This is a genomic window from Paraburkholderia sp. SEWSISQ10-3 4, from assembly GCF_030464785.1.
GTDB lineage: Bacteria > Pseudomonadota > Gammaproteobacteria > Burkholderiales > Burkholderiaceae > Paraburkholderia > Paraburkholderia aspalathi.
In genome coordinates, this window is the sequence record NZ_JALPRI010000017.1 from 114764 (window position 1) to 160895 (window position 46132).

General features: G+C 61.6%; 43 protein-coding genes and 1 riboswitch (1 of these 44 only partly in view). Of the genes, 24 read left to right on the top strand and 19 right to left on the bottom strand.

What is annotated here, in order from left to right; genetic code table 11:
- The 3 genes in view from M0D68_RS26350 to M0D68_RS26360 are tightly spaced (at most 46 nt apart) and all read right to left on the bottom strand, a layout consistent with a single transcriptional unit that may run on beyond the window.
- On the bottom strand, positions 1-342 hold the 5' portion of the coding sequence (locus tag M0D68_RS26350; RefSeq protein WP_093643113.1) for a type II toxin-antitoxin system VapC family toxin. The gene continues 54 nt to the left of window position 1, outside the view; only the first 342 of its 396 coding nucleotides appear in the window; the start codon lies at positions 340-342; its stop codon lies beyond the left edge, outside the window.
- On the bottom strand, positions 339-593 hold the full coding sequence (locus tag M0D68_RS26355) for a type II toxin-antitoxin system Phd/YefM family antitoxin (RefSeq protein ID WP_200622331.1): 255 nt from the start codon (positions 591-593) through the stop codon (positions 339-341). Before M0D68_RS26355 ends, M0D68_RS26350 begins: the two co-directional genes overlap by 4 nt.
- Before the next feature lie 46 nt (positions 594-639).
- Entirely contained in the window at positions 640-1398 is a 759-nt protein-coding gene (locus M0D68_RS26360) for a TetR/AcrR family transcriptional regulator (RefSeq protein WP_266225835.1), read from the bottom strand.
- Between the two features lie 302 nt (positions 1399-1700).
- Between M0D68_RS26360 and M0D68_RS26365 the strand changes: the two genes are divergently transcribed.
- The 8 genes from M0D68_RS26365 (at position 1701) to M0D68_RS26400 (ending at position 11631) form a co-directional block, all read left to right on the top strand.
- Positions 1701-2981 (top strand): Zn-dependent hydrolase, encoded by a 1281-nt coding sequence (locus tag M0D68_RS26365; protein ID WP_093643107.1) that lies wholly within the window; start codon positions 1701-1703, stop codon positions 2979-2981.
- Positions 2982-3116: 135 nt separating this feature from the next.
- Positions 3117-4466 carry an NAD(P)-dependent oxidoreductase gene (locus tag M0D68_RS26370; RefSeq protein ID WP_266225837.1) on the top strand — a complete coding sequence of 450 codons (1350 nt, stop codon included), beginning with the start codon at positions 3117-3119 and terminating at the stop codon, positions 4464-4466.
- Between the two features lie 68 nt (positions 4467-4534).
- Positions 4535-5863 carry an NAD-dependent dihydropyrimidine dehydrogenase subunit PreA gene (preA, locus tag M0D68_RS26375; protein WP_200651112.1) on the top strand — a complete coding sequence of 443 codons (1329 nt, stop codon included), beginning with the start codon at positions 4535-4537 and terminating at the stop codon, positions 5861-5863.
- Positions 5864-5982: 119 nt separating this feature from the next.
- Complete coding sequence (locus M0D68_RS26380) at positions 5983-7494, top strand: NCS1 family nucleobase:cation symporter-1 (protein WP_211702406.1); 1512 nt, start codon at positions 5983-5985, stop codon at positions 7492-7494.
- A 75-nt stretch (positions 7495-7569) separates the two neighbouring features.
- A complete protein-coding gene (gene hydA / locus M0D68_RS26385) occupies positions 7570-9021 on the top strand; it encodes a dihydropyrimidinase (RefSeq protein WP_200621958.1) in 1452 nt (483 codons plus the stop codon).
- 354 nt (positions 9022-9375) lie between these two features.
- Complete coding sequence (locus tag M0D68_RS26390) at positions 9376-10158, top strand: amino acid ABC transporter substrate-binding protein (protein ID WP_054040529.1); 783 nt, start codon at positions 9376-9378, stop codon at positions 10156-10158.
- Between the two features lie 22 nt (positions 10159-10180).
- The gene (locus M0D68_RS26395) at positions 10181-10858 is read left to right on the top strand and encodes an amino acid ABC transporter permease (RefSeq protein WP_266225838.1); all 678 of its coding nucleotides are present in this window, start codon (positions 10181-10183) and stop codon (positions 10856-10858) included.
- Positions 10858-11631, top strand: coding sequence for an amino acid ABC transporter ATP-binding protein (locus tag M0D68_RS26400; RefSeq protein WP_093643088.1), 774 nt, complete (start codon positions 10858-10860; stop codon positions 11629-11631). Before M0D68_RS26395 ends, M0D68_RS26400 begins: the two co-directional genes overlap by 1 nt.
- 403 nt (positions 11632-12034) lie before the next feature.
- Here M0D68_RS26400 and leuA read toward each other — a convergent pair whose 3' ends face one another.
- Together leuA and M0D68_RS26410 are read right to left on the bottom strand one after the other, a co-directional pair.
- Positions 12035-13753 (bottom strand): 2-isopropylmalate synthase, encoded by a 1719-nt coding sequence (gene leuA, locus M0D68_RS26405; RefSeq protein WP_266225840.1) that lies wholly within the window; start codon positions 13751-13753, stop codon positions 12035-12037.
- Positions 13754-14077: 324 nt separating this feature from the next.
- A complete protein-coding gene (locus M0D68_RS26410; RefSeq protein WP_093643082.1) occupies positions 14078-14956 on the bottom strand; it encodes a class I SAM-dependent methyltransferase in 879 nt (292 codons plus the stop codon).
- Between the two features lie 266 nt (positions 14957-15222).
- Here M0D68_RS26410 and M0D68_RS26415 point away from each other — a divergent pair, with 266 nt between their 5' ends.
- The gene (locus tag M0D68_RS26415) at positions 15223-15552 is read left to right on the top strand and encodes a hypothetical protein (protein WP_093643360.1); all 330 of its coding nucleotides are present in this window, start codon (positions 15223-15225) and stop codon (positions 15550-15552) included.
- A gap of 181 nt (positions 15553-15733) precedes the next feature.
- Here M0D68_RS26415 and M0D68_RS26420 read toward each other — a convergent pair whose 3' ends face one another.
- On the bottom strand, positions 15734-16369 hold the full coding sequence (locus M0D68_RS26420; RefSeq protein ID WP_266225841.1) for a cadmium resistance transporter: 636 nt from the start codon (positions 16367-16369) through the stop codon (positions 15734-15736).
- A gap of 292 nt (positions 16370-16661) precedes the next feature.
- Between M0D68_RS26420 and M0D68_RS26425 the strand changes: the two genes are divergently transcribed.
- Positions 16662-17249: a hypothetical protein gene (locus M0D68_RS26425; RefSeq protein WP_093643076.1), complete on the top strand. Its 588-nt coding sequence runs from the start codon at positions 16662-16664 to the stop codon at positions 17247-17249.
- 71 nt (positions 17250-17320) lie between these two features.
- On the opposite strand, the gene M0D68_RS26430 is transcribed toward M0D68_RS26425, so the two are convergent.
- The 3 genes from M0D68_RS26430 to M0D68_RS26440 form a co-directional block, all read right to left on the bottom strand.
- Positions 17321-19192, bottom strand: coding sequence for a glycosyl transferase family 1 (locus M0D68_RS26430; protein WP_200651117.1), 1872 nt, complete (start codon positions 19190-19192; stop codon positions 17321-17323).
- Between the two features lie 259 nt (positions 19193-19451).
- Positions 19452-20723, bottom strand: coding sequence for a DUF3443 domain-containing protein (locus M0D68_RS26435; protein WP_266212131.1), 1272 nt, complete (start codon positions 20721-20723; stop codon positions 19452-19454).
- 52 nt (positions 20724-20775) lie between these two features.
- Positions 20776-21198 carry a DUF2844 domain-containing protein gene (locus M0D68_RS26440; protein ID WP_266225858.1) on the bottom strand — a complete coding sequence of 141 codons (423 nt, stop codon included), beginning with the start codon at positions 21196-21198 and terminating at the stop codon, positions 20776-20778.
- A gap of 509 nt (positions 21199-21707) precedes the next feature.
- Between M0D68_RS26440 and bamC the strand changes: the two genes are divergently transcribed.
- Positions 21708-22928 carry an outer membrane protein assembly factor BamC gene (gene bamC / locus M0D68_RS26445; protein WP_093643063.1) on the top strand — a complete coding sequence of 407 codons (1221 nt, stop codon included), beginning with the start codon at positions 21708-21710 and terminating at the stop codon, positions 22926-22928.
- 187 nt (positions 22929-23115) lie between these two features.
- Complete coding sequence (locus tag M0D68_RS26450; protein WP_167378496.1) at positions 23116-23271, top strand: hypothetical protein; 156 nt, start codon at positions 23116-23118, stop codon at positions 23269-23271.
- Positions 23272-23852: 581 nt separating this feature from the next.
- Here M0D68_RS26450 and M0D68_RS26455 read toward each other — a convergent pair.
- The 6 genes from M0D68_RS26455 to M0D68_RS26480 form a co-directional block, all read right to left on the bottom strand.
- On the bottom strand, positions 23853-24779 hold the full coding sequence (locus tag M0D68_RS26455) for a DMT family transporter (RefSeq protein WP_234487093.1): 927 nt from the start codon (positions 24777-24779) through the stop codon (positions 23853-23855).
- Between the two features lie 355 nt (positions 24780-25134).
- Positions 25135-26733: an L-lactate permease gene (locus tag M0D68_RS26460; RefSeq protein WP_200621968.1), complete on the bottom strand. Its 1599-nt coding sequence runs from the start codon at positions 26731-26733 to the stop codon at positions 25135-25137.
- A gap of 403 nt (positions 26734-27136) precedes the next feature.
- Positions 27137-27625 (bottom strand): hypothetical protein, encoded by a 489-nt coding sequence (locus M0D68_RS26465; protein ID WP_211708675.1) that lies wholly within the window; start codon positions 27623-27625, stop codon positions 27137-27139.
- 160 nt (positions 27626-27785) lie between these two features.
- Positions 27786-27998, bottom strand: a complete 213-nt coding sequence (locus tag M0D68_RS26470; protein WP_093643054.1) for a glycine zipper 2TM domain-containing protein — start codon at positions 27996-27998, stop codon at positions 27786-27788.
- 279 nt (positions 27999-28277) lie between these two features.
- Positions 28278-30209 carry a phosphomethylpyrimidine synthase ThiC gene (thiC, locus tag M0D68_RS26475; RefSeq protein ID WP_266225845.1) on the bottom strand — a complete coding sequence of 644 codons (1932 nt, stop codon included), beginning with the start codon at positions 30207-30209 and terminating at the stop codon, positions 28278-28280.
- A 92-nt stretch (positions 30210-30301) separates the two neighbouring features.
- Positions 30302-30420: riboswitch (TPP riboswitch) on the bottom strand.
- 153 nt (positions 30421-30573) lie between these two features.
- Positions 30574-30984, bottom strand: coding sequence for a GreA/GreB family elongation factor (locus M0D68_RS26480; RefSeq protein WP_093643048.1), 411 nt, complete (start codon positions 30982-30984; stop codon positions 30574-30576).
- A 529-nt stretch (positions 30985-31513) separates the two neighbouring features.
- On the opposite strand from M0D68_RS26480, the gene M0D68_RS26485 reads away from it, so the two are divergent.
- From M0D68_RS26485 to M0D68_RS26510, 6 genes are all read left to right on the top strand, one after another.
- Positions 31514-31981: a hypothetical protein gene (locus M0D68_RS26485; protein WP_244869937.1), complete on the top strand. Its 468-nt coding sequence runs from the start codon at positions 31514-31516 to the stop codon at positions 31979-31981.
- A 190-nt stretch (positions 31982-32171) separates the two neighbouring features.
- Positions 32172-33002, top strand: coding sequence for a DUF1223 domain-containing protein (locus tag M0D68_RS26490; RefSeq protein ID WP_266225847.1), 831 nt, complete (start codon positions 32172-32174; stop codon positions 33000-33002).
- 45 nt (positions 33003-33047) lie between these two features.
- Entirely contained in the window at positions 33048-33686 is a 639-nt protein-coding gene (locus M0D68_RS26495) for a cytochrome b/b6 domain-containing protein (RefSeq protein WP_266225849.1), read from the top strand.
- Positions 33687-33736: 50 nt separating this feature from the next.
- Complete coding sequence (locus tag M0D68_RS26500) at positions 33737-34540, top strand: molybdopterin-dependent oxidoreductase (RefSeq protein ID WP_266225851.1); 804 nt, start codon at positions 33737-33739, stop codon at positions 34538-34540.
- 127 nt (positions 34541-34667) lie between these two features.
- The gene (locus M0D68_RS26505; protein WP_054039770.1) at positions 34668-34916 is read left to right on the top strand and encodes a pentapeptide MXKDX repeat protein; all 249 of its coding nucleotides are present in this window, start codon (positions 34668-34670) and stop codon (positions 34914-34916) included.
- Positions 34917-35282: 366 nt separating this feature from the next.
- Entirely contained in the window at positions 35283-36224 is a 942-nt protein-coding gene (locus M0D68_RS26510; protein WP_093643030.1) for an EamA family transporter, read from the top strand.
- A 43-nt stretch (positions 36225-36267) separates the two neighbouring features.
- On the opposite strand, the gene M0D68_RS26515 is transcribed toward M0D68_RS26510, so the two are convergent.
- Positions 36268-38340, bottom strand: a complete 2073-nt coding sequence (locus tag M0D68_RS26515) for an NADPH-dependent 2,4-dienoyl-CoA reductase (RefSeq protein ID WP_266225852.1) — start codon at positions 38338-38340, stop codon at positions 36268-36270.
- Positions 38341-38703: 363 nt separating this feature from the next.
- On the opposite strand from M0D68_RS26515, the gene M0D68_RS26520 reads away from it, so the two are divergent.
- Positions 38704-39498, top strand: a complete 795-nt coding sequence (locus M0D68_RS26520; protein ID WP_200651125.1) for a DUF4397 domain-containing protein — start codon at positions 38704-38706, stop codon at positions 39496-39498.
- A 217-nt stretch (positions 39499-39715) separates the two neighbouring features.
- Here the strand turns inward: M0D68_RS26520 and M0D68_RS26525 are convergent, their stop codons facing one another.
- Entirely contained in the window at positions 39716-39850 is a 135-nt protein-coding gene (locus M0D68_RS26525) for an entericidin A/B family lipoprotein (RefSeq protein WP_012433647.1), read from the bottom strand.
- Between the two features lie 235 nt (positions 39851-40085).
- Complete coding sequence (locus M0D68_RS26530) at positions 40086-41489, bottom strand: sensor histidine kinase (protein WP_234489194.1); 1404 nt, start codon at positions 41487-41489, stop codon at positions 40086-40088.
- A gap of 247 nt (positions 41490-41736) precedes the next feature.
- Between M0D68_RS26530 and M0D68_RS26535 the strand changes: the two genes are divergently transcribed.
- From M0D68_RS26535 to M0D68_RS26555, 5 genes are all read left to right on the top strand, one after another.
- Positions 41737-41913 (top strand): DUF1328 domain-containing protein, encoded by a 177-nt coding sequence (locus M0D68_RS26535; protein WP_093643018.1) that lies wholly within the window; start codon positions 41737-41739, stop codon positions 41911-41913.
- A gap of 109 nt (positions 41914-42022) precedes the next feature.
- On the top strand, positions 42023-42184 hold the full coding sequence (locus M0D68_RS26540) for a DUF1328 domain-containing protein (protein WP_006052455.1): 162 nt from the start codon (positions 42023-42025) through the stop codon (positions 42182-42184).
- 87 nt (positions 42185-42271) lie between these two features.
- A complete protein-coding gene (locus M0D68_RS26545) occupies positions 42272-42844 on the top strand; it encodes a bacterioferritin (RefSeq protein WP_266225854.1) in 573 nt (190 codons plus the stop codon).
- 170 nt (positions 42845-43014) lie between these two features.
- Positions 43015-43647 (top strand): response regulator transcription factor, encoded by a 633-nt coding sequence (locus M0D68_RS26550; protein WP_054039761.1) that lies wholly within the window; start codon positions 43015-43017, stop codon positions 43645-43647.
- Complete coding sequence (locus M0D68_RS26555) at positions 43647-44096, top strand: response regulator (RefSeq protein ID WP_200651129.1); 450 nt, start codon at positions 43647-43649, stop codon at positions 44094-44096. The genes M0D68_RS26550 and M0D68_RS26555 overlap by 1 nt, the downstream gene beginning before the upstream one ends.
- 861 nt (positions 44097-44957) lie before the next feature.
- Here M0D68_RS26555 and M0D68_RS26560 read toward each other — a convergent pair.
- The gene (locus M0D68_RS26560) at positions 44958-45974 is read right to left on the bottom strand and encodes an IS110 family transposase (protein WP_200655293.1); all 1017 of its coding nucleotides are present in this window, start codon (positions 45972-45974) and stop codon (positions 44958-44960) included.
- Positions 45975-46132: the final 158 nt, after the last annotated feature.

Consider the following 46132-nt stretch of genomic DNA (forward strand, 5'->3'; position numbering starts at 1 on the left):
TAGCGGTACGGCAAACTTGCGAGCGGTCGCGACGATCATCCTGTCGGCTGGGTCTCTGTGGAACTCACCGGGAAGATCGACGGACTTCGTTGCGATTTCCACATCGACAGGTATAAAGCGCACAGCTTCGATTGCCGAGACGGTGGCGAGCCAACTGCTGACATCCATCGAGAGTAGGAGCCTCTCGCGCTCCACCAGCATGGCTATTTCCCATGCGGAAATGGCCGACACGACGATTTCCCCGCCGGCCATTTCGTGCGCGATGGCAGTCTTTGCTTTCTTGCTTAACGTCGGATCGCCGGTGACCCACCAGACCAAAGTATGGGTATCCAGAACGATCACTGCGTCGCCTCCCAGTCATCCTCTCCAACGGGAGCGGTGGGATTGTCGTAACGCACGACCGAGCCGCGTAGCACGTCTAGCGGACTGCGTTCTACACCGCGATAGGGCCGGACTTCAAGCGCTGGCTTGCCGTGGTCGGTGACAATCAAGCTTTCACCGGACGCCTCCACTTGCCGGAACAATTCGAGCGCCTTGGCCTTGAATTCAGACTTCGATACCAGATTGCCTTGCACAGTAGCTCCTATAGTCATTTGCCTATAGTCACTATTGTACTCCAAAATGACTAGATGGAAGTAGTCATTGAACGGCTGACCCTTTCCCTTGCGTCGGCGACACGGCACCACACGCACGAATCACCAACTGCACGACTTCCTCCGTTGTCACCTCAAACGCCTTCTGCGTCAGCGCGCGTTTGCCTTTAAGCGCGCGAATCTGCGCGTCGAAGTCGGCGTAATGCTGCGTGGTTGCCCAGATCATGTACATCAGCGTTTGCGCATCCACCGGCGCCAGCAGCCCGCGCGCAATCCAGTCGTCGATCACCTTCACCCGGCTATCCAGCCAAGGCTTCACGCGCCCGGTGAGAATGTCCTCCATATGCTCTGCGCCGTGAATGATCTCGCTCGCCCACACCTTCGAACCTAAAGGCCGGCGGCGCGATAACTCCATTTTCGCGCGTACGTATCCGCCAATCGCTTCGACCGGATCGTCACTGCATTCGAAGGTATCCGCCGCGCGATGCCAGTCTTCGAACAGGTCTTCCAGCACGCGCCGGTACAACGCGAGTTTTGTCGGGAAGTAGTAATGCAGGTTAGCTTTCGGTAAGCCTGCACGCTCAGCGATCATTGCCGTGCTGGTTCCATCGAGTCCTCGCTCGGCGAAAACCGCTTCGGCGCACGCCAGCAAATGCGCTTCATTCGACTCGCGAATGTGCGCCTTGCGCCGCCGCAAAGGCGCGCGAGTTTCGTCCAGTGTCTCGTCGTTTTCCGTGATGTCGGCAGCCACGTTGTCGTCTCTCATGTTGGCCTTCATCGGCATGTGTGCCGCGTCGCGCTTCATTCTAGTCGTTTGAGCGCGGATGGACACGCGCATTCGAGGCCGTCGAAAAATGCGTGCTGCAGTGCAATGGCACGCTTCTCGCTATGTTTGTCACCGTACGAAAGGTGTTGATTTGGCGGGCTTAATCGTCTACAACCTGTCCAACTGGACAGGATTGAGAGAGCGGGAGATGTCCCAGGGTTTGCCCTCTGTATAAGAGGCGATCAAAGGCATCGAGTGTGCACCGCCGCCGTGCGGCCGCGCCCCAAAACCCGCCGCCGATGCACCAGTTTCATGTCGGTTCACCGAAAGGAGCGAGACGAATGAACGCGGTATCCGAAGCGCTGAAGCACGCAGAACCCGCTACGTCGATCAAGGTCGACGGCAAGCGGCTGTGGGACAGCCTGATGACGATGGCGAAGATCGGCGCGACGCCCAAAGGCGGCGTTTGCCGATTGGCGCTGACCGACCTCGACAAACAGGGGCGTGACCTGATCGTCAGTTGGGCGAAAGAAGCGGGCTGCACGGTCAGTGTCGATCAGATGGGCAATGTGTTCATGCGCCGTGCCGGGCGCAACCCTGATGCGTTGCCGGTTATGACCGGTTCGCATGCGGACTCGCAGCCGACCGGCGGCCGCTTCGACGGTATCTACGGCGTGCTAGGCGGGCTCGAAGTGATCCGCAGTCTCAACGATCACGACATCGAGACCGAGCATCCGGTTGAAGTGGTGATCTGGACCAACGAGGAGGGCTCGCGCTTTGCGCCCGCCATGGTTGCCTCGGGGGTGTTCGCCGGCGTCTTCACACTGGACTACGGCCTCTCGCGCAAGGATGTGGACGGCAAGACCATCGGCGAGGAACTCAAACGTATCGGTTATGCGGGCGATCTGCCTTGCGGTGGACGTCCCCTGCATGCCGCGTTCGAATTGCACATCGAACAAGGGCCGATTCTCGAAGCCGAGCACAAAACCATTGGCGTGGTGACCGATGCGCAAGGTCAACGCTGGTACGAGATCACGCTGACGGGGCAGGAGGCGCATGCGGGTCCGACGCCGATGCCGCGCCGTCGCGATGCGTTGCTCGGGGCCGCGCGTGTGGTCGATCTGGTCAATCGCATCGGGCTGGATAACGCGCCGTTCGGCTGCGCGACGGTCGGCATGATGCAGGTCTATCCGAACTCGCGCAATGTGATTCCGGGCCGCGTGTTCTTCACCGTCGACTTCCGTCATCCGGACGACGCGGTACTCGCGAAGATGGATGCCGCGTTACGTGAGGGCGTGAAGAAAATCACCAGCACCATCGGTCTGGAAACCGAACTCGAGCAGATCTTTTACTACGCGCCGGTCGCTTTCGACGAAGCCTGCGTGAAGTCAGTGCGCGCCGCGGCCGAACGCTTCGGCTATCCGCATCGCAACATGGTGTCCGGTGCGGGACATGACGCGTGCTATCTGTCGCAAGTCGCGCCGACTTCGATGGTGTTCGTCCCGTGCGTCGACGGGATCAGTCACAACGAGATCGAGGACGCGACCTTCGAATGGATCGAAGCGGGCGCGAACGTCTTGTTGCACGCCATGCTCGGACGAGCGTGCGAGCCGGTTTCATAACGCTTTAGCGGTAGTTGTGGCGGGTTTTAGCTATTCCCTAGCCTCACCGTAGTGCCTATAAAACATGCCGCCCCGGCTCCGCTTCAGCGCAGCCGACGGGACCGGCTACGTCCTCACATCGAAGAAGGAACGTGTATGGCCATCAAGCAAACCGGCGATATTGCGCCTCAGCGCCTATCGGCCGATCAACTCTCGTGCGAGTTCTCCGATATCGCACCGTTGCTCGACGCGAGCGCCGCGGCCGCAGCAGCGAGCCGCTGTCACTACTGTTACGACGCGCCGTGTGTGAACGCGTGTCCGACACAGATCGACATTCCCAGTTTCATTCGCAAGATCAGCAACGGCAATCTGAAGGGCGCGGCTGTCGACATTCTGTCAGCGAATCCGCTGGGCGGCATGTGCTCGCGCGTTTGCCCGACCGAGATTCTTTGCGAGGGTGCTTGCGTACGCAACCATCAGGATGCGAAGCCGGTGGCGATCGGTGCGCTGCAACGTCATGCGACTGATTGGGCGATGGCGCGCGGTGAAGTGCTGTTCAAGCGCGCGGCTGAAACGGGTCGGCATGTTGCAGTGGTCGGTGCGGGACCGGCCGGACTTGCCTGTGCGCATCGGCTTGCATTGGCCGGCCATAACGTGACGATCTATGACGCCCACGAGAAAGCGGGTGGCCTGAACGAATACGGCATCGCTGCCTATAAAACCGTCGATGATTTTGCGCAGCGTGAAGTGGCGTGGTTGTGCTCGATCGGCGGCATTGAGATCGAAAACGGTGTCGCGCTTGGACGTGACGTGGAGCTCGACGCGCTGCGCAAGCAGCACGATGCGGTCTTCCTCGCGATCGGTCTCACAGGCGTGCGCGCATTGGCGATGGAAGGCGAGGACCTGAGCGGCGTGATGAACGCAGTGGATTTCATCGAACAGGTGCGCACGGCGAGCGACTTCGGAACGGTGCCGGTGGGCCGGCGAGTTGTCGTGATCGGTGGCGGCAATACGGCAGTGGATGCCGCCGTGCAAAGCCACAAGCTCGGCGCGACCTCGGTGACGATGGTGTATCGGCGCGGCGTCGAGTCGATGAGCGCGACGTGGGCCGAGCGTGATTTCGCGCAGACCAACGGCGTCACGCTCGTCACGCATGCAAAGCCGGTGCGTTTGATCGGAGAAGGCGGCGTGGTGACGGGCGTCGAATTCGAGCGCACGTCAGGCGATGGCAGTCAGGAGCGCTTCGTGGTCGAAGCCGACATGGTGCTCAAGGCAATCGGACAGACGTTGGTGCCGGTCGGCATCGAGCGCGAACTGTTGACGCTGGACGGCAGCCGCATCGCGGTCGATGCAAACGGACAAACCTCGCTGCCAGGCGTATGGGCGGGTGGCGATTGTGCAGCGACTGGCGGGATCGATCTGACAGTCCAAGCGGTGCAGGACGGCAAGATTGCCGCCGCCGCGATCGACGCCCAGTTCGCCCGCACGGCAGTCAAAGCCGCGTAAGACAGGACAGAGCCACTTAAGCCGCGTATCACACCAAGATAAAACAAGCAGTCCCCAAGGAGCCGAACATGGCCGATCTGCGCTGTACGATTGCCGGAATTACGTCGCCGAATCCTTTCTGGCTCGCTTCCGCGCCGCCGACCGACAAAGCCTATAACGTGAACCGCGCGTTCGAAGCGGGCTGGGGCGGGGTCGTGTGGAAGACGCTGGGCCTCGACCCGCATGTAGTGAACGTCAGCTCGCGCTACGGTGCAGTGCAATGGAACGGCCAGCGCATCGCGGGCCTGAACAACATCGAACTGATCACGGACCGTCCGCTCGACGTCAACCTCAAGGAAATCGCCCAGGTCAAACGCGATTGGCCGGACCGCGCGATGATCGTCTCGCTGATGGTGCCGTGCAACGAGCGTGACTGGAAGTGGATTTTGCCGCTCGTCGAAGACACCGGCGCCGACGCGGTGGAATTGAATTTCGGCTGTCCGCACGGCATGAGCGAGCGCGGCATGGGTGCTGCGGTCGGTCAGGTGCCCGAGTACATCGAGATGGTCACGCGCTGGGTTAAGGAAGGCTCGAAGCTGCCTTGCCTCGTCAAGCTCACGCCGAATATCAGCGACATCCGCCTCGGTTCGCGTGCGGCCTATAAAGGCGGCGCGGACGGCGTGTCGCTGATCAACACGATCAACTCGATCGTCGCGGTGGATCTCGACGCGATGTCGCCGCTGCCGATGGTCGACGGCAAAGGCACACATGGTGGCTATTGCGGTCCGGCGGTGAAGCCGATCGCGCTGAACATGGTGGCTGAAATTGCGCGCGACGTCGAAACGCCGAAACTGCCGATCTCCGGCATCGGCGGCATTTCATCGTGGCGCGATGCGGCCGAATTCATGGTGCTCGGAGCAGGCAGCGTGCAGGTCTGCACGGCGGCAATGCACTATGGATTCCGCATCGTCTCCGATCTCGCGGATGGTCTCTCGAACTGGATGGACGAAAAAGGCTACGCCACGCTCGACGATATTCGCGGCCGCGCCGTACCTAACGTCACCGACTGGAAGTACCTGAACCTCAAATACGACATCAAGGCGCGCATCGATCAGGACAAGTGCATTCAGTGCGGCCTCTGCCATATTGCCTGCGAAGACACTGCGCACCAGGCGATCATGAAAGAAAAAGATGGCGTCCGGCATTTTGAAGTGATGGACTCCGAATGTGTCGGCTGCAATCTGTGCATGCATGTGTGCCCGGTCGAGCAGTGCATCACGATGGAGCGCGTGGACAGCGGCGAGTACGCGAACTGGACTACGCATCCGAATAACCCTGCGCGGGTGAATGCCGGTGAAAGCGACAAGTCAGACGCGGCTGAAACCGCCGAGCATGCCCACGCAGCAAAAGCAGCCTGAAACGTGGGCGACCTGTAGGAAAAGAAACGAAGCGCTTGTACTGAACCTGTAATTTTCCCTTAGGGCCTGACGCGCCATCAGAAGCCGCGCGGGCCTCAACGATCAGTGGAGATCTTTCGATGAAGCAGACAGCGCAACCCGTCGATCCGCAGTTTGCGGCCGGCGCGCAGGGCAGCAGTCTTTACAACGATGACCTTGCGCCGACCGGCGTCGCACAGCGCACGTGGCGGTGGTATCACTTCGCCGCGTTGTGGGTGGGGATGGTGATGAACATCGCGTCATACATGCTCGCGGCCGGATTGACGGAGGAGGGCATGTCGCCGTGGCAGGCGGTGGCAACCGTGTTGCTCGGCAATCTGATCGTGCTGGTGCCGATGCTGTTGATCGGGCATGCGGGCGCGAAACACGGCATTCCGTACGCGGTGCTCGTGCGTTCTTCCTTCGGCACGCAGGGTGCGAAATTGCCGGCGATGCTGCGGGCGATCGTCGCGTGTGGCTGGTACGGCATTCAGACATGGCTTGGCGGCAGCGCGATCTACACGCTGCTGAACATTCTGACCGGCAACGCGCTGCACGGCGCGGCCTTGCCGTTCCTCGACATCTCGCTCACGCAGCTCGCGTGTTTCCTCGTGTTCTGGGCGCTGCAGATATATTTTATTGTGCACGGCACTGACTCGATTCGCTGGCTCGAAAGCTGGTCCGCGCCGATCAAGATCGTGATGTGTATTGCGCTGGTGTGGTGGGCCACCTCGAAGGCGGGCGGTCTCGGCTCGATGTTGTCGGCGCCGTCGCAATTCGTGCCGGGCGGCAAGAAAGAAGGAATGTTCTGGGCGACTTTCTGGCCCGGCCTCACGGCAATGGTGGGCTTCTGGGCGACGCTCGCGCTGAACATTCCCGACTTCACGCGCTTTGCCAAAACGCAGCGCGACCAGATCATCGGCCAGTCGATTGGTTTGCCGGTGCCGATGGCCTTGCTCTCGGTGATCTCCGTGGTGGTGACATCGGCGACCGTGGTGATCTACGGCAAGGCGATCTGGGACCCGATCGATCTGACGAGCCGCATGACGGGCATAGGCGTCGGCCTTGCACTGATCATCCTGACGCTGGATACGATGTGCTGCAATCTGGCGGCGAATCTCGTCGGCCCGGCTTATGACTTTTCGAGCCTGTGGCCGAAGGGTATTTCGTATCGCGTCGGTGGCATGATTACCGCGACCATTGCCATCGTGATGATGCCGTGGAAGATTCTCGCCACCACGCAGGGTTATATCTTTACTTGGTTGGTCGGTTACTCGGCTTTGCTCGGTCCGGTGGCGGGAATTCTGATGGTCGACTACTTCCTGATTCGCGGCACACGACTGGACACGCGCGAACTGTTCGACGAGCATGGCGAGTACAGCTACACGGGCGGCTGGAATATCGGCGCGGTGGTGGCGCTCGTGGTCGGCGTGCTGCCGAATCTGCCGGGCTTCCTGCACACCGCGTTTCCGGCATCGTTTCCGAACGTGCCGGCGATTTTCAACACGCTCTATACGTATGCATGGTTTGTCGGACTCGCGTTGGCGTCGATCGTATACAGCGCGTGGATGAGGTTGAGCAAAGGACCGAGTGCGCGCGTGGCGAGTGCCTGAGAGTGTCCATAAGCCACGCACGAAGCAGATGAAGTACGTAGCACCGAAACCAGCAGTTCATAAGGAGGCGGCACCATGACGACCCTGATTCGCGGCGGCACGATTATCGACGCGGAGAACACGTATCGTGCGGACGTGTTGTGTGCGGACCCGCAGGACGGCGGCACGATCCTGCAGATCGGAGCGGACCTGGAGGCGCCGGCCGGCGCGACGATCGTCGATGCGGGCGGGCAGTATGTGATGCCCGGCGGCATCGATCCGCATACGCATATGGAGTTGCCGTTCATGGGCACCACGGCCAGCGACGATTTCTATACCGGTACGGCCGCGGGTCTATCCGGCGGCACGACCAGCATCATCGACTTCGTGATTCCGAGCCCGAAGCAATCGCTGATGGAAGCCTTCAAGGAATGGCGTGGCTGGGCTGAGAAAGCGTCGGCGGATTATGGCTTTCACGTTGCGGTGACGTGGTGGGACGATTCGGTTTACCGCGACATGGGTACGCTGGTGCACGAACACGGCGTGTCGAGTTTCAAGCACTTCATGGCCTATAAGAACGCGATCATGGCCGACGACGAAGTGCTGGTGAACAGCTTCTCACGCTCGCTCGAACTCGGCGCGCTGCCCACGGTGCATGCGGAAAACGGTGAACTGGTGTTTCAGTTACAGCGTCAATTGCTGGCAAAAGGCTTTACGGGTCCGGAGGCGCATCCGTTGTCACGGCCGCCTGAAGTAGAAGGAGAGGCCGCCAATCGGGCGATCCGCATTGCGCAAGTGTTAGGCGTGCCGGTGTATATCGTCCACGTGTCCGCGAAAGATGCGGTCGACGCGATCGCGCGCGCCCGCAGTGAAGGTCTTCGGGTATTCGGCGAAGTGTTGCCGGGCCATCTGGTGATCGACGAAGCGGTGTATCGCGATCCCGACTGGACCCGCGCGGCGGCGCACGTGATGAGCCCGCCGTTCCGTTCCGCGGAGCATCGCGAAGCATTGTGGCGGGGTTTGCAAGCGGGCCAATTGCACACCACCGCGACTGACCACTGCGTGTTTTGCGCGTCGCAGAAGGCCATGGGTCGTGAGGACTTTACGAAGATCCCGAACGGCTGCGGCGGCGTGGAAGATCGTATGGCGGTGCTCTGGCATCACGGCGTGAATTCGGGGCGTCTCACGCCGAACGAATTCGTGCGCATTACCTCGACTAACGCCGCGCAGATTTTCAACCTGTATCCGCGGAAAGGTGCGGTTCAGGTGGGGGCCGATGCAGACCTGGTCGTGTGGGATCCGCAGGCAAGCAAGACGATTTCGGTGAAGACGCATCACCAGAAGGTCGACTTCAACGTGTTCGAAGGCATGACGGTGCAGGGCGTGGCGATGCACACGCTCACGCGCGGCGCGCTGGCATGGACCGATGGCGAACTGCGGGCAGTGCGTGGCGCCGGGCGTTACCTGAAGCGCCCGCCGAATCCTGCTTACTTCGACGCGATCCGGGTGGCCAATAAGCGCAAGGAGCCGCATCCGGTGGAGCGGTAAGCCGTTTGCAATCTGACGGGCGGCCTCGCAATGCCGCCCGTACCGACCATTTTTCAACGCCGCGCGTTCGCCGCGGCGATACCCCTCCCGCGTTTTCCCCGATGGCGCCCGGCACGCATTCCGTGGTGCGATGCATGCCGCGCCTCCCATATCTGCTGTAGAGTCGAATTCGACGTTGTATGAGCCACCTTGGCTGTCCGCTTAGCACGCAAGCGCATATTGATCGGAAACCTGATCCTTTGTAAAAACGCAAACCGTTTGCTACAGTCCGCCCACTCTGCCGGGTCTGACCGCCGGCGGGATGCCGCACACAAAACCATGCAACTGACGTAGCAAACTTTACGGAGCCACCAGATGAAGTCGATTCGTTCCATTCTGCTGATCGCGCTGCTGCAAGCGGTGACCCTGAGCCCGGCATTCGCTGCTGACGAGCTCGCGCAGATCAAGTCCGCGGGCGTGTTCAAGATCGGCACCGAAGGCACCTACGCACCGTTCACGTACCACGATGAATCCGGCAAGCTGACCGGCTTCGACGTCGAGATCGGCACGGAGATCGCCAAGCGCCTGGGCGTCAAGCCGCAATTCGTCGAAGGGAAATGGGACGGCCTGATCGCCGGTCTCGATGTGAACCGCTACGACTCGGTGATCAACGAAGTCGCTGTCACCGACGCACGCAAAGCGAAATACGATTTCTCGGACCCGTACATCACTTCGCACGCGGCGCTGATCGTGCGTTCGGACAACACCACGATCAAGACGTTTGACGACCTGAAGGGCAAGAAATCGGCGAATACGCTGACCAGCAACTTCGGCAAGATCGCGGCTGCGCACGGTGCCGAGGTGATTCCCGTGCAGGGCTTCAACGAATCGGTCGACCTGCTGACCTCGGGGCGCGTCGATGCGACCGTCAACGATTCGCTGTCGTTCCTCGATTTCAAGAAGCACAAGCCGGATGCGAAGGTGAAGATTGCCGCGCTCGATACGTCGGCTGACAGCAGCGACAAATCCGCAGTGCTGATCCGCAAGGGCAGCCCGGAATTGCAGGCGGCCATCAACAAGGCGCTCGCCGACATCAAGAAAGACGGCACTTACGCGAAGATTTCGCAGAAGTACTTCGGTAAAGACGTCTCCCAATAAGCGTCATCTGCGAGTCTGAATCATGCCGGCATGGTTGCATCTGATGGCGCAGTCGCTGTGGCCCCTGCTGTATGCGGGGCTGGTCTTTACCGTGCCGCTCACGCTGGCATCGTTCGCGATCGGAATCGTGCTCGCGTTTATCGTCGCACTGGTCCGGCTATTCGGGCCGAAGTGGGCGATCGCGTGCGTGCGTTTCTACGTGTGGCTGTTTCGCGGCTCGCCGTTGCTTGTGCAACTGTTCGTGATTTTCTACGGACTGCCGAACGTGGGCATTGTGCTCGGTCCGTTGACGGCGGCGATCATCGGCTTTTCGCTGAATGTCGGCGCGTATAACTCGGAAGTGATACGCGGCGTGATCGAGTCGATCCCGAAGGGCCAGTGGGAAGCAGCGTACTCGATGGGTATGACACGCGAGCAGGCGCTGCGCCGCGCGATCTTGCCGCAGGCGGCGCGCGTCGCGCTACCGCCACTGTCGAACTCGTTCATCGCATTGGTGAAGGACACATCGCTTGCCGCGGTGTTGACGGTACCCGAGGTATTTCAGGCAGCGCAGCGAATCGCATCCGTGACCTATGAACCGCTGATTCTCTACACAGAGGCGGCGCTGGTTTATCTTGTGTTCAGTTCGGTATTGTCGTCGGCGCAAGTCCGGCTCGAACGCAAGTTCGGCCGTCACGCACTTTTCCATGCGGGCAACTGATGATTCGACTGGAAAAAATCGACAAGTACTTCGGCGAGAACCGGGTGTTGAACTCGGTGGATCTGCAACTCGCCTCGGGCAACGTCACCGCGCTGATTGGCCCATCTGGCAGTGGCAAGAGTACGCTGTTGCGCTGCGTGAACCTGTTGGAAATCCCGGAATCTGGATCACTTCAAGTCGGCGACCAACGCCTCGAATTCAGCCGCGACCACAAGCCCCCGCGCGAGGAGGTACTGACGATCCGCCGCCGCACCGGCATGGTATTCCAGAACTTCCAGTTGTTTCCGCACTTGACGGTCCGCCAGAACGTCATGGAAGGCTTGCTGACCGTACAGAAGTGGGACAAGGAAAAAGCGCGCGTACGAGCAGACGAATTGCTGGAGAAAGTCGGCATCGCGCAAAAAGCAGACGCATGGCCTTCGACGCTGTCCGGCGGCCAGCAGCAACGCGTAGCAATAGCGCGGGCGCTGGCACCATCGCCGGAAGTATTGTTGTGCGACGAACCGACTTCGGCACTGGACCCCGGACTAGCCGCGGAAGTAGTAGACGTACTGAAACAGCTCGCGACGGAAGGCATGACGATGTTAATGGCGACGCACGATTTGCGCCTAGCCGCGACAATCGCACGAGACGTAGTGTTTCTAAACAACGGCGTAGTGATCGAGGCGGGCCCATCACGGGACATTTTCATGAACCCGAGCCAACCGGAAACAGAGCGCTTCGTATCGACACTGACGCACAGCTTGCCGGACGCATGGACAGAGCGAGGTTGACCTGAGAGAGGGAAGGGCGGGAGCAAAGCCAGCGTATCGATCTCCGGCAACGCAGTACAAGAAAAGAGGGGCGCCAAAGCGCCCCTCAAGAAAAATATAGAACAGTGCCAAACCGAGCCCACTGGTTTTCTAGCAGACTCTTCCTACGAGCACGCAGTGCGAGTCGGGAAGTATGACTCCCTTGTCACAAGCGCTTGCAGGTGCACGAACTCAGATTCCAGATGCACCACTACCCTGAATAAACCACGGTGCCCACTTAGCATTAGCGGTTTGAGCCGCTTTCTTTTGCCTACTTTTCTTTGCGGCGGCAAAGAAAAGTAGGTGCCGCCCCGCACAGGGGCAACGCTAATAGACCACTAACAAATCAAGGAAAGGCACCAAAGCCAGACCAAGGAAAAGAAACTCAAACCGCCACACGCTCCGCGTCATCCCTAAGCGCGACTTCAAAAAACCGCTCCTGCGCACCGGAACTAGCGCGTTCATAAGCGCGATTAACCCCACTAATAACAGCCCGAATAGAAGCAGTCACCAGATTGGCATCAATCCCAACCCCAAACGCACTCCCAGCCACATCAGCGCCAGCCATTTCAGCAACAGCAACAGCCCGAGCATCGGCGCCCTGAGTCAAAGCACGCTCCTCATAGTGCTGAATCCGCACCGGCACCCCCATAGCATGCATCAATGCATCAAGCGGCCCATTCCCTTCACCACTCAACACGCGCCGCGAGCCATGAATATCGACAGTGAGCTTGATATGCTCCCGATCGCCGCGTTCGGACAGGCTATGCCCGATATAGCGAATCGGCTCAACACTATGCACGTACTCCTGCTGAAACAATTCCCAGATCTGCGAAGGCGTCACTTCCTGCCCGCTATCATCCGTATAGCGCTGAACGGCCGAACTGAAATCAACCTGCAAGCGCCGCGGCAACACAACCCCATAGCCCTGCTCGAGCAAATAAGCAATCCCACCCTTGCCAGACTGGCTATTCACGCGAATAACTGAATCATAGGTCCGCCCAAGATCGCTAGGATCGATCGGCATATAAGGCACTTCCCAGATCGCGTCCGGTTTCTGCACTGCAAAGCCCTTCTTGATCGCATCCTGGTGTGAGCCGGAGAACGCGGTGAACACGAGATCGCCGACATACGGATGGCGCGGATGCACCGGCAACTGCGTGCATTCCTCAGCAGTCCGCGCGACTTCATTGATATTCGAAAAATCGAGTTCAGGATCGACACCCTGCGTGTACAGATTCAACGCGAGCGTCACGAGATCGACATTGCCGGTACGTTCGCCATTGCCGAACAAACACCCCTCGACCCGATCCGCCCCCGCCATCACCGCCAGTTCAGCGGCAGCCACGGCCGTGCCGCGATCGTTGTGCGGATGCACTGAAACGATCAACGAATCGCGACGCGCAAGATTACGATGCATCCATTCGATCTGGTCCGCGTAGACGTTCGGCGTAGCCATTTCGACGGTAGCGGGCAGGTTGACGATCGCTTTGTGTTCCGGCGTCGGTTGCCAGATATCGAACACCGCGTCACATACTTCCTTGGCGAATTCGAGCTCGGTACCGCTGAACACTTCCGGGCTGTATTGCAGCGTGAAGTGCGTTTCCGGCGTGGCGTCGGCGAGACGCTTCATCGTACGCGCGGCGTTTTGCGCGAGTTCTTTCACGCCGCTCTTTTCGAGGCCGAACACGATGCGGCGGAATTCCGGCGCGGTGGCGTTGTACAGATGGACGATGGCGCGCGGCGCGCCACGCAAGGACTCGAAGGTGCGTTCGATCAGGTCGTCGCGGGCTTGCGTCAACACTTCGATGGTGACGTCGTCGGGGATGTGACCGCCTTCGATCAACTCACGCACGAAATTGAAGTCGGTCTGCGAGGCAGACGGAAATGCGACTTCGATTTCCTTGAAGCCGATCTGCACCAGCGTCTTGAACATGCGCATCTTGCGTTGCGCGTTCATCGGCTCGAACAGCGCCTGGTTGCCGTCACGCAGATCGGTACTCATCCAGATCGGCGCACGCGTGATGACCCGCGACGGCCACTGGCGGTCCGTCAAATTGATGGGCTTGAACGAGTGGTACTTGGTAGCAGGGTTCTTCAACATTTTCATCATCCTTGGGATCGAACAACCTGGGTTGTCGACCGGACGACGAAAAGACAAAGCATGGCCGCCGGTCGGAAACCGGGGCTGGGTCAGTTACTGGGGAATTGAGCGGTGCTTCGGGTGTATCAGATGGAAGCGCGCAGCAGCAGACCTAGCCCGGTAGAGCGGGCTAGTAGTAGCGATAGGATGGTCTGGGCGCGGTACATAGTGCGCAATAGGAACATATTATTGGGATCCCGTCAAGCGCCGGTGCGGCGAAGCGCGTACCGGCCGGAAGGGCTTATACCGGCCGGCGCGCGCTGAAACCCGGGCCGGTCATACGTGTCACCTGGGTTTCACGAAGCGCAAGGTCATGCGATCCGACTCGCCGATCGCGGCGTACTTCGCCCGGTCGACGTCGTGGCCCTCATACGTGGGCGGCAGCGACCACACACCGTGCGGATAGTTTTTCGTGTCGCGCGGATTGCTGTTCACCTCGCTTTGGCCCGCCAATTCGAAACCTGCCGCTCGGGCGTGTTCGATGACATAGGCTTCGGTGACATAGCCGCTGTCGATGGTCTGTTGCAGCGAAGTGCCCGGCGCCGCGCGATGTTCCTCGACGCCGAGGATGCCGCCCGGCTTGAGTGCCGCGTAAAAGGCGCGCAGATTGGCGTCGATCTGGCCGTCCTTGATCCAGTTGTGGATATTGCGGAAGGTCAGCACCTCGTCAACGCTGCCGTCGGCCGGAAAGCCGCTGAACTGACCTGCTCGCAGTGTGCCGACCACGACATTGCTATAGACAGCGGGAGTGGCCGCCAGCTTGCGCGCGAACGACGCCCGGCCAGCCTGCTCTTCTGCCAACGACGCGGCGTCCGGGCTGTCGTATTGCGCCTCGTACAGCTTGCCGTGGTCGTGCAGATAGGGCGCGAGTATCTCCGTGTACCAGCCGCCACCGGGCGCGATCTCCAGCACGGTTTGCGACGACGTCACGCCGAAGAACTGCAGCGTTTCCTTCGGATGGCGGTAGACATCGCGTGCACGGTTCCTGTCGCTACGCTGCGGCCCCGAAATGGCGGCATCGAGCGAGGCGGAATCAGCCGCCGAGAGAGAGGTCGATGCCGTTGGAGCGGCGCAGGCGGCTAGCAGCAGTGCCGCGCTCAGTGCCGCGAGCGCGGAACGCAGCGCGCGGGCTTGGGGAGTGGGGTGGGTGTTCATGGCAGCCATTATCGGGCGCGATCGTCCTGGAAAGAAAGCGCCAATCGGCATAACGATATGCGCTTGGGGTATTTGCTGTGATCCCGTGTCCCTCGTGGCTTTGGTGAGCGCACGGGGCATGCCGGGTCGGCACTTTTACGGTGGGCGGGCAGATTGTGCCGAATCCGAAAGAGGAGGTAGCGCGTATAAATGATGTGATCAGCGTCTGCCGCGCCTGTACTGGAATCGCGGACATGATCGCCTTTCATTTCACTTTGCACTTGCCGGAGGTCGGTATGAAGCGAACATCGAGGACGTCGAGGGTAGTGGGGGTTCTGCTGTATGCGCTCGCTTGCGGCGTCGCCGCGCAGGCTGGCGCACAGGGCCTGAGCGTGCAGGACGACATCAACGCGCCGCAAAACAGTACGCGCGTGATGCCGAGCGCGGCGCGCGGCAGCGAATATCCGACGCACGGCAACCAGCAGGCGGGCGAGTTGAATCTGAATCCGACCGATCCGCGCGCGCAACTGGTCAATGGATTGCCGAATAATACCCAGTCGGGCGGTTACGGGTCGCCGCTCGCCGGCGTGCGCACTTACGTGCAGCCGCAAATGCCGTCGAACTGACCGTTGGCGTGGGCGACAGTCGGTCGTGCTGCATCGCGCGCTGGCAGCAGCGCATCCCGGCACGGACTGTAAGGTTTCTGGTTTGGACCCGGATTCAGGCTTTGGCTCAGACTCAGCCTTTCAGGTGCGAGGCGCGACCATCGCACCGCCCGGCGATCGGATCTTCGGCCGTCAGTCCGCCTCAGATACCGAACACGATCCGCAAGGTATCGTTATGCACGATCACCGAGACGCCAATGACCAGTAGGATCAGCGGCAGCAACGCGGTGCCATAGCGCCGGATCGGCGCGCCCAGCAAAGGATGCTCCACCAGCCACACCGCTCCTGCGCACCAGAGGCCGATCATGACGACGAACACCAGCGAGATGAACATGCCCTCGCTATGCGAATGACTCGCGTACAGGGGCACGTAGACAGCGAGATTGTCCGAGCCGTTGGCGACCGCCACGCATCCCACTGTCCACCATGACGAACCTGCGCCGGCCATAGTCGGCGTGGCTGGTGAACGCGTGCCCGCCGTGGCCTGGGTCTCTTGCACCTGATCCGCGTGGCCGGGGCGAAAGCGCGCCCATGCTTTGTTCAGGCCCACGCCGATCGGCAAGATGCCGAGCAGACCGACGTAGCCGAAAGGTAGGCGTGTCAACAGTGCGGCGAGCAGAATCGACCCTACGATCAAGGTCAGCGAACCGGCAAACTGCCCGGCGATCACGCGCCGACGCTGGCCGCCCGTTTCCGCAAGGAAGGCGAGCAGCACGAAAAGGTTGTCGATGTTAGTCGCGGCGTAGGCGGCGACGGCGAGCAGGGCAACGCTGAACATGCGGAAAAGCCGGTCAATGCGCAGTGGGAAAACGGATCCTTACCCATGATGTGGGCACGGCTGAAGAGGCGGCGGCGCGCCGCAGCATAGCGGCCGGTCAACACGATGCCGATCCAGGGCGCCGCGGTCAAGCCGTCTCTTTGTCTTGTGCGATGTGCGGATCGGCAATTCCTCGCGCGGTGCCGTGTCACGGTCTCCGGCCTGCTCCCTGAGCGGTCCCCGTGAGCGGCGGCGGTGCCGATCCGCCAGCCCGTAAGCTACAATTGCCGACGGCTTGCAAAACGGAACATCAATGAAAGTTCGGATTCTCTCTATCGCCTGCGTCACGACTGCTGCAGCGCTGCTGGCGGCCTGCACGGCCGTCTACAAGAACTCGGATGCATGCGAGCAGTTGATGCGAAGCAAGCTGGCTGAAACGTCGTCGCCGGATACGCTGAGGATCGCTCATACGGGCACCGCTATCGACGGCTCGCGGGTGGTCGTCGAGGGATCGATCGAGCATGTGATGACGGCTTCGGAGGTTGCGGCCGCTTCGGCGGCGTCCGCGGCGAAATTGGCGAATGCGCCTCACCCGGCTTCGGGCGTGCGCGCGGCGTCCGGCGTGTCCGTGGCGCAGGGGGCTTCCTCGGCTTCGGCCGCGGCTGCTGCCTCACGCGTGACGGCTGCAGCGGCTTCGGATGCGACGGCCGCTTCAGCGAGCCTCGCTGCTTCGGCGAGTGACGCAGCTTCGCTCAAATCGGCCAAGCCGAAGAAGGTCAATACGGCAGCCGCCGCTGAGTGCACATTCCACGGCTCCGCGCTGAGCGTATTCAGCTGGTTGGCGCCGGCAAAGCTCGCCACGCCGGCCCCCACTGCTGCGAGCGAAGCCGCCGCTGAATAAAGCCTTGCTCGCAACGGGCGCGGGCAGCTTTCGCTAACGCCTGCTCAACCGCGAATCGCGAAACACAAAGCTCAAGCCGCCCCATCCGCGAGGCGGCTTTTGTTTTGGCGCATCAGTTTCAGCACGCTTTCGCCGAACGCCTGCGGCCGCCCTTCGAAGCAGCGCTGCACCGCCTGCGTGTCGATCAGACGTTGGCGCAGCGCCGTGCGCTCGTCGCGCTGGTCGATCATGCGCACGGCCGCAGCGATATACGTCTCGACGCTGTCCGAGGTGGTCCACGAGGGCATGCCCACGCGCTCGAATAGCGCCCCGTCGATCTGCTCGAACACTTCCGGCCCGCGTTTGCATACGCCTGGCAAGCCAAGCGTCAGTGCATCGACGATACCGTTGGTGTTGCCGAACGGAAACGGGCTCAGGAACAGATCGGCCTGGTTGACGCGCGCCAGATACGCGGCGTAGTCGTGAAAATCATGCACGACAGCGCCCGGCACCGCACGCACGATGGCGTCGCGCAGACGGTCGAACGGCAGACCCGACGGCACACCGGTCATGAAGTGAAACTCAACGGGCGTGGCCGCACGCGCGCCGATTTCGCGGCACGCGTCGAGAAAGCCGGGATTGAGTTTCATCGCGCTGGCGGTGATGACGATCTGCAGCGTCTCGCGCCGCGACGGAATCTGCGCGACGATGTCCGGCAACGCGACGGACGGGCGGTACGGTTGCCCGTCTTTCGGCAACTTCATCAGACGCTCGCTGAAGCAGGCCGGGTCGCCAACATAATCTTCCTCGACGCTGATGTAGTCGATCTTGTCTGAGTGCGTGGTAGCGGGATGGCCGAGCGCAGCGATCTGCAACGGCGCGATGCGCAGATTGGACATGAACACGGTTAGCACGAACATGCCGACGCTCGGCATGTACAACACGTCCGGTTGCTCGGCCTCGGCGAAATCGCGAATCTTTTTCAGGCACTCGCCGATGTAGTCGGGCTCTTCCAGTTCGATAAAACGGTCGAAAACGTCCCGCCCCACTTCGTCGAGCGCATAACCGAAGCCGAAGCCCACCACCTCGAAATGTTCGCGTGCGGCTTCGAGCGTACGCGAGTGCGTGCGGTAGATCGAATGGGCGCCGCTGAACCATTCCAGCACTACCACCATCAGCGGCTTCTTGCCGCGCCGCGATTTGCCTCTGGCAGGCTTGGGTTTCGCTGCGGGCAAGTCGGTCAGGCCGAGTTGTGCCAGCTTGCGGCGCACCAGCACGTTGATGTCCTGCTTGATCGCGTGCCGACGCGGCGTATCGGCATAGCTGCAGAACATATAGGCGTTGTGCAGCACGGCCGATGGCAGATCGTCGAGATCGTCGATGAGCTGCAGCTTGCCGGGCAGCCACTCCAGCAGCGCCTCGCGCTTGAGATGCGCGCTTGGCGAGCCATTGAAGACCGGCGCTAGCAAAGCGAGCGCGAGACAGGCCGCGATAGTTTTGTCGTGCGCCCAGAGTGCGGCGAAGTCGAGTTCCAGTTCGGACTCGGTCGAATAGAGCACGCACAGCTTCTCGATGAAGCTATCTCCCGGCAGAAACTGCGTGTCCGCCGCGCCGCGAGGATTGAGATGACGGACGACGTGGTCCGCATTGCCGAACGCCGTGGCCGAGAACAGCGTGCCGATCCATTCATGCAACGTGAAAAACAATCTGACGCACGCGGTGGGCGGCCGGAAATCCGGGTCGGCGAACAACGTAGACGCCGCACTTGTCAGACGTGTGCAGAAACGCTCGCGTTGCTCATTGGGAGACAGGTCGGTCATGCCCGATGCTCTGAAGCTCGCGTTCAACTCACCGCGCGTTTGCTGGAGGAGTGCGAGTGCCGCGATGAGCTGAAGTGAGGCTTGCGTATGCTGCCGCGTGTAGACGAGTTGCTCGAAATCGTCGAGCGAAAAGGTGACTTCCATCGTTTCACTGTTATTAGAGTATGCAGAGCTAACGATATCGAGATGACGCTAGCCGGAAACGACGATTATTGCTGTCAGGGCGTATCAAATAAGCGCGAGATGTGAGTTTGGGAATTTTCCTCGCAGGGGAATCCGATCTGTCTGTAGGACTTTTCCGTTTGAGGCGGGGGTTGGCGCTCAATAGGCCACGTCTGCTCGGGCACTCAATCGAATCCGCCCGACGCGCTTGTCCGCGCAAGGCGGCCCCGACATCAACCAATCAGAACGCGTAATACGGCCCTGGCCCGGCCGACGTCACGCTCGATGCAATCGCCGTATAAACGCGTCGTCCGAAGAAGAAGGGCAGGCCCCAGCCGAAGCTGTTGCTCGCAATGCCGGCCAGGTTGTCGAAGGCGTTATTCGACGAGCCAAACAGTGCGCTCGAATTGCCGATCGAAAACGACACCGTGCTCGACACGCCATCCGTGCCGGCAATCGAGGCGCTCGCTGTTTGCGTGGAACTTGGGCAGTACCAGTAACCGCATCGGGGCAATTGGCTATTGTTGAAGAACAGGCCGTTCGAGCCACTGTCGAGGTAGCTTTGCCCGTAAGTCTGGCCGGCGCTGGTAGTACGCACATAACCCGTCTGCGAGTTGGTCCTGAAGATGGTCGCGCCGCCCAGCGTGTTATTCGCCTGAGTGCCGATGCCGAATATCAAGGAGCCCGACACGCTGGGCGCACCCGAGTCGGCGATCGCCGGCAGGTCGATCACCACGCCGTTGTTGTCGAGCGCGAAGCGGCTGACCGGATTGGTCACCTGCTGGGCGAGCGCTTGCGTGCTCGCGAGGCAGGCGCCGCTGGCGTCGCAGCTGTAATACCAGCGTGGCAGCGCCGAGTTGACGCAGCCACTGCCGCAATCGGCCGCAAACAGTCCGACGCCGAGAATGCCGTTGGCGCGCAGGTTCGCGACGGTCAGCATCGCGCTGCCTGAACCGGCGCAATCGGTGGGCACATTGGGCAGCGTGGGGTCGGCAATCAGCTGGATCGGAATCGAGGTGGCCAGTTGGCCGGCCATCCGCACGTCCGCGCCGCGCACCGCGCCCCACGTATAGCCGCCGCCGAATACCGCGCACTCACCCGCGATGCCGCTGCCCGAGGCCACGGCCGCCAGCGAAAGGTCAGCCGGCAGCGCCGAGGCGAGAATCCGCAAGCCCTGTGAGCCGGTGTCGACCTGAATATTGTCGATCGTCGCGCAATTGCTGGTGCCGGGCCGGCAGACGGTGACGCTGGTGGTCAGCATGTTGCGCGTCAGGCCCGGCGCGGCGCTGACCGTGATCGGCTGGACATTCGGCGTGTTCGACTGCGGCACGGAGTTCGTTGCGCTGGCGCCAACGTTTCCGGATGGCGCGCTCGCGGCGTTCGGACTGCTGGCCGGGCTCGTCGAGCCCGCCTGGGTGGAGGCAGCCGGCGTACTGCTGCCACCGCCGCCACCACAACCAGCGAGCACGGCGCAAGTCAGGAGCAGGGTGCGGAGACGGGAAGAGGTCTTCATGGCATGTAGGGGGGGCGAGTTTTCGGGGCGGCTTTTTGCCTGCTGGCCCGCGTCAGCGGAGGTCGTCGGCGGTGACACCGGCGGGCAGCGCCGCCGGCAGCCACGCGCGTCCGACATAGCCGCGCATCGGACCACCCGATTCCACGATCACGTCTGGCCTGACAACCCGAGAGGCGTGCAGATTGCCGACAGGCGCCGATGCGGCGGCGCCCGCCCTGTAGGAGTCGGCGTACCGGCCGAGCAGCGCGCGCAGATCCGGCATGGTCGGGCCTTGCCACGTATAAGCGATGATCTGGCCGCTATTCGTCGCGTACTCGTTGATGGTGGTGTTGCCTGCGTCGGTCATTGTGCGCAGGCGTAAGGCGCCGTTCAGCAAGGTTTGGGGCGCCGCGGCCGTCGAATTCGCCTGGCTGGGCATCGTGCCGCCCAATTCGGCACGCACATCGGCACTGACAGACAACAGGGCAGCCACCATTGCCGGGACAGCGAAGGCTGGTAAGAAAGAGGAATTTGGCATGGCAACCTGTCTCGTTATTGGAAAACCCGGGGCGCTAAATTTTTATTGAGATGTTCAATTCAAGATAACACTCAGGTTTCCTGATCGTTGTCAGGCGCGGCGCGCGGCGCTTCAGCGAATCTCGGAAATAGTCTGTGGCGAAGGTGAAAAGTGTCTTTTAAAACAATGATCTGACAAGGAGCTAGGTCACGACCTACAGGCGTTTGAGAAACGTTGTGAACTGTTAAATTTGCCGCGGAAGGACATGATCGCCGCCGTGAAGCGGCGCGTTTTTCCGAGACGAAAGGGACACGCAGCGCAGCGATTCATCGGTATCCAGACCCTTCGACGCACCCCAGGATTTGCCGTCCGCGCGCTGCTCAATTCACGGGCAAAGCTGGGTTTTTGCACATGACTCGCCGGGATCGGTAAAATGTTGGGTTGATCCACGGAAACTTGCCGTGGCGTAGCGGAAGGATTCCCCGAACATGACTGATCTTCGTCTTACCAAGCGGTTTGCAGTAATGCTGATGGCAGGCGGTCTGGTCGCCGGCTGCGGCACCTCGTCGCCGACCAAAATCGACTACAAAAGCGACTCGAAATCGAAGCAAGTGTCACTTGCCGTACCGCCGAACATGATCGATGAGACGGCCGATCAGCGTTCGTTGCCCCCGCAAGGCGGCGAAACCTCGCTGTCCACGCTCCAGCAGGTCCAGGCGCAAGCACCGGCCGCGAACACCCTGACGGTGGTGCCGCAGGTGACCGGCATGCACATCCAGCGCGACGGCACGGAAAGCTGGCTTGTGATCGACAACAAGGCGCCCGACCAGGCGTGGGCCCCGATCCGCCGTTTCTGGCAGGAACAGGGCTTCCTGCTGGTGGTCGACCAGCGCGACAAGGGCGTGATGGAAACGGACTGGAACGAAACGCACGCTTCGATCAATGAAGGGTTGATCCGCGACACGCTGTCCAAGGCAATGGGCAACAGCTATGTGAGTTCTGAGCGCAACAAGTACCGCACGCGTCTCGAAACGGCGCCGAACGGCGGCACCTATGTGTTCATCAGCCAGAAGGGCATGCGCGAGGCGATCACCGGCACGAACAACGAGTCGACCAAGTGGGAAGCCAAGCCGAACGATCCGGGCCTGGAGCAGGAATATCTGAAGCGCTTGATGGCAGCGCTGGCGCTGGCCGATTCGCGCACGACGCAAAGCGCCCAGCTCTCGCCGGCAGGGACGCAAACGGCGCCGAACGCGGCTACGGCGGGCGCGAAATCGGCGGCTGCGGCCACGGCGGCGCAAAACGTGGCGTTGTCGGCGCAACAGCCTATGCCGGATGACGCGGCGAACACCACGGCGGCACAGTTCTCGTCCACCGAGCTGACGCTCAGCGAGCCGTATGACCGTGCGTGGCTGCGCGTGGGCCTCGCGCTCGATCGCAGCAACTTCACGGTCGACGATCGCGACGCGAGCCGCGGCCTGTACTTCGTGCGCTACGTCGATCCGAAGGATCTGAGCTCGGCGGAGCAGGGCTTCTGGAGCCAGGTGTTCCACGGCAAGAAGGAAAAGGTCGCCAAGCAGTATCTCGTGAACGTGCGCGCGGTGACGCCTGACCAGACCCGAGTGGCAGTGGTCGACGACAAGGGATCTATCGATCAGAGCCCGCAGGCCAAGCAGATCATGGGTCTGATGGTCGACCAGTTGCACTGAACGAAGCTGTAGCAAACAGCGAACGCTGTCTCAAAACCCGCCCGGAAGGCAATTCCGGGCGGGTTTTTTTATGTCCGCAATTTATTGACGGCGCAGTGAGCCGTAGACCGTTATCGCAGCGCGCACGTGTTTTGCTTTCTGTCTGAAACACCGGTATGAACCGGCGACGCTTAACGGGGAGATGGCCATGTTCGACGTGATTCCTTACTGGATGTGGGCGGCGAGCTTGCTCGTCCTGGCGCTTGTCTGCGGCGCAGCCTTGGAGCGGCGCGAGACGCAGCGGCCAACAGGTTTGCGGGTCCGGCATACGGCCGCGCAACGCACGAAATGGCCGGTGCGGTGATGGTCGGCTTGCTTCAAACGCATGAAACGAGTCGGCGCGGCCGCCCTTGTGCGGCCGCATGTAACGTGACGTTACCCCGGTGACGTAACTCGCGAAGCCCCTTCCGTAGACCCTGTCAGATCCCCTCGCTCGCAAAATAATGTAATAAAAATCAATGCCTTGCGAACAATTTCTTGTAAATCGCTATAACTGGCACACAAGCTGCTTTTAAAGACTCATGGGGCCGGATTCGTAACATCCGACGTGAGTTTGCGGCGTGTGTCCAATCGGCGATTCCCAGACCCTTTCGGCACCGGCGAACGAACCGGTACTTAGCCCGATGATGGCCTGCGCGCACGGCGCGCGGCCTCGGTGGCCCCGTCGCCTATCCTCGTAGGGCGACGGTTTCGCCCGCACTCCAACGGAGTGCGGGCTATTTTTTTGGGTGCTCGAAACGGGTTGTCGGGCCGCTGACGCGGCGAGCGGTGCGTGACGGGAAGGCGGCGATGTTGAAGGCGTCGCGCGAGGCGGTGTTCTGTGTCGGCGCGGCCCTCGCGGAGGCGAGAAACGGATCGCGCCGAACGTATCGTGCGAGGTGGCTTTCAGGTATCGGCGCGGCGCGGCCCGAACCACGGCAGACGTTTGACCACACCGGTGGCAAGCGCGGTGCCGACGAGAATCACGCCACAGCCTTCCAGCATGCCCAGCGACACGGTTTCGCCGAGAAACAGGGCGCCCCACAGAATGCCGAAGATCGGAATCACGAAGGTCACCGTAATCGCGCGTGCCGGCCCGGCCACCGCGATCAGATGGAAGAACAGCATGTAGGCAACGCCGGTACACGCGATGCCCAGCGCGATGACCGCGCCCCACGCGTGCAGCGAGATCGGCGCGGCCGGCCAGTAGATCACGGCGAGCGGCAGCAGCACGATGGTGGCGCCGGTCATCGTGCCCGTCGCGACGGTCAATGCGTCGACGCCGGTCAGATGGCGCTTCGTGTAATTGGCGGCGATGCCGTAAAGCAGCGTGGCGCCGAGCGCGGCGGCGGCCGCGAGCGCGGTGGTCGCCGGAGTTGCGGCCGAGCCGTTCGGCGTGGCGATCTGATCCCACACCAGCATCAGGACGCCGAGAAAGCCGATCACGAGACCGAGCGTGCGCAGCGCGCTCAGGCGGTCACGCAGCCACAGGAAGCCAATGAGGCCGCCCCACAGCGGCGTGGTCGCATTGATCACGGACGTCACGCCAGCCGACAGCGTCAACTCGGCATACGCGAACAGGCAGAACGGCGCCGCGGAATTCAGGATGCCGACCACCAGCAAGGGAAAAGCACGCGCGCGCAGGATCGTCGCGGACTCGCGCAGCGGCCGCCGCGCAATCAGGACGACGGCGAGAAAGGCCGCGCCGATGCCGACGCGCAACGCCATCAGCGGCGCGACGCCGAAGTCGGTTACGCCGACGCGGATAAACAGAAACGAGGCGCCCCACAGGGCGGCCAGGATCAGCAGTTGCAGCAGGTTTTTGGCATTCATTGTCGTAGCGCCGCGCGCGGTTGAGTCGAGACGCCTGCGCATCGTAGCAGCGCGATCACGCGAAACGTTTCAGGCTGGAATGAAACGGCAAGATTCGGGGGATGGAGGACGTCTGATAGCCGTTATCGTAAGCGCGGTCGCGCCGGCCGCAAAACGAGCAATTCTCACGCTAATGTGAGAAAAATTGCGATGAGACTGGCGCGGGGAGTACCCCCGGTGCAGGCCCGGCGGGGCGGGCGCATGGGGAGCGTGAATTATATTGCGGCAACGCACCAGTGATCCTGGCCCATCACACAAGCTCCCGCTCCAAGGAATTAGTGGGCGCGAATAGTTGCGTCGATGGGCCAGGCGCGCCTCAATGCGGAATCATCCACTGCAGGAAATTCTGCTGCAGCCAGACCAGCACGCCGAGGATCACCGTCAACAGAATCGAATGCTTGAAGGTCTTGGCGAACACGACGCCTTCCTTGCCCTTGAGGTCGGTCGTCGCCACGCCGGTCGAGATGTTTTGCGGCGAGATCATCTTACCCATCACGCCGCCCGACGAATTGGTCGCGGCCATCAGGATCGGGTTCAGATTCAGCTGATTGGCCGCCACCACCTGCAGATTGCCGAACAACGCGTTGCCCGAGGTATCGCTGCCGGACAGGAACACCGCGACCCAGCCGAGGAACGCCGACACCAGCGGAAAGAACGGTCCGACCGACGCGGCACCAAGCCCGAGCGTGTAGGTAAGTCCCGAGTAGTTCATCAGATAGGCGAGCGCCACGATGGTCGCCACCGTCAGAATGGCGATGCGCGTCTGGACCCACGTGTCGGCAATAGCCTTGCCGAATTCGCGCGCGCTCAGCCCCGTCACGAACGTCGTGATGATAGCGGCCACCAGAATCGCCGTGCCGGTCGCGAGCGGCTGGAAGTCCCACACCGCGCCGTACGGCGTGTTGTACAGGGTGATGAACACCGCCTTGTCGAGGCCCGGCCACGGTAGCTTGACGTCGCCGATCAGGAAGATTTTGGCGACGGTCCAGACGATCACCACCGCCGAGACGATGATCCACGGATACCAGCCCTGGCCGCCGCTGATCTTGCCGCGCACCTCGCCCACCCGATCGATGTTGATCGCGAACTTCGGATCGGCGGCGGGCTTCCAGACGCGCAGGAACGCGATGGTGAGGATCAGCGACACCATCGACGACAGCACGTCGGTCAGGCTGTAGTTCACGTAGTTCGACGCGATGAACTGGGTCAGCGCGAAGCTCGCACCGGACACCAGCAGGACCGGCCACACGCGCAGCATGTTACGAAAGCCCGCATAGACGCCGATCACATAGAACGGCAGCAGGAAGGCGAAGAAAGGCAACTGGCGGCCGACCATCTTGGCGAGCGAATCGGCCGGCAGGTGTGTGACCGCGCCGAGCACGGTGATCGGCACGCCGAGCGCGCCGAAGGCAACCGGCGCGGTGTTGAAGATCAGCGTGAAGGTGAGTGCTTCGAGGGTCGGAAAACCGAGCAGGATCAACAGCGAACTGGTGATCGCGACCGGCGTGCCGAAGCCGGAAATCCCTTCGAGCAGCGCGCCGAACGAAAAGCCGATCACCACCAGCACCACGCGGCGATCGTTCGGCAGGTTATCGATCATCCACATGCGGAAGGCGGCGAAGCGGCCCGAGCGCTGCGAGATGTTGTAGAGCAGGATCGCGGTGAACACGATCCACATCACCGGCCAGCAGGCGAACACCGCGCCGTTGGCCACTGATGCGGCCGCGAGTCCAACCGGAAACTGCCAGACGAAAATCGCCACGATCAGCCCGACGATCAGGCCCGCAAGCGATGCCTGCCAGGCCGGCCGACGGGCCCAGCCGAGCAACAGCAACACGACAATGATCGGCAAGGCGGCGACGAGGAACGAGAGCGGTAGCGAATTGCCGACGGGTGTGAGTAGTTGGTGAAACATCACGTCTCCTTCGTTGTTGTTCGATTCGACGCGGGACTACGCACTACGGGGCGCGTCGCTCGGGCAGGACGGATGGGCGTCGGCGGCACGTCGAAGACGAGCCGGGTCGCTTATTTAAACAGGTACTGCGTGTGGCTTTCCCAAGCATAGGGCCCGATTGGAGCGCGTCAAGAAGGGAAAGTACGGGCGAAGGAGGGAGGGAGGCGCCGCGTCTTGCGTGGCGGGATCGTCGCGGCATGATGCGCGTGAGACCCTCCCGGCGCGGCATGGCGCATGCTGGCGGCTAGGCCGACTTTCAGACAGCGGGGTGCGCACGACGTCGTGGGGCATGGGTTCATCCCGTGCCCCGATAGCTGCGGGCACGGGACGGACAAAGCAGATCAGCAAGATCCGGCTGCGGGATTCAGTGCCAGTGACCGTGACCACCCCAGCCGCCATGGCCTCCCCAACAGCAGCCGAAACCGACGCCGATCGAAACCGACGGGCCATACCAGCCTGGATACCCGTAATAAGCCGGATAGACCGGCGGCGGATAGTAGACGGGATAAGGGGGAGCAACGTAAACGGGCGGCGGCTGAGCGACTGCGTAGGTGGCCGGCTGGGATTGCGAATTGGCTCGCGCCTGCTGCGCCGCCTGAGCCTGCTGTTGCGAAGTGGCCGAATCCCCGGCCGTCCCTACGGGGACATCCTGCTGGGCGCCATTCGCTGGAACAGTGCCGTAAGCGTAATACGGGTAGGCGCCTGGATAGTAGCCGTACGGGTAGTAGCAGCCGGACAGCGTCAGCACACAGGCCACGCCGGCCAGCGTGATGCCGGTTTGGGAAAGACGGGGCAAGCCGCGCGGCAGCCGCTGGCTGATTGCGCGAAGGGACTTGACGACGGGGGACTTCATGACGTGCTCCTGGTTACATCACACGCCGCCATCCGGGGCGTAGTGGCTTGAGCTTACGCCGCCGCAGCGTCAACAGGATTGCAAAACCGTAACGGCTTATTTCACGCCATTGCAAAGCATTTCGCGAAGCCCCTGTATGACGCTGGTCCTGTTCGTGCGCTTACTTGCCGACCTGATTGCCGATGATGCCGCCGGCTGCCGCACCGCCAATCGTCGACAGTGCATTGCCGCCGATCAGTCCGCCTGCGGCGCCGCCCACACCCGCGCCGATCACCGTATCGCGTTGCCGCGTGGTCATGTTGTCACACGCGGAAAGACTGGCGACAACCGCGACGATCGCAGCGAACGTACTGAGTTGACGAATCGATTTCATGATGCTGACTCCATTCATTGTGTCTGGACAATGCTTCGTGGAAATGGATGAATCACCCCCGTCCTTACATTTGATCTTATCGCCGCAGCCCGTATCCGGATGTGTGAGCTTGTCAGCAAGGTGTCGGTTTCGTAATCAAATGTTTCCCTTCTGTCAGCATGCGGCGTGCCCGGCTGCTCAGAAACGCAAAAGCCCGCCAGTGGCGGGCTTCGGTGCTGCAATACCGGACGCAGACGGTTCGAATGGCGGGCGCGTGCTAGTGCGCCCGCGATCCTTACCTTACTGCCGCTGATAGATCTCAGCGCCTTTCTTCATGAACTCGATCGACTTCACTTCCATGCCTTTCTTCAGCGCGTCGTCGTCGGAGAGACCTTGTTGCGCGGCGAATTCGCGCACATCCTGCGTGATCTTCATCGAGCAGAAGTGCGGGCCGCACATCGAACAGAAGTGCGCGACCTTGGCCGAATCCTTCGGCAGGGTTTCGTCGTGGAATTCGCGTGCCTTGTCCGGGTCGAGACCGAGATTGAACTGGTCTTCCCAACGGAATTCAAAACGCGCCTTCGACAATGCGTTGTCACGCACCTGCGCGCCCGGATGGCCCTTCGCCAGATCGGCGGCGTGCGCGGCGAGCTTGTACGTGATGATGCCGGTCTTGACGTCGTCCTTGTTCGGCAGCCCGAGGTGTTCCTTCGGCGTGACGTAGCAGAGCATCGCCGTGCCGAACCAGCCGATCATCGCCGCGCCAATGCCCGAGGTGATGTGGTCGTAGCCCGGCGCGATGTCGGTCGTCAACGGTCCCAGCGTGTAGAACGGTGCTTCGTCACACCATTCCAGTTGCAGATCCATGTTCTCCTTGATCAACTGCATCGGCACGTGGCCGGGGCCTTCAATCATGGTTTGAACGTCGTGCTTCCACGCGATCTGCGTGAGCTCGCCGAGCGTCTTCAACTCGCCGAGTTGAGCCTCGTCGTTCGCGTCGTAGATCGAGCCGGGACGCAGGCCGTCGCCGAGCGAGAAGGCCACGTCGTACGCCTTCATGATTTCGCAGATGTCTTCGAAGTGCTCGTACAGGAAGCTTTCCTTGTGGTGAGCGAGGCACCACTTCGCCATGATCGAGCCGCCGCGCGAGACGATGCCCGTCATACGCTTCGCTGTGAGCGGCACGTATTGCAGACGCACGCCCGCGTGAATCGTGAAGTAGTCGACGCCTTGTTCCGCCTGTTCGATCAGCGTGTCGCGGAAGATTTCCCACGTCAGATCTTCGGCCTTGCCGTTGACCTTCTCCAAAGCCTGATAGATCGGCACCGTGCCGATCGGCACCGGCGAATTGCGGATGATCCACTCGCGTGTTTCGTGAATGTGCTTGCCGGTGGACAGATCCATCACCGTGTCGCCGCCCCAGCGGATCGCCCAGGTCATCTTGTCGACTTCTTCGCCGATGGAGGAGGTCACCGCCGAGTTGCCGATGTTCGCATTCACCTTCACGAGGAAGTTGCGGCCGATGATCATCGGCTCGCTTTCCGGGTGGTTGATGTTGTTCGGGATGATCGCGCGGCCGCGCGCAACTTCTTCGCGCACGAATTCCGCGGTGATTTCCTTCAGGCCATCGGGACCGAATGCGCTCGCACCGAACGCCTGGCCCGGATGCTGGCGGCCCATCATCGCGGCGAGCTTTTCGCCGTTCGGACCGCTCGTCTTCAGGGTCTCCAGATACGCGGCGCGTTGCTGGTTCTCGCGAATCGCGATGTATTCCATCTCCGGCGTGATGATGCCGCGACGCGCGTAGTGCATCTGCGAGACGTTCTTGCCGGCGATGGCGCGACGCGGCGTGCGATGCAGGCCCTTGAAACGCAGATCGGCAGTCGCGGTATCGGCGGCGCGTTCGCGGCTGAAGTCGCTCGAGAGGCCCGTCAGCGCTTCGGTGTCGCCGCGCTCTTCGATCCAGGCTTGACGCAGCGCGGGCAGACCGGCGCGGATGTCGATCTTGGCTTCCGGATCGGAGTAGGGGCCCGACGTATCGTAGACGAAGACCGGCGGATTCTTCTCGCCGCCGAAGCTATCCGGCGTATCCGCCTGGGAAATTTCGCGCATCGGCACGCGGATATCGGGTCGCGAGCCGGTCACGTAGACCTTGCGGGAATTCGGCAGCGGCGCGACAGCGGCGGCATCGACGTGGGCGTCGGCGGAAAGGAACTTCGGGTTGGCGTTCATGCGTTATCTCCTCGGCATAGCAATGTGGGGCCGCTAAGCAGGAGACGAGACGGAAGTTGTCGGAATTCGCGAGAGATGAAACGGTAGACCAGGTGCGAAATCCGTACGCTTCCCTGCGCTGGCATTATCCAGATCAGGTTCAAAGGGTATTTCTCACCCACGCAACACGGACCTCCAACCTCCGTGCCACGCAGGACCCCCGCGTTAGCAGCGCACACGATACACCGCCCGGGCGTTGCTTGGCAACCCGTCTTGAAAAAGTCAGATGTCGGAGATAACGCCGGTCAGCCACGCACTATTCTTATTGTGATAGGGCTGCCGGGAATGATGCGGCGCAGCGTTCCGCGTCGCGAATGGCTTGGGCTTACAGCGTGAAATCGTCGGCGGCTTCGGGCTGAAACAGGATCTTCTCGAGCTTCAACACCTTCTCCGTGCCGCTCGGCGGCGTGAAGCGGATGCGCTCGCCGCGTTTGGCGCCGAGCAGCGCAAGACCGACCGGCGAAAACACGTTCAGGCGGCCGTGTGCGAAGTCCGCGTTGGGCGGATAGACAACGGTCCAGGTCATCTGCTCGCCACTGGTTTCATCGACCAGCGTGGCTTGCGAATTCATCGTGACGACGTTCGCGGGGATGTCGCGCGATTCGACGATCACAGCGCGCTCCAGGACGTCGTCGAGCATGTCTTGCAGCTTGGTGTCAGCGCCGGGCGCGGCTGCGTGCTTTTCAAGACGAGCGACGTCGAGTTCGGTGAGGTAGCAGGTTTTCGTCTTTTTCATGACGGGTTCTCCAATTCGATCTGCATGTAAGGGGACAGCGTGCGGATGAGACCGGCCCGGAGCCCGACGACGCGGCCCCGGTAATGGAGGGGAAATGCGTCAGATCGGGCGCCGGGCGGCGAGAAGCGGGAGCGTTCGGGACGGCTGGCCGGCGTGTGGCGTCGCGATGTCCGCGCGCGCGCAGCCGGTTGCGCGGCGGGGGCGCAAACGGGTGAGGGCTCGGGAAAACGGAACGCGCATTGGGGTAGCCGGCAGAGTACGAAAAGTAGTGAGGGAGCGTCGGAAGGAAAGCTTGATCGACGCAATCGAAAGGTGAATGTTAGCACGGGCCGGGCGTCTTCTTAATCGCCGCTGGGAGGCGCCGTGGATACGCGTTGCGGCGTGTCGATATCGCACGGGGTCGTTCAAGACCGCCGTCGCGCTGCCGTTAATCCGCCTGTAGGGGCGGCCGTTGCCCAGTCGAGTGAGCGGCGGTGGGCAGCGCGTCAATGGCGCGATGCGATTCGAGACGGCTTAAGGAGAGGTGCTGATGAAAACTGGAATGGGGCGGTTTGAGGGGCTCAGCGCGGTCGCGGCGACGGCAACGCTGGTTGCGCTCATTGCGGCGCCAATGCCGGCGGTGGCCGCGAATGGCGGAACGATCAGTTTTTCGGGCGCGATCGTGGCGTCGCAACTGGAGATTTCGGTGGCGCCCGCCGGGGCGCGTGTCGATGCCAGGAGCGCGCGGCTTGATCAGTCGGGTTCAGCGGTCACGCTGATCTTTAGCGCTGAGCCGGGCGTGGCGACGGGCGCCGATGTCGCGCTTCAGGTGAATAGCGCCGCGACAGCGCGTAACGGTGACGCGCTGACTGAGCGTTTTGTCGACAGCCGCGGACGTGTGTTCCGTGCGGCTAGCGACGGCCACTACCGCGTTGGCCGCGACGGCGGCGTGTTGTCGCTCGCACCGAAGAATGCCGGGCAGGATACCCGGGTGACGGTTGTCGTGAGTTACGACTGAGACACCCTCCGCGGGGCGCTTTGGGGCGGTTCGCCCGCAAGCGTACAGACACACCGCGCCCCGCGGGGATAAACAGCATGGAACGGTCTCGACCGTAGGCGAACAACGCAGACAAAAATAAAAATTCAAAACCGGCTGTCATAAGCGGGCTTGTGGTTCGACAAACGTGCAGATTCCGATGGAGCACGCCATGCAAACCGCACGAACCCGCCGAGGCAATCGGTATGTCACTCGCGCAATCGCGCTAGCCGTAGCGCTGACAACCCTCTTCGCCAGTGGCCTTGCAAGCGCAGCAGGCGCCGTGTGTGCGTCGCACAGCCCATCGCACCGCGTAGCGCTGGTGGAGCTCTACAGCAGCGAAGGCTGCAACAGCTGCCCGCCGGCCGACAACTGGCTGAGTCAGTGGAAAAACAGTGGTGCAAGCCAAAGCATCGTGCCGTTGGCGCTGCATGTGGACTACTGGAATAGCCTCGGTTGGACCGACCGTTTCTCGCAACATCGCTTTACTGAACGTCAGCAGACCCTCACCGACCTCGCCGGCGGCCACACCATCTATACGCCTGAAATCTTCGTATCAGGCCGCGAACTGCGCAGCTGGTCGCAACGCGACAGTTTCCAGAGCCGCATCGGCCAGGTCGTTGCCGAACCGGCGCAGGCGAACGTGGCGCTTGAACTGAAACCTCAGACGAAAGGCGCCTTCAATGTCGATGCGCAATTCACCAGCAAGTCGACAGGCACCACAGCTCCGCTGAATGCCTACGTCGCGGTCTACCAGAACGCGTTGAACTCGCAGGTTAGGGCCGGGGAAAACAGCGGCGCGACGCTGCATCACGAACGCGTCGTGCGGCAATGGATCGGACCTGTGCCGCTGGTCGCCGGTAACGCGCAAATCCGCCGCGATATCCGTATCGACGATGCCGATGCGAATGCTCCGGCGGATCACTTCGGCGTCGTCGCCTTTGTCGAAAACGCTGCGACCGGCGACGTGCTGCAAGTGGGCGAGCTCGCCGCCTGCAATTGAGCGCGAGACGACCCCGCAGCGCTCCCTATTTCATCGGAGATTTCCATGGCCACGCCTCATGCTCTTAGCAAAACCGCTCCGCCCGCGACGCCTAAGAGCGGCACGATTCATCCGGTGTGGGTGCGCGTCACGCATTGGCTCAACGCACTCGCGGCCGTCCTCATGATGCTGTCCGGCTGGCGCATCTATGACGCCTCGCCGATCTTCAAAGGCTTCACGTTTCCGCCGGCGATCACGCTTGGCGGCTGGCTAGGCGGCGCGCTGCAGTGGCACTTCGCGGCGATGTGGCTGCTGGTCTTCAACGGTCTGCTGTATCTCGCGCTGAATCTGGCCAGCGGGCGCTTCGTGCGCAAGTTTCTGCCGGTCTCGCCGCGCGCCGTGCTGCACGACTTCATCGCCGCGCTGACCGGCAAGCTCTCGCACGCGGATCTGCGCGTCTATAACGCGGTGCAGAAATTCGCTTATCTGTTTGTTGTTTGCGATCTGATCGTGCTGGTGCTCTCGGGCCTCGCGATCTGGAAATCGGTGCAGTTTCCGCTGCTGCGCGAGTTGATGGGCGGCTACGACAACGCACGCATCGTCCACTTCTGCGCCATGTCGCTGATGGCTGCGTTTATTGCCGTGCATCTGGTGATGGTAGCCCTCGTGCCGCGCTCGCTGGTGGCGATGCTGCGCGGACGCTAGGCCGTGGATACACGGATAAGCGGACACGCCATGCCTAAGGACATCGAATCATGATCCGACCCAATACACAACCCGATCGAAAGTTCGCCGCCATGCCTGACGATAAGCTCGACCGCGAATCGATCCTGATCGACGCCCGGCGCGAACTCGCAATGCCGTCGCGGCGCCTGTTCGGCAAGCGGCTTCTGACGCTCGGCGGTCTGTCGATGCTGACGGGCTGCTCGCTCACCGACAACGATTCGGTCACTGCATTCCTGACGGCCGTGTCGCGCCTGAACGACCGCGCACAGGCCGCACTATTCGATCCGAAGCAGCTCGCGCCGACCTACACGGAAGCGCAAATCACGCGTCCGTTTCCGTTCAATGCGTTCTACGGTATCGACGACGTCCCCGATGTCGACCCCTCCGACTACAAGCTGAAGATCAGCGGCCTCGTCACCGGTCAGCGCGTCTGGACCTTGCCCGAGTTGTACGCGCTGCCGCATGCCGAGCAGATCACGCGGCATATCTGCGTGGAAGGCTGGAGCGCGATCGGCCGCTGGGGCGGCACGCCGTTTGCCGATTTTCTGCGGCGCATCGGCGCGGATACGAGCGCGAAGTACGTCGGCTTCAAATGCGCCGACGACTACTACGAAAGCATCGACATGCCGACCGCGCTGCATCCGCAAACGCTCCTGACCTTCGAATACGACGGCGAGCGACTACCCGCGAAATACGGCTTCCCGATGAAGCTGCGCATGCCGACCAAGCTCGGCTACAAGAATCCGAAGCACATCGTCGAGATGTTCGTCACTAACACGTATCCCGGCGGCTATTGGGTCGACCAGGGCTACAACTGGTTCGGAGGCTCCTGACGCGCGCGGGTCGGCGCGTGCAATGCCGGACGCGCGACCCCGGGCGGCAGAAGCTTCGGAAGTACCCGGCGCAAGGTAGAAGCCAGAAGCCGGTTCAGGTTTATCCACTACAAAACGGAGTCATCCCATGAAAAAGTTCGCAATCGCAGCAATGGCCGTCGCCCTCCTGACCAGCGGCGGCGCCGCGTTCGCGCAGGCCAGCGGCGCAATGTCCAACGATGCAATGTCCAAGGACACGATGTCGAAGGATTCGATGTCCAAAGACACCATGTCGAAGGACAGCATGAAGAAGAACACGATGAAGCACGACAAGATGAAAAAGGGCAGCGACGCGATGGGCATGAAGCACGAGGCATCGGGCGCCATGGCCAACTGAGCATTGCCAGCGATGCCGGTTGCATAGCTTGAGCGCCGGTGTCACAGGTGAGCCCAAAGCCGGGGATACGTCCCCGGCTTTTCTGTTGCAAGCACGCAAAAAAGTTACGATTCTTTCAGGCGACGCGGTGGGCGCTTACTGCATAATGCGATGCGCGCCCAACATTTGGCGTGTGTCAGCCGTGGCTCGATTTCCATCGATTGCCGCGGCGTTGTGGCCCCATTGGCCATCTATCGTCCTTCCGTTCCACCGACATGTCCGCCAGCCTCGCCCGTCAGACCGCATCGCCGATGCGGTGTCCGCCATCCCGTCACAGGGTCTTCAGCGGGGGCGCAGCACCTCGAGCGGCATGGGCGGTTTGAACGTATGGCGCCGCAACTCCCCAGCCGCTTTTCGCGTAGTTTCCCGCGTGGTTTCCCCATCCGTTTGCCGCAGTCCCGCAATGGACAGATCGCGCTCGCGCTCGCCGTCGTCTATCTCGTATGGGGTTCGACGTATCTCGCCGTGCATGTCGCGCTGGGTTCGTTTCCGCCCTTGCTGCTCTCCGGCTTGCGCAACCTGTTTGCCGGGATAGGACTGTTCATCTTCGCGGCGCGCCGCAATCCGGTCTGGCCGAGCGCGGGTGAAATCCGCAATGCCGGCCTGGTCGGCACGATGCTGGTCGGCCTGTCGAGCGGCATGCTGGCCTACGGCATGCGCACGGTCGGCACCGGCACCGCAGCCGTGATGGTCGCGACCGTGCCGCTGTTCGCGACGGTGATCGCGGCGGTGGCGGGGCGCAAGATCGGCAGAGGCGAGTGGTTCGCAGTTGGCCTTGGGCTGGTGGGCATCGCGATCCTGAGTCACGGCGACACTGCGCCGGGATCGGCGGGCGGCAGTCTGGCGATCCTGTGTGGTGCGCTTTTCTGGGCCGGCGGCGCGCATCTGGCCGGGCGGCTGAAGCTGCCGTCGGACCTGTTTCTGTCGACGTCGCTGCAGATCGGCCTCGGCGGCGCGATGTCGACGATGGTCGCCTGGGTGTCCGGCGAGCGCATGATGGAAGTGCATTTTCTGCCGGTGCTGGCCTTCGTCTACCTGATGCTGGTCGGCACGATGACCGCCTACGTCGCGTACGGCTTTCTGATCCGGCATACAAGTCCGATCATCGCCAGCAGTTGCATGTACGTGAATCCGGTGGTGGCGGTGGCGCTCGGCGCGTTGTTGCTCGGCGAGCCGGTAACGCGTTCGACGGTCATCGCGACGATCGTGATTCTGGCCAGCGTGGGGCTGTCTTTCTGGTTCGATTACCGGAAGAAGGGGCTGGCTTAAGGAGGGCGGCGCGGCCGCCTCCGCTCTCCATTGCCACAGTGGCTCAGAGCGCCGCCGCTACCTCCGCACCCTCGCGAATCGCGCGTTTCGCATCCAGTTCGGTCGCGACCTTGGCGCCGCCGATCAGGTGATAGCGCGGAGCGTTTGAGTCGTTCGCACCATTCGCGCTGTTTTTCCTATCCGCAGTTTGTGCCGCCGTCTCCGGATGCAGATCGCGCAGCGATTCCTGTCCCGCGCACACGACGATCGTGTCCACTTCAAGCCATTCCTCGATCCCTTCACGCGCGATCTTCAACCCGCGTTCGCTGATCTCCTGATACGACACGCCGCCGAGCATCTTCACGCCGTTTCTGGCCAGCGTCGCGCGATGCACCCAGCCGGAGGTCTTGCCGAGCCCCATACCGAGCTTGCCGGCCTTACGCTGCAGCAACCAGATCTCACGGAATGGCTCTGCCGGCGCCGGCGGTTTCAAACCACCGCGTTCCCTCACCGTAAGATCGACACCCCATTCATCGAGCCATGTATCGCGTGGCACGGGCAGAGGGTCGCCGGAACGATGCAGCAGAAACTCACTGACATCGAAGCCGATCCCGCCCGCACCGATCACCGCCACGCGGCGTCCCACCGGCGCACCGCGCAGCACATCCACATAAGACAGCACGTTAGGCCCGTTAATACCTGCGATCGCCGGGCTCCGCGGCACGATGCCCGTGGCGATGATCACATCGTCGTAACCGCCTGCCGCGAGCAGAGCGGGATCGACGCGCGTCTCGAGCCGCACGTCGACGCGATGCCGTTCCAACTGGCTCTGAAAATAGCGGATCGTTTCACTGAACTCTTCCTTGCCCGGCACGCGCATCGCCAGATTGAACTGGCCGCCGATCGTTGCGCTCGCATCGAATAAGGTCACGCGATGCCCGCGTGAGGCCGCGACGGTCGCCGCCGAAAGTCCCGCCGGACCCGCGCCGACCACGGCAACCGAACGCGCGGCTTGTGAGCCCGAGACCGGCCGGTAGATCAACTCGGTTTCGCGCCCCGCACGGGGGTTTACGAGACAACTTGCACGCTGGTTCTTGAACGTGTGATCGAGGCAGGCCTGATTGCAGGCGATACAGGTGTTGATTTCGCGCGCGCGTCCTTCAGCGGTTTTCAGCACGAACTCGGGGTCGGCGAGAAGCGGCCTTGCCATCGACACCAGATCGCCCGCTCCCTGAGCGAGCAGTTCTTCGGCGACCTCGGGCGTGTTGATGCGGTTCGACACGATCACCGGCACCTTGACCGCCGCCTTCAGCCGCGCGCTCAATGCAGCGAAGGCAGCACGCGGCACTGAGGTCACGATAGTCGGCACCCGCGCTTCGTGCCAGCCGATTCCCGTGTTGAACATCGTGACGCCGGCGGCTTCGAGCGCCTGGGCGACCTGCACGGTTTCTTCCCACGTGTTGCCGCCTTCGACCAGATCGATCAGCGAGAGCCGGTACACCACGATAAAGCGTTCGCCGCACACCGCGCGCACGCGCTCGACAATCTCGCGCGCGAGCCGCATGCGGTTCTCGATGCTGCCGCCGTAGCGGTCGGTGCGCTGGTTCGTACGCGGACAGAGGAACTGGTTGAGCAGATAGCCTTCGCTGCCCATGATCTCGATGCCGTCGTAACCGGCGCGCTGGGCAAGGCGCGCGCAGCGGGCATAGTCGCGCACGGTCCGCGCAATGCCGGCTTCGGTGAGCGCGCGCGGTTTGAACTTCGAGATCGGCGACTTGAGCGCCGAGGCCGACACGACGAAAGGCTGATACCCATAGCGGCCCGCATGCAGGATCTGCAACGCGATCTTGCCGCCTTCGGCATGCACGGCCTCGGTCAGCAAGCGGTGATTGCGCAGATCGAACACCGAGTTCAGCGTGCCGCCGAAGGGCAGCAGCCAGCCTTGCCGGTTCGGCGAGATGCCGCCCGTGACGATCAGACCGACGCCGCCTTTCGCGCGCTCACGGAAATACTCGGCCAGTTTCGGGTAATTCCAGAAGCGATCCTCCATGCCGGTGTGCATCGAACCCATTACCACGCGATTGCGCAAGCGGGTAAAGCCGAGGTCGAGTTCAGCGAGTAAGTGTTGGTAAGGCATGCAGGGGACCGTGTAAGTATGGTTGTGCGCGAACAATACACCGCGAAACGTGCCAACCCTCCGAGGAAAAATTCTAATCCGCGCAACGCGTTGCTCAGTAAGCCATTCGTCTGATGCCGGAAGCCCTATCGAACCCGCGGCACACGCATTGCTGAATTCGAGCGTCCATCGACACGGACCACGCCGCTCACCAGCACGGGCGCGATGTGCAGCAGGGAGAGGGAGGGGGCGCTTCATTTCGGAGAGCCAGCCTGGAACCGTTCTAACGACCAACGAACAAGGTTTCCAGGCGGCGCGATGTCCGAGGCCGGGCGCTCGCAAATTAACGGCTCGAGAGCCCAACATCGATATAGGTGGAACACAATGAAAACGATCCGAACCATGGCGGCTGTGGCCGCTGTTGCATCTGTCCTTGCCGCATGCGGTGGGAGCGGCAGCGACGTAGGCAAGGAACTCGGTCTGACGAATCCGGAGATCCATTTCATCCACGCAATTCCTGGCGGGCCAGCAGTGGACTTTCTCGTGAACGGTACCGCACCTTCGGGACAGACGAACATCAGCTATAAGGGCGTAACGAACCTCACCAACATCAACACGGGTTCAACCTCCGTCGCGTACTCGAACACTGGCACGACGACCGCGTTGGCGAGCGGTAACTTCCCCGACGTTGCGAAGGGCCATGAATACACGGTGCTGGCTCTGCCGGGTGCGACAGCGCCGGATATCGGCCTGATCGACGATCCGTTCGACAAGGGGCTGCTCTCGAATAGCGCGCGCCTGCGCGGCTTCAATGCATCGGCTAACGCGACCAATCTCGACCTGTATCTGGTTCAGTCGACCAGCACTGACATCAGCAATGTCAGCCCGACGATGGCGGGCGTGTCGTTCAAGAACGCGGTGCCGGCAAGCGGCCAGGATTCGATCTATGTGTCCGGCGGCCAGTACGTGTTGATCGCGACGGTGGCGGGCAGCAAGACGCCGATCTTCCAGTCGTCGGCTTTCTCGCTGTCGAACAACGCCGACTGGCTGGTGACGTCGGTGCCGATCGCCGGTGCGCTGAGCCAGCTCGTGCCGGGGCAGATCCATTTGCTGATCGCACAGAACGGCAACACCGGCACGCCGAGCGTTGAACTCACGAACACGCTGACGGGTCAATAAGCTCGCGAACCCGCATGCGTGCATAGCAGTCGATAGATACGATAAGCGACAGTCTCAGGGAGGACAGAGCGGCGATCCACGCAAGTGGATCGCCGTTTTGTTTCGTTTGCGGAGCCGACTATAAAAAAAGCCCGCCGCGGTTTCCCGCGACGGGCTGTGGAATTCCTTCATGGCAGGGCGCCGTGAGGCGCCGCGCAGTCGATGCGTTGCCGCTAACTTACTTGGCTTGCTCGGCTGAATTCGTGATGGCGTTGCCACCCTTCGAAATATCCTGCCCAGCCCCCGCCATCGTGTTGCAACCGGCGAGCGCAGCCGTCCCTGCAATGAGAAGCAAAGCGATCAGTCGATTCATGAAAGTTCTCCTTGTCGAGAATGCATCGGTTGACGTGCCCATCCTGTACGGCACGCGCTAGCCCGGCTAGCTGTCGTCCGACCGGGGCTTACGCCAGTCGATCCGGTCTGATTGCATGTTAAAAAAAGGGCGGAGGCGGCGCTGTCGGTTGCGCTGCGATTTTGTTGTAGGCGTGCTCCGGTGTTTGCGTCGGCGCAGTCCTACACCGGCTATTGCAATGTGCCGCAAAGCCCTGCTAGACGGCTGTTCGCGACGGGGTCGACGGCGGCAGATCCACTGACGGCGTGGCCGTGCTGACACTCGGCATCACCACATGGATGTCGGTGCCATTCGGCGCGCCGCGCTGGATATCGAAGCGCCCGCCATGCGCGGCAACCCGCTGGCGCATGCCGAGCAGCCCATGGGTGTGCGTGCGCTGCAGATCGGCGGGCGTGATGCCGACGCCGTTGTCCGCGATACGCAGTGCCACCTCGCCGTCGCCGACCTGCAAGGCGATCGACACCTTCGAGGCCCGTGCATACTTGGCGGCGTTCGTGAGCGACTCCTGCGCGACGCGAAAGAGCGCGATTTCGGTTTGCTCGTCGAGCTGGATATCGTCGGCGGGCAAGTGCGATTCGAGCGTCCAGTTGTTGCGCTGCGCGGCTTCGTCGGCAAGCGTGCGCAAGGCAGTAACGAGCCCGAAGTTCGCCAGCACGGTGGGCCGCATGTCTTCGATGATGCGGCGCTTCAGCGCAATGCCCTGGTCGAGATTGGCGAGCGCGCGCTTGAGTTTCTCGGAGATATCCGGGGCACTGTCCTTCAGTTTGCGGTTGGCCCAGGCCACATCCATTTTGCTCGCGGTCAGAATGGCGCCGAGTTCGTCGTGCAGTTCGCGCGCGAGCTGCGTCTTTTCGTTTTCGCTGACGGCCTGCAAGTGCCAGCCGAGCGCCTCGAGCTGACGCGTGCGTTCGTTGACAAGCTGGTCGAGCTCTTCCTGTTGCGTGATCAGTTGACGCTGCACGCGCGCCTGCCGGTTCATCTGGATGCCGAGATTGCGAAACAGCAGGATGAACAGCACGATGTTGAGCGCGGACAGCGCCGCCGCGCACAGCGTGGAGATGCGCTGGTCGGCGCGGCTTGCGTCGAGCGCGTGCTGCGCGCGGCGCTCCTCGTTGTCGCGCAGCAGCGTGAGCGTGCTGTCGACCAGTGTGGCATCCGCCGGATTGGCCTCGCCGGCACTGCCGCAGGCGGAGAGATCGAGCGAATTCGTTGTCGCGCGTTGCAATGCAGCAGCGCCCGCGCCGATGCGTGCGTCGATCAGCGCGACGATCTGGGTGAAGCTCGCGAGCTCGGCGCTGTCCGCCTTGCCGCCGCGGTAAAACCGGCTTAGCTGCTGTTCGTTCTGCCGTATCTGCACGGCGGTTGCGCAAAAGCCTTGAGCAGATGAATCCTGCTTCGTCAGAAGAAAATCGCTTTGGTGAGCGTTGAGGCGGGATAGCTGGCTTGCGAGCGTGCTCAATTGAACCGTGACGTCGCGCGCTTCGAGTGCCGTTTCGTATTCAGCGGCAATGCGTTGGCGCGCGGTTTCGAGAATCACGAGCCCGCCCACGGTGATGACGATTGCCACGGTCATCGCGATGGCCCAACTGCGATTGCGCATCCAGTCGCCCAGCCGCACGGTGGCCCCTGATTTATGCGTGTTCGACACGTTCAGCACTTTTGGCTCCTGAGGTGAGCATCAGTGTAACGCCCGCCGGGCTCGACGATGGAGCAGGCGGCGTAACGCCGCCGTAATCCTGTGTAAGCGGATTCTCACACGAAAAACGGAGCACGTCGGAATGCGCCCAGCGTCGACGACCGATAGGATGAACCTGATCGTTCATTGACTGATTCTGGAGGAAGCCATCATGTTGAAATGGGCATTGTTCTTCGCCGTCGTGGCGGTGATCGCCGGCCTTCTTGGGTTTACCGGCGTGGCAGCGGGCGCAGCGGTGATCGCAAAGTTCCTGTTTATGGTGTTCGTGATTCTGTGCGTGGTGTTCCTCGTGCTCGGCTTCGTGGTCACGAAGAAGATCGTCGATTAGCGCCGTTCGATGAGGCGCTTGCGTGCTGTTTCCGTTGATTGTGAGGGAACGGTTCGCTTCGGATTCGCCTCAGGGTCTCTTGATGCAGATACCAACAAGGAGAGTCGCCATGCTTCACTATGCCATCGTCTTTTTCGTGATTGCGATCATCGCAGCCGTGTTCGGTTTTACCGGAATCGCCGCGGGTGCGGCCGAAATCGCGAAGATCCTGTTCTACATCTTCCTTGTCGTGTTCGTGGTTACGCTGCTGCTCGGCGTATTCCGAACGTAGACGAATGCGCCTTCCTTAAACCGGCGTATCAGGCGCGATTCGTGCGGGATACGCAGTTCCCCCAATACCGGATAAAGGAGAATCTCAATGGCGAAGGTTTCTGGCGCCCAAGGCGCAGCATCTCAATCCAGCGGATCGTTCGTGATGGACATCAAAAAGATCCGCGAAGACGCCCGCAAGCATATGTCGGATGGTCCGGTCACGCAAAGCTACGGTGCGGACCGTGAGACGGTGCTGAAACTGCTCAACGATTCGCTGGCCACTGAAATGGTCTGCGTGCTGCGTTATAAACGGCATCACTTCATGGCCAAGGGCATCAACTCCGAAGGCGTGGCGGCGGAATTCGCGGCGCATGCCGCGGAAGAGCAGGAGCACGCCGACCGCATCGCCGAGCGTATCGTGCAGCTTGGCGGCGAGCCGGATTTTGCACCGGACGGCCTGAAGACGCGTTCGCATTCGGAGTACAAGGAAGGCAGCAATCTGACGGACATGATTCGCGAAAACCTGATTGCCGAGCGTATTGCGATCGATACGTATCGTGAGATCGTGCATTATCTCGGCGAGAAGGACGTGACGACGCGCCGGCTGTTTGAAGAAATTCTTGCTGTCGAAGAGGAGCACGCCGATGATATGGCGGACCTGCTTGACGGCCGCGAGTAGGCGAGGTTGAGAGGTGGAGTCGGGAAGCGGACGTCGAAAGGCGTCCGCTGCCCGTGCCGGTATGGTTCGATGCACCGCTACGCTGTGCACATCGGTCTTCGGCAAAGACGGTGCCAGAGATCATTACAATGTCTGCTTTGGAGCAATCCTGTAGCACGGACGCCAAACTGATGATTCGAGTGCTGATAGCTGACGACCATGCGATCGTCCGAGGTGGTTTCCGGCAGTTCGTCGCTGACGAGCCGGACATGTGCGTCGCGGCCGAAGCCTCGACCGGCGACGAAACCATCAGCCTTGTGCGGGAGCAGGCGTTCGACGTGGTGTTGCTCGACATCGCGATGCCGGACAAGAACGGCATCGACACGTTGCGTGTGATCAGGCAGGTGCGCCCGGAGCAGGGCGTACTGATTCTGTCGGGCTATCCGGAGAGCCAATACGCGATCAACCTGCTGCGCGCGGGCGCCAACGGCTACCTGAATAAAGACTGCGAGCCCGAGGAGATTGTGCGGGCGATCCGCGCGGTGGCGCGCGGGCATCGTTATCTGTCTGAGGCCGTCGCCGACACGCTGGCCGACAACCTCGACAAGCCGGCGGTGGGACGACCCCACGAAGCACTCTCGGAGCGCGAGTTCCAGATATTCTGCAAGCTCGCAGCGGGACAAATTCCGACTGACATTGCGGAGGAATTGCATTTGTCGGTGAAGACCGTGAGTACTTATCGGGCTCGCGTGCTGGAGAAGATGCGGTTGGCGAACAATGCCGATCTGACTTATTACGCGATCAAGAACGGCTTGATCGAATAATGAATGGTCGAGATACACCGATGAACAGCGAATCGAACATTGATGCCGGACCAGCCAGTCGCGCGCCGTTGCGCGTGCTGCTGATCGAGGATTCGCCGCTGATACGCAGGAGTCTCGTCGAGGCCATCGATGCATCGGGTTTGCTGCAGGTGGCCGCATATGCGGATTCGGCTGATCAGGCGATTGCCTTGTTGAGCGATGAGGCTTTTGATGCGGTGATTGTGGACCTGCAGTTGAAGCAGGGCTCGGGGGTGCCGGTGCTCGCTTATCTGCAGCGCGAGGGAATGGTCGAGTCGATTTTCGCTGCGGTGTTGACGAATCATGCGTTGCCGGCTTATCGGGAGCGCTGTGAACAGTATGGCGTTCGGCACTTCTACGACAAGTCGTTCGAGTTTGATCGGGTGATCGATGCTCTGCATGAGTATGCTTTTGCGCGGGGCGCTGGGTGATGGGCTTGTTTTGTGGGGCGTTTTTTGTCGGTGTTCGTAGGGTTTTGGGGTTTCCTTGGCCTGGCTTTGGTGCCTTTCCTTGCATTGCTAGTGGTCTATTAGCGTTCCCCCTGTGCGGGGGGGCACCTACTTTTCTTTGCCGCCGCAAAGAAAAGTAGGCAAAAGAAAGCGGCTAGAAGCCCCTGCTAAGTGGGCACCGTGGTCTGCGCAGGGTAGTGGTGCATCTGGAATCTGTGTTCGTGCCCGTGCATAAGCTTGTGACAAGGGCGTCATACTTCCGGCGGCGCTGCGCGCGCCGAAGAGCCATTCATAAAACCGATCGCTACGTTTTGGCGCTCACGCCTCGCCACCGGGCCGTGGCTCGTCATTGCACCGCCATATCATTTGAGGCGGGATTCCCGGAAGAGTGCAGAGGCGCCTCGCCGAGGCGAAGCCGACGGCCCTCACTGCGCGCAACCGAAGCCGGTGGTTTCCGTAGCAGACCCGTCCGCAACGCACGCAGTGCGGAGTGGGAGCTGATGAGTCCTTTTATATGGACGCCTCCCGTTTGCCAAGGAATTTTATGTGCTGGTAGACAGGAAGGCTGCGGCTTTATACATGGCCTCGTCCCGTTTGCCAAATGGTCTGATCCGCTGCATGCAGGTGCTGGATTGCATATATACATTCGGCCTGTTTGTGGCACAGATGTGCCTGGCCCCAATGGATTTCGCCCGGCGACTCCTTCATATATCCTCGGCTTCGTGAGCCCTAAGACCGCGCAGGTTTTGTCGCCGACGGTCCAACCTGTTTGCCATTGAATCAGATCATTTGTGCAATCGAAGGAGGGGTAAGGTTATTGCAGCCGTGCTGTCATCGTCCTGGTCATACTGGAGGTTCGTATTCACGCCCTCGAGCCAGCAACACCCAGATTGTCCGGGCTATCTTGTTGGCGAGCGCCACAACCGCGACGTTCGTTCCCCGTCTTGCCTGGACCTCGAGTATCCATCGCGAGAGCGTATCGCTATGCTTCGCCGCCTGTTGGACAACGGACCTGGCCCCGTGGACCAGAAGCATCCGCAAGTATCCGTTGCCCCGCTTCGTGATGCCGAACAGACGTTGCCTGCCGCCTGACGAATGCTGGCGTGGCGTTAGACCGAGCCACGCTGCAAACTGTCGCCCGTTTGCGAACTCAGTCGCGCTGCCTGCCGCCGCGATGACGGCGGTTGCGATCATCGGTCCGACACCTCGGATTTTTTCAAGCCGCTGGCTGAGTGTGGATGACTTGTGTGCTTGACGGATGAGGTCGTCGTAGCGCGCGATCTGTGTATCCAGAAGCGCGAGTCGCTCATACATGTCGCGCATCATCGACCGGGTAAGCGCGGTGAGCTCGTTATCCAGATCATCAAGAATTGCCGGCAACTGTTGCCGTACTTTCATCGGCGTCTGGGCAATGACCACGCCGTATTCAGCCAGCAGGCCTCGAATCTGGTTGATTTGCGCGATCCGGTCCCGCATTAGGAGACTGCGGATGCGATGCATGGACTGGATATCCTGCTGTTCAACGCTATTGATGGCGACATAGCGCATCGTCGGACGTGACGCCGCCTCGGTGATCGCCTCGGCATCATTGCGATCGTTCTTCTGGGATTTCACGAAGGGTTTGACGAACCGCGGAGCGATGATCTGCACGTGATGTCCCATTGCAGCGAACCTGCGGGCCCAATAGTGCGCTCCGCCGCAAGCCTCCATCACGATACGGCAGCAAGGTATATCGAGAACTGCCTGCAGCAGCTTGGTGCGGCTGATCCGCCGACTCAGCACTGGCCGACCGCGCTCGTCAACGCCGTGCAGTTGGAAGATGTTTTTTGCAAGATCGATGCTCAGCAACGTGACACTCATGACGGCCTCCATTCGTTTACGGATCACGGTTCCTCAATCCTGCCACCCTCTCGGTGGACACCCTTCGAGCTCTACCACCGGAGGTGGGACGAGGCCATTCCACTATATCCGGCCTTGTTGCAGGTCGAACCCGCTGGCCTCGATGGATTCCGCTGGCT

What these genes read in the sequence shown, in the direction of transcription:
- M0D68_RS26355 (WP_200622331.1), bottom strand. Translation starts at nt 593, where the DNA reads ATGACTATAGGAGCTACTGTGCAAGGCAATCTGGTATCGAAGTCTGAA.
- M0D68_RS26360 (WP_266225835.1), bottom strand. Translation starts at nt 1,398, where the DNA reads ATGAAGCGCGACGCGGCACACATGCCGATGAAGGCCAACATGAGAGAC.
- M0D68_RS26365 (WP_093643107.1), top strand. Translation starts at nt 1,701, where the DNA reads ATGAACGCGGTATCCGAAGCGCTGAAGCACGCAGAACCCGCTACGTCG.
- M0D68_RS26370 (WP_266225837.1), top strand. Translation starts at nt 3,117, where the DNA reads ATGGCCATCAAGCAAACCGGCGATATTGCGCCTCAGCGCCTATCGGCC.
- preA (WP_200651112.1), top strand. Translation starts at nt 4,535, where the DNA reads ATGGCCGATCTGCGCTGTACGATTGCCGGAATTACGTCGCCGAATCCT.
- M0D68_RS26380 (WP_211702406.1), top strand. Translation starts at nt 5,983, where the DNA reads ATGAAGCAGACAGCGCAACCCGTCGATCCGCAGTTTGCGGCCGGCGCG.
- hydA (WP_200621958.1), top strand. Translation starts at nt 7,570, where the DNA reads ATGACGACCCTGATTCGCGGCGGCACGATTATCGACGCGGAGAACACG.
- M0D68_RS26390 (WP_054040529.1), top strand. Translation starts at nt 9,376, where the DNA reads ATGAAGTCGATTCGTTCCATTCTGCTGATCGCGCTGCTGCAAGCGGTG.
- M0D68_RS26395 (WP_266225838.1), top strand. Translation starts at nt 10,181, where the DNA reads ATGCCGGCATGGTTGCATCTGATGGCGCAGTCGCTGTGGCCCCTGCTG.
- M0D68_RS26400 (WP_093643088.1), top strand. Translation starts at nt 10,858, where the DNA reads ATGATTCGACTGGAAAAAATCGACAAGTACTTCGGCGAGAACCGGGTG.
- leuA (WP_266225840.1), bottom strand. Translation starts at nt 13,753, where the DNA reads ATGTTGAAGAACCCTGCTACCAAGTACCACTCGTTCAAGCCCATCAAT.
- M0D68_RS26410 (WP_093643082.1), bottom strand. Translation starts at nt 14,956, where the DNA reads ATGGCTGCCATGAACACCCACCCCACTCCCCAAGCCCGCGCGCTGCGT.
- M0D68_RS26415 (WP_093643360.1), top strand. Translation starts at nt 15,223, where the DNA reads ATGAAGCGAACATCGAGGACGTCGAGGGTAGTGGGGGTTCTGCTGTAT.
- M0D68_RS26420 (WP_266225841.1), bottom strand. Translation starts at nt 16,369, where the DNA reads ATGTTCAGCGTTGCCCTGCTCGCCGTCGCCGCCTACGCCGCGACTAAC.
- M0D68_RS26425 (WP_093643076.1), top strand. Translation starts at nt 16,662, where the DNA reads ATGAAAGTTCGGATTCTCTCTATCGCCTGCGTCACGACTGCTGCAGCG.
- M0D68_RS26430 (WP_200651117.1), bottom strand. Translation starts at nt 19,192, where the DNA reads ATGGAAGTCACCTTTTCGCTCGACGATTTCGAGCAACTCGTCTACACG.
- M0D68_RS26435 (WP_266212131.1), bottom strand. Translation starts at nt 20,723, where the DNA reads ATGAAGACCTCTTCCCGTCTCCGCACCCTGCTCCTGACTTGCGCCGTG.
- M0D68_RS26440 (WP_266225858.1), bottom strand. Translation starts at nt 21,198, where the DNA reads ATGGTGGCTGCCCTGTTGTCTGTCAGTGCCGATGTGCGTGCCGAATTG.
- bamC (WP_093643063.1), top strand. Translation starts at nt 21,708, where the DNA reads ATGACTGATCTTCGTCTTACCAAGCGGTTTGCAGTAATGCTGATGGCA.
- M0D68_RS26450 (WP_167378496.1), top strand. Translation starts at nt 23,116, where the DNA reads ATGTTCGACGTGATTCCTTACTGGATGTGGGCGGCGAGCTTGCTCGTC.
- M0D68_RS26455 (WP_234487093.1), bottom strand. Translation starts at nt 24,779, where the DNA reads ATGAATGCCAAAAACCTGCTGCAACTGCTGATCCTGGCCGCCCTGTGG.
- M0D68_RS26460 (WP_200621968.1), bottom strand. Translation starts at nt 26,733, where the DNA reads ATGTTTCACCAACTACTCACACCCGTCGGCAATTCGCTACCGCTCTCG.
- M0D68_RS26465 (WP_211708675.1), bottom strand. Translation starts at nt 27,625, where the DNA reads ATGAAGTCCCCCGTCGTCAAGTCCCTTCGCGCAATCAGCCAGCGGCTG.
- M0D68_RS26470 (WP_093643054.1), bottom strand. Translation starts at nt 27,998, where the DNA reads ATGAAATCGATTCGTCAACTCAGTACGTTCGCTGCGATCGTCGCGGTT.
- thiC (WP_266225845.1), bottom strand. Translation starts at nt 30,209, where the DNA reads ATGAACGCCAACCCGAAGTTCCTTTCCGCCGACGCCCACGTCGATGCC.
- M0D68_RS26480 (WP_093643048.1), bottom strand. Translation starts at nt 30,984, where the DNA reads ATGAAAAAGACGAAAACCTGCTACCTCACCGAACTCGACGTCGCTCGT.
- M0D68_RS26485 (WP_244869937.1), top strand. Translation starts at nt 31,514, where the DNA reads ATGAAAACTGGAATGGGGCGGTTTGAGGGGCTCAGCGCGGTCGCGGCG.
- M0D68_RS26490 (WP_266225847.1), top strand. Translation starts at nt 32,172, where the DNA reads ATGCAAACCGCACGAACCCGCCGAGGCAATCGGTATGTCACTCGCGCA.
- M0D68_RS26495 (WP_266225849.1), top strand. Translation starts at nt 33,048, where the DNA reads ATGGCCACGCCTCATGCTCTTAGCAAAACCGCTCCGCCCGCGACGCCT.
- M0D68_RS26500 (WP_266225851.1), top strand. Translation starts at nt 33,737, where the DNA reads ATGATCCGACCCAATACACAACCCGATCGAAAGTTCGCCGCCATGCCT.
- M0D68_RS26505 (WP_054039770.1), top strand. Translation starts at nt 34,668, where the DNA reads ATGAAAAAGTTCGCAATCGCAGCAATGGCCGTCGCCCTCCTGACCAGC.
- M0D68_RS26510 (WP_093643030.1), top strand. Translation starts at nt 35,283, where the DNA reads ATGGCGCCGCAACTCCCCAGCCGCTTTTCGCGTAGTTTCCCGCGTGGT.
- M0D68_RS26515 (WP_266225852.1), bottom strand. Translation starts at nt 38,340, where the DNA reads ATGCCTTACCAACACTTACTCGCTGAACTCGACCTCGGCTTTACCCGC.
- M0D68_RS26520 (WP_200651125.1), top strand. Translation starts at nt 38,704, where the DNA reads ATGAAAACGATCCGAACCATGGCGGCTGTGGCCGCTGTTGCATCTGTC.
- M0D68_RS26525 (WP_012433647.1), bottom strand. Translation starts at nt 39,850, where the DNA reads ATGAATCGACTGATCGCTTTGCTTCTCATTGCAGGGACGGCTGCGCTC.
- M0D68_RS26530 (WP_234489194.1), bottom strand. Translation starts at nt 41,489, where the DNA reads ATGCGCAATCGCAGTTGGGCCATCGCGATGACCGTGGCAATCGTCATC.
- M0D68_RS26535 (WP_093643018.1), top strand. Translation starts at nt 41,737, where the DNA reads ATGTTGAAATGGGCATTGTTCTTCGCCGTCGTGGCGGTGATCGCCGGC.
- M0D68_RS26540 (WP_006052455.1), top strand. Translation starts at nt 42,023, where the DNA reads ATGCTTCACTATGCCATCGTCTTTTTCGTGATTGCGATCATCGCAGCC.
- M0D68_RS26545 (WP_266225854.1), top strand. Translation starts at nt 42,272, where the DNA reads ATGGCGAAGGTTTCTGGCGCCCAAGGCGCAGCATCTCAATCCAGCGGA.
- M0D68_RS26550 (WP_054039761.1), top strand. Translation starts at nt 43,015, where the DNA reads ATGATTCGAGTGCTGATAGCTGACGACCATGCGATCGTCCGAGGTGGT.
- M0D68_RS26555 (WP_200651129.1), top strand. Translation starts at nt 43,647, where the DNA reads ATGAATGGTCGAGATACACCGATGAACAGCGAATCGAACATTGATGCC.
- M0D68_RS26560 (WP_200655293.1), bottom strand. Translation starts at nt 45,974, where the DNA reads ATGAGTGTCACGTTGCTGAGCATCGATCTTGCAAAAAACATCTTCCAA.